Here is a 55377-nt window from a genome sequence, read left to right as displayed (position 1 = left end):
CAACCCGGTCGGCATCCTGATTCCGAAGGACCGGCAGAAGAAGGACACGGTGCCGTTCCACCCGTATTTCACGGTCAAGGACGGCTTCGCCATCATCCTGTTCCTGATCATGTTCGCCTGGTTCGTCTTCTTCATGCCGAACGCCCTGGGCCACGCCGACAACTACATTCCGGCCAACGCCCTGCAGACCCCGGCGCACATCGTGCCCGAGTGGTACATGCTGCCGTTCTACGCGATCCTGCGCGCCATCCCCGACAAGTTCGGCGGCGTGGTGGCGATGTTCGCGGCGATCGGGGTGCTGTTCGTCCTGCCGTGGCTGGATACGTCCAAGGTGCGCTCGATGCGCTACCGGCCGACCATGCGGACCTTCTTCATCATCTTCGTGCTGGTCGGCATGGGCCTCGGCTGGTGCGGCGCCCAGCTGCCGGACGCGCAGGTGGTGCCGGGCATGCCGAGCTTCACCCTCTTCGACGGCCAGCTGAACAGCTATCTGTGGCTGACCCGCCTGCTGACGGCCTACTATTTCCTGTTCTTCCTGGTGCTGATGCCGCTGGTCGGCCTGCGAGAGACTCCCCGGCCTATCCCGGCGACCATCTCGGAGCCGGTCCTGCCCACCGTCGACGACCCGCTCGGCGCGGGCTCTTCCGAGCAGAAGGGCTGAGACCGACCATGACCCTCGAGACTTCGATGCGTTCGATGAAAAAGACCCTGGTCCTGATCGCCGTCGCGGCCGGCCTGGCCGTTTCGGCCCAGCCCGCGCTGGCCGAGGGCGGGGCCAAGCACCCGCGCAGCGGCGGCTTCAGCTTCGAGGGCCCGTTCGGGACCTTCGACCAGGGCCAGCTGCAGCGCGGCTACAAGGTCTATCGCGAGGTCTGCGCCTCATGCCACGGCATGGACCTGATGTATTTCCGCACCCTGGCCGAGCCGGGCGGACCCTTCTACGACCCGCATCAGGAAAACCCGGCCGCCAACCGCTTCGTCAAGGTGCTAGCCGCCGAGGCCCAGGTGCCGGACATCGACAGCGAGACCGGCGAGGCGATCATGCGCGACGGCGTGCCGGCCGACCGCTTCCCCAACCCCTATCCGAACGCCACGGCCGCGGCCGCGGGCAACGGCGGGGCGATGCCGCCCGACCTCTCGGTCATGGCCAAGGCGCGTCATGACGGGGCCAACTACATCTACTCCCTGCTGGCCGGCTATCGCGCGCCGCCCGCCGGGCTGAAGGTCGGTCCGGGCCAGTACTACAACCCCTATATGGCCGGGGACCTGAGCTCCTACTGGGAGGGCGACGCGCACCATGTGCCGGTGGGCGGCTTCATCGCCATGCCGCCGCCGCTTCAGAACGGCCAGGTGACCTATGACGACGGCGCGGCCGAGACGGTCGACCAGTATTCCAAGGACGTCGCCGCCTTCATCGCCTGGGCCTCCGATCCGAAGCAGGTCCAGCGCAAGCAGTCGGGCCTGGGGGTGATGATCTTCCTGTTCCTGTTCGCCGGCGTGACCTATCTGAGCTACCGCCGCATCTGGAAGGGTGTCGCCCACTAGGGAGGCCCGCCTTTCGAACGCCGATCAACCCGCCGGGGCCTCAGCGCCGGCGGGTTTTTCGTGTGCGCTTGCGGCCTAACGAAAAGTGCTTTATGAAGTAAAGTCAGATTAGGAGGTTGTCATGACGCGCAGTCTTTCTCTGCTTTCCGCCGCCGCCGCGGCGATCCTGCTGGTCACGCCGGTGGCGGCCGCGGCCCAGATGCCGGTCCAGCCCGCCGGGACGCCGGCCCAGCGCGAAGCGATCGGCGCGCTCGACTTCATGGATGGCGAATGGCGCGGCACGGCCGTGATCATGGGACCGGGCGGCGCGACGACCCTGACGCAGACCGAGCGGGTCGGCCCGATGCTGGGCGGCTCTATCAAGGTGATTGAGGGGCGGGGCTACACCGCCGACGGCTCGACCGAATTCAACGCCATGGCGGTGCTGTCGTGGAACGCCGAGGCCGGCCGCTATGTGTTCCGGTCGTGGGCCAACGGCTTCACCGGCGAGTACCCGTTCGAGCGCACCGCCGACGGTTTCCGCTGGGAGGTGCCCGCCGGACCGAACGCGAAGATCGAATATGTCGCCACCGTGCGGGACGGGCGCTGGCGCGAGGTCGGGACCTATGTCGCCGAGGGCCGGTCCCGGCGGCCGTTCATCGAGATGAACCTGACCCGCCTCGGCGACAGCAACTGGCCGGCGGGCGGGGCGGTGTCGCCGCGCTGAGGCGGCGCATCGACAGCCCGGCGGGCGCGCACTAGGGTCGCGGCCTGTTCAAGGCTGAGGGTGTTTCGTCCATGCGTCTCCTGTCCACCGCCGCCGCGCTCGCCGCCGGCGCCCTGATCTCCGCCTGCGCCAGCACGGGCGCCGCGCCGCCGGCGCCCATCGGTTTCGACGCCGCGCGGCTGTCGGAGCATGCGCGGGTGCTGTCCGATGACAGCTTCGAGGGCCGGGGCATCGGCACGGCGGGCGAGACGAAGACGGTCGCCTATCTCACGGAGCAGTACGCCGCCGCCGGCTTCCAGCCGGGCGGCGAGAACGGCGGCTGGACCCAGGACGTGACCCTGAACCGGTTCAGCGTTTCGGATGCGCAGGCGGCTTTCAAGGTCGGCGGGGAGACCATGCGCCTGACCCCGGGGCAGGAGATCGTGATCTCGACCCGGCTGCCGGGTCGGCATGTGATGCTGACCGACACGCCGCTGGTCTTCGTCGGCTACGGCATCAAGGCGCCCGAGCGGAACTGGGACGACTTCAAGGACGTCGACGTGCGCGGCAAGATCATTGTCGTGCTGGTCAATGACGCCGACTTCGAACAGCCGGAGCTGAACACCTTCAACGGCCGGGCCATGACCTACTACGGCCGCTGGACCTACAAATACGAGGAGGCGGCGCGGCAGGGCGCGGCGGGCGTCATCATCGTCCACGAGACCGCGCCGGCGTCCTACGGCTGGCCCACGGTGGCCAACAGCTGGTCGGGGCCGCAGTTCGATATCGTGCGCCAGAACGCCGCCTCGGAACGGGTCAAGATGGAGAGCTGGATCCAGCGCGACGTCGCGGTCGATCTGTTCCGCAAGGCGGGGCTCGATTTCGAGGCGCTGAAGACGCAGGCGCGCAGCCGCGACTTCCGCCCCGTGACGCTGCCGGGCGCGAGCTTCAGCGGCATGTTCGACGTGGCCACCAGCCAGGTGACGACGCAGAACGTGCTGGCCCGCCTGCCGGGCACGACGCACCCGGACGAGACCATCCTCTACACCGCCCACTGGGATCACATCGGCGTGGGCGAGCCCGACGCCAACGGCGACGCCATCTTCAACGGCGCGGTCGACAACGCCACCGGCACCGCCGCCCTGCTGGAGCTGGCCCGGGTCTGGGCCGCCGGCCCGCGACCGGAGCGGTCGATCGTGATGATCAGCTTCACCGCCGAGGAAAGCGGCCTGCTGGGGTCTGAATTCTACGCCGCCAATCCGATCTACTCGCTCGAGAAGACGGTGGCGGGGTTCAACATGGACGCCATGAACGTCTATGGCCGCGTCGCCGATCTGGGCGTGGTCGGCTACGGCCAGTCGGAGCTGGACGAGCGGCTGGCCGCCGCCGCCGCCCGTCAGGGCCGCGCCATCGCGCCCGACGCCAACCCGGCCGCCGGCAGCTATTTCCGCAGCGATCACTTCCCGCTGGCCAAGCGCGGCGTGCCCATGGCCTACGCCGAGGGCAGCGGCGAATTCCGCGACCCGCCGGTCGGACCGCGCGAGGCCGCCCGCGACGAATACGGCGCCAAACGCTACCACCAGGCCGACGACGAATGGTCGGCCGACTGGGATCTGGGCGGCCAGATCGAGGACATGGAAGTGGCCCTGTGGATCGGTCGCGACTTGGCCAACAGCCGCGACTGGCCGGGCTGGAAGCCGGGCTCGGAGTTCGGGCCCGCCCGCGCCGCCAGCGCCGCCGCGCGGGACTGAGCCGCCGACGCAGCACATGACGAAAACTTAACGGGCGGTCCTTCGGGGCCGCCCTAGAGTGCGTCCAAAATAGGGATGGAGCCTTCCTGCATGTTTCGCGCACTCACCAGCGGCGTCGCCGCCGCCGCGCTGTTGTTCGCCGCCGGATCGGCCATGGCGCAGGACTTTTCGGCCGAGCGGATCAGCAACGACATCCGCACCATCAGCGCCGACGAATTCCAGGGCCGCTACCCCGGCACCGAGGGCGAGCGGATGACGCTGGCCTGGCTGCAGACGCAGTACGAGTCCATGGGGCTGCAGCCCGGCGGGCCGAACGGCCAGTGGCTGCAGGCGGTGCATCTGAAGCGGTTCACCCCGGTCGAAGGGGCCGCCAGCGCCAGCTGGACCGGGCCGGACGGCGTCAGCCATCCGCTGGCCGTCGGCAGCGACGTCACCCTGCGCGCCGTCAGCAACGACGGTCGCGCCTCGATCGCCGGCGCGCCGCTGGTCTTCGCCGGTTACGGCATCACGGCGCCCGAGCGGAACTGGGACGACTACGGCGACATCGACGTGCGCGGCAAGGTCGTGGTGGTGATGGGCGGCGAGCCGGACGGTGAGCTGTTCAACGGCGAATACAGCACCAATTACGAGTCCGGGGCCTACAAGGCCGACGAGGCCTTCCGCCGCGGCGCGGTCGGCATCGTCACCCTGGTGCCGCAGCCGGCGGATTCGCCGATGTGGCAGCGCGCGGCCCGGTTCTCGAACCGCACCCGGACCCTGACGCCGGGCGCCGCCGATCTTGAATTCTCGATGGCCATCAACCACGACGTCGCCGCGCAATGGGCCGCCGCCGCCGGCCTCGACGTCACCGCCCTTGGCCGGATCGGGTCCGGCGCCTTCAAGGCCGTGCCGCTGAACGGCGTCACCCTGTCGGTTGAGACGGCGGAGACCAGCGAAACCCTGGTCACCCACAATCTGCTGGCCCGCATTCCGGGGACCCAGCGGCCGCACGAGACCATCGTCTATTCGGCCCACTGGGATCACGTCGGCGGCGAGGCCCAGCACCCGGAAACCCCCGGCGACGACAAGATTTTCAACGGCGCCTGGGACAATGCTTCGGGCACCGCCGGCGTGGTCGAGATGGCCCGCCAGATCAGCCGCGCCCCGCGGCCCGAACGCTCGATCGTCTTCGCCCATATGGCGGCCGAGGAGATGGGGCTGCTGGGGGCCTATGGCTACGCCGCCGATCCGGTCTGGCCGCTGGAGACGACGGTCGCCGACATCAACATCGACATGCTGCCGCTGTCGGGTTCGACGAAGGACATCCCGATCTTCGGCAAGGGACAGAACGATCTGGAAGACCGGCTGCAGGCGCTGGCCGAGCCGCTGGGCCGCTATGTCTCGGACGACGGCATGCCGGAGCAGGGCTTCTACTACCGCTCCGACCACTTCCCCTTCGCCCGCGCGGGCGTGCCGGCCATCATGCCGTGGCACGGCTGGGACTGGGTCGAGGGCGGCCGGGAGGCGGGCGAGGCGGCGTGGAAGGCTAAATTCGGGGCCGACTATCACAAGCCGTCGGACGAATGGTCGGCGGACTGGGACCTGACCTCGGCGACCGAAAACCTGACCCTGCTGTACCACTTGGGTCTGGACCTCGCGAACAGCGAAGACTGGCCGGGCTGGAAGCCGACGTCGGAGTTCGCCCAGGTGCGCGCGCGCTCGGACGCCGCGCGCCAGTGACAGCCCGGATACGGCCCCTGACCGGCGACGGCTCGCCGCCGGTCGAGGGCGCATATCCGCAGGCGGTGGAAGTGGCGAGCCCGGACCGCTGGCTCTACCTGTCCGGCCAGATTCCGGTCGCGCCCGACGGCTCGCTGGCCGCCGACTTCACCGGCCAGTGCGACCAGGTCTGGGACAATATCGAGACCCAGTTGGCCGCCGCCGGGATGACCCTCGACAATCTGGTCAAGGTGACGACCTTTCTGTCGGACCGCCGCTACGCCCTCGAGAACCGCGAAGTCCGGGTGCGGCGGCTGGCCGGGCGGCAGCCCGCCCTGACCGTGATCGTCACCGGCATCTTCGACGAGGCCTGGCTGGTCGAGATCGAGGCGGTGGCGGCGGCGTAGCGCCTCGGTCCATCACCGTTTGCGCACGAACACCGTGCCGGCCGAATAGCCCGCGCCGAAGCTGCAGATCAGGCCTGTGTCGCCGGGGGCGAGGCCGTCCTGGTGCAGGTGGAAGGCGATGATCGAGCCGGCCGAGGAGGTGTTGGCGTAGTCGTCAAGGATGATGACGTTCTCGTCCGGCGATGGCTCGCGGCCCAGCACCTTGCGACCGATGAACTGGTTCATGTTGATGTTGGCCTGGTGCAGCCACAGCCGCTTCAGGGCGGCCGGGTCGAGGCCGAGATCGGCGGCGTGGTCGACGATCATGTCCGAGACCATCGGCACCACGTCCTTGAACACCTTGCGGCCCTGCTGGACGAACATCTTGTCGGTCAGGCCGTTGGCGGGAACGGATTCGACCTCGCCCGTCGGCAGGGCGGCCTTGTTCAGGAAGCCGAAATTATTGCGGATGTTGTTCGACATCACCGTCTTCAGCCGCGTGCCGAGCACGTCCCAGCCGCCGGGGCCGGCCTGGTCCGAGGCCTCGACGATGACGGCGGTGGCGACATCGCCGAAGATGAAGTGGCTGTCGCGGTCCCTGAAGTTCAGGTGGGCCGAGCAGATCTCCGGATTGACCATCAACACCGCCTTGACCGAACCCGAGGCGATGAAGTCGGCGGCGGTCTTGATGCCGAAGGTGGCCGAGGAGCAGGCCACGTTCATGTCGAAGGCGAAGCCGTCGATGCCCAGAGCCTGCTGCACCTCGATGGCCATGGCGGGGTAGGGGCGCTGCATGTTGGAGGCGGCGCAGAGAACGGCGCCGATCTCCGAAACCGGCTTGCCCCAGGCGGCGATGGCGTCCTGCGCGGCCTTCACGGCCATTTCGGCGAGAACCGACAACTCGTCGTTGGATCGCTCGGGGATGTTCGGGACCATGCGGGTCGGGTCGAGCACCCCGGCCTTGTCGATGACGAAGCGGGACTTGATGCCCGAGGCCTTCTCGATGAACTCCACGGAAGAGGGTGTCAGGGCCTCCAGGTCGCCGGCGGCGATGCCGGCGGCGTGCTGTTCGTTGAAGCGCTCGGCGAAGGCGTTGTAGGCGGCGACCAGTTCCTCGTTGGAGATGGAATGCTCCGGCGTGAACAGGCCGGTGGCGGCGATGACGGCGGTGGTCATGGAAGAGGGAGCCCTGTCGCTCGGGGCGCGGCCGCTCGCTGTTTGAGGGCCCGCTGGGTTCTGTTTCTGGACGGACTAGATAGGCGTGTCCTGTGGCGGGGTCGAGGCGGCGTCGTGCCGGGCCAGCAGACGGTGAGCGGCGTCGAGGTGCAGGCGCTCGACCATGCGGTAGCCGACGCGAATGGCGCCCTTGCCCTCGGCCCCGGCCGCGGCGAAGGCGGCGACGATCTCGCGGGCCCTCGCCACTTCTTCCGGCGAGGGGGAGAAGGCGGCGTTGGCGGCGGCGATCTGGTTCGGATGGATCAGGCTCTTGCCGTCGAAGCCGAAAGCGCGGCCCTGGCGGCATTCGGCCTCGAGCTGATCGGCGTCGTCGGTGGCGTTGACGACGCCGTCGATGGCCAACAGGCCGTGCCCGCGCGCGGCGGCGACAAGGGCGGCCAGCCAGGGCTTGAGCGGATCGCGGTCGGGGCCCGGCACCAGATTCATCTGCTCGCCGAAATCGTTGAGGCCCAGCATCAGCGCGGCCAGCGGGGCGCCCGCGCCGGCGATCCGGTCAAGGCGCAGGACGGCCAGGGGGGTCTCGATCATGATCCACATGGCGACGCCGTCGGACAGGCGGTCGGCGACGGCGCGCACGGCCTCGGGGCTTTCGATCTTGGGCGCGACCACGAAGGCGGGTTGCAGGCCGGACAGGGCCGTGAGGTCGTCGGCGCCCCATGCGGTGTCGAGACCGTTGACGCGCACCCCGACGCGGGGACGGAAGCCGCCGGCCGAAAGCGCCTCGACGGCGGCGGCGCGGGCTTCGGTCTTGGCGTCCGGCGCGACGGCGTCCTCCAGATCGAGGATCACGGCGTCGCAATCGAGGCCGCGCGCCTTCTCGATCGCCCGGGCATTGCTGGCGGGGAGGTAGAGGACCGAGCGGAACAGATCCATCAGACCCGGCCCGTGACCGGGATCAGGGCCCCGGTCATGGCGCGGCTCTCCGGCGAGGCGAGGAACAGGATGACGCGGGCGAGGTCGGCGGGCTGGACCCATGTCGCGGGGTCGGCGTCGGGCATGTCCATGCGGTTCTGTTCGGTGTCGAGGATGGACGGCAGGACGGCGTTGACCGTGACGGAGGTCGATTTCAGCTCTTCGGCGAGGCTCTCGGTCAGTCGGTGGACGCCGGACTTGGCGGCGGCGTAGGCGCCCATGCCCGCCGCGCTCTTCAGCGCTCCGGCGGCGCCGACGTTGACGATGCGACCCTCGTCCGAGCGTTTCAGCGCCGGCAGGGCGGCGCGGGCGGCGTTGAGGGCGGTCTTCACATTGAGGGCGTACATCCGGTCCCAGGCGGGCTCGGCGTCGTCGGTCGTCTGCCAGACGAAGCCGCCGGCGATGTTGAGCAGGGCGTCCAGCCGACCGAAGCGCTCGATCACGGCGCTCACCGCCCTGTCGGCCGCGGCGCCGTCGGTGAGGTCGACGGCGGCCAGCTCGAGCACGCCGTCCGGCACGGACCGGCCCCGGGCGTGATCGATGACGGCGACGCCCAGACCTTCGGCCACGGCCGCCTCGAGAACGGCGCGGCCGAGCACGCCGTGGCCGCCGGTGATGGCGATGACCCGATCCGACATGACATCCTCCCTGTGTGGCGGACGGCTTAGCAGATGATCAGGCCGCGAACACCCGGCCGAGCAGTCGCTCGAGCGCCCCGGCGTCGACGGCGTCGAAGGCGGCCTTTTCGGTCGCGTCGATGTCGAACACGGCGATCAGGTTTCCGGCGGCGTCGATGACCGGCACGACGATCTCGCTGGCCGAGCGGCTGTCGCAGGCAATGTGGCCGGGGAAGGCGTGGACGTCCTCGACGACTTGGGTCGTGCGGTCCCGCGCCGCCGCGCCGCAGACCCCTCGGCCGAAGGGAATGCGCAGGCAGCCGAGGGTCCCCTGATACGGGCCCACCACCAGTTCGGCGGCCTTGTCGGGATCGACGACGTAGAACCCGGTCCAGAAGAAGGCGGGAAAGGCGTCGGCCAGCATCGAGCACACCGTCGCCATGCGCGCCACGAGGTTCGGTTCGCCGTCGAGGACGGCGAGGATCTCCTGCTCCACCTCGGCGTAGCGGGCGGCCTTGTCGGCGGGGCGATCGTCGCGGGCGAGGTAGGACATCGAGGCGGCACTCCAAGGGCAACGGCAGCCATATAGGGGTCCCCGTCCGGACAGGCGAGGGGGGCGTTTTCGCCTGACAGGGGAATCGCAAGCGACTGATTATTGGAGATAAGTACGGAGGCGAACACAAAACGGCCGGGCTGCGGCAACGCTTTGTCGCAAACCAGCGTTAACCTTGACAGACAGTTAACTGGACCGGACTGTCCCGGTCGCGCAAAGCTTAACGGGTGGGCCGGGGGGACGCCCGCTCCAGTGGTGCGAGGGTTCATGGGCGAGGGCGAGGGGAACAAGACCGACCATGGCCGGTCCGGCCGGTCGCGCGGCCCCGTCGCCATCGCTGCGATCGCGGGGGCGCTGGCGCTGGCGGCGCTGGGCATGGCCTCGTGCGGCGACCGGGGCGAAGGCCTCAGATTCTGGCAGCGCACGGATACGGCGTCCAACGCCTGCCCGCGCCCGGCCTCGCTGACCGGTTCCGAATTCAACGCCCAGGAGACGGGGCTGCGCGCCCTGCGCCGGGCCGCCTTCCGCGGCGACTTCTTCGCCCAGCTGGAGCTGGGGTCACGCTACGCCGCCATCCGCGCCACCGACAAGAACATCGAGGACCCGATCGAGAGCGCCACCTGGTACGCCATGGCGCTGGCCAACGACGAGGGTTACGCCCCGATCAACCGCGTCGACCGCGGCGGCTTCGGCGGTTGGCGACCGCTGTCGAAATACGACGACTGCCGGGCCTTCGAGCGGCATATGGCTTACCAGCGGCTGGATCGTCAGCTGGGTCAGATGACCCGGGAAGAACAGGAGTCGGTGCGCGACCGCGTCGTCTATGTGCTGTCGACCCAGGACGCCGAAGGCTTCCGCACCCTGGCGCGGCTTCACGACGGGCTTTACGGCCCCTTCGGCGAGCCGGAGGACAACCGCGAGGCCCGCGAGGCCTGGGGACGCGGTGGCGGCGACGAACGCGATCGCCGGCGGCGCGGCTATCTGGCCGCGACCAGCCTGTTCCCCCGCAACGACGTGGACGCCTACCTCTACAACTATCTCGCGGTGCAGACCGGCGACGTCGGCGCCTATGTGCTGATGAAGGATTTCGAGAAGTCGGCCCCGCGGCGGGACCAGTACAGCCGTTTCGTCGAGGCCAAGGCCCGGCAGTGGACGCCGCCATTCGAATTCTACCCGAACGAGGCGCCGGCCTCGGGCGTGCCGTTCTCCGACGAGAGCCGTCCGCGCGGCGACGCCTATGAATACGCCCTGACCCGGATGGGGACGGAGCTGCCGTTCATCCATGTCGGCCGGGCCCTTCGCTACCTCGGCATCACCGAGACGGCGGCGACGCGACCGGAGGATCTGTCGAAGCGCCAGATCGAGACGCTGGAGGCCATGCTGGGCCATCCGATGGAAAGCCGGCTGTCGTATCTGGAGCGGGTGCGGGCGATCCAGCTGGCCGCCGTCAACGGCTCGTCCGAGGCGCAGCTGGTGCTGGCGGTGATGTACGCCGAGGGCATCGGCCTGCCCGCCGACTACGCCCGCGCCTTCAAATGGTTCGACGAAGCCGCGCGTCAGGGCAGCCCCGAGGCCAAGTTCGCGATGTCGAGCTATTTCGCGCTCGGCGTCTCGGGGGTGGCGGATCAGGACAAGGCCCAGGCCGTGGCCCTGAGGATCGATTCCGCCCTGTCCGGCTTCGGCCCCTCGGCCGCCCGCCTGCAGGCCGTGCTGGCCCAAGTCTCCCGTTCGCAGCAGCGCCGTTAAGGAGGGCGTGGAACCATGACGATCCGTCTCCCCTTCGGTGGTTTCTGCGGCACGGTCGCCGGCGCCGCCGCGATCGCCGCCACCGTCGCCGTCGCAGCGCTGGCCCAGGGCCCCCAGGCCCACGCCCAGGTCGCCGCCAAGGTCGAGAGCCAGACGCGGCCCAACTTCGGCCTGCTGCTCGACCCGCCGACGCGCAGCTACCGCAATCGCGGCTCCAGCCACCGCCGCTACGACTATCGCCGTCACCGGCCTGACTGGCGACCAGACTATCCGACGCATCGGCCGGGCGGCGAGGAGATCGTGCTGGTCGACTGCGGCGGCAATCCTGGCACCGGCGCGGTTGAGGACGCCGTTCGCCGGGTGCGGCCGGGCGGCACCCTGGTCATCCGGGCCCGCGGCGGCGCCTGCGTCGGCTGGCTGAACATCGACAAGCCGATGACCGTCATCGGCGAGAGCGGCTTCGATCCGCGCCGCTGGGCGAACAATCCCAATCCGACGCTGCAGGCGCCGGATGGGCTTCCCTGCATCACCGTGGCCCAGGGAGTCCGGGTCGAAATCCGCGACATGGTGTTCGCCTCGCCGCGCGCCGGAGACGCCGCCTGCATCGTCGGCTACGGCGCCGAGATCATCACGAACCGGGTCGGCTTCCGCCACGCCGGCGACGAGGCGGCCATCTACGCCGACGGCGGGCTGCTATATCTGCGCGACACCATTATCGACGCCCAGACCATCGCCCCGGCCGTCGTCGCCGACGGCGCCGTGCTGGACGCCTGGGAGGTGGTGGTGAGCGGGGCCCAGTCCGGCATGGAGCTGATCCCGGGCGCCGGCCAGACCTCACGCATCGTTTCGACCACGCTGAAGGGAACGAATGCGCCGAACGCCTTCGGTCCGCGTTCGATCGGCATGATCGTGCGCTCGGGCCGGGACTACGGCCGGGTCGAGATCGAGAACACCGCCATCGTCGGCTACGTCGAGGGCGTGGCCATCGAAGGCGCGTCGGTCGACATCAGCAACAGCCGCATCGGCCGCTCGGAAAAGGGCGTGGTGCTCTACAACGGCGAGCTGCGTCTGACCGACAGCCGGATCCGCGCCACGACGGTGGGCGTCGCCGCCGCCTCGGGCAGCGCGGTGATCGTCAACAACGTCTTCTCGAGCGTGCGCGAGGTGATCTACGCCGAGGATCGCGCCAATGTTCAGGCGCGCGGCAACCGGGTCTATTCGGAATACGTCTGCCGGCCCCAGTTCCGCGACCGCTACCGCGGCCGCTACGAGCCCTACTGGCGTCCGGGTCAGGGCTGGGAGTGCGCCCTGGGCTCCTATCCGCGCGACTGGTGGGATGAGGAGGATGGCCTGCTGGGCGTCGAATACTACGACGACGGCTATTCGCTCGACGGCTACGACCGGTATCAGCGCGGCCAGGGCTGGTACGACCGCGACGGCCGCTACGTCTACGACGAGCGCTATCGCGGCGAGGACCGGTGGAGCCGGGGCGGAGGTTTCTGGGGCCGGTAGGCGCGGAGGGACTCGAACCCCCAACCAGACCGTTATGAGCGGTCGGCTCTAACCATTGAGCTACGCGCCCTCCGTGGCGTGCCCGTGGCCTAGCAGGCGGCGCGGCGGCTTGCCAAGCATCATGCGCAGTCGCCTGACAAAGCCTGATTTCCGACCGATGAATGGAACCTGCCGATGGCCCCGGGGCGTTCATTCAGGCACGAACGGCCAAGGTGTCGCCCATGGTCCGCGATCCTCTTCAGACGGACCGCCCCGCATCAGGAGACTGCTCGATGAACAGACCCGTTCCCAGGACCCGCGTCGCCGCCGCGCCGGCCGTGTCCAACCGTATCCTGCTGGTGAGCGGAAGCCTGGTCGCCGCGGCCGCCATGGCCTTCGCGGTCCCGGCCGCCTTCGCGCAGAGCCAGCCCGGCGACGGTGCGCCCCTGACCATCCAGGCGGTGACCGAGCGTCCGTCGCTGAACCTGTCGGCCTATGGCGAGGTCAAGACCGCGCCGGACATGGCCACGATCAGTTTCGGCGTGGTGACGGAAGCCCCGACCGCCGCCGAGGCGATGAGTCAGAACGCCGCGCGGATGAACCAGGTCATGGCCGCGCTGCGCCGGGCGGGGGTCTCCGAACGCGACGTGCAGACCTCGGGCCTGAACCTGTCCGCCCAATACGACTACGTCCAGAACGAACCGCCCCGGCTGCGCGGCTATCAGGCCAGCAATCAGGTGACGGTGATCATCAACGACCTGACCCGGGTGGGCTCGACGGCCGACGCCGTGGTCGCGGCCGGGGTCAACCAGATCAACGGCATCTCGTTCGGCCTCAAGGACCCCACCGCAGCGGAAAATCAGGCCCGCCAGATCGCCGTGCGCAATCTGCAGGCCAAGGCGGCGCTGTATTCGCAGGCCTTGGGGGTCCCGCTGGGCGGCATCCGTTCGCTGACCGAGGGCGGCGGCTACAGCCCGCGTCCGCCGCAGCCGATGTACGCGCGCGCCGAGATGGCCATGGACGGGGGCTCGACCCCGGTGGCCGCCGGCGAGTTGACGGTGCGGATCGACATCACCGGCGTGTATGATCTGAACCGCTAGGTCAGCTCTTCCCGCTCCACTGGCCCTTCCTGCCCTGCGGGAGAGGCCGCTTGCCGTCAGCAGACTACTCCGCCCGAACCAGCACCAAGCCGATGCCGAGGTTGAGGATGTAGCCGACGCCGAGGATGGCCAGGGCGGTGGCGGCGCCGTCGTCGTGGACCAGCAGGGCGAGGCTCCACAGCAGGGCGAGCAAGCGGGCCGGCAGGAAGGTGAGCTGGTCGATCGACTGGCCGAGCAGTTTCAGGCCCGCGGGCGTGGCCATCAACAGGGCCACGGCCCCCGCCACGGCGTAGCCCCCGTACAGGAGCCATTTGATCCAGGACATGCTGCGGGCCATCGGCGCCTCCCTGTGGTCAAGGAAGGCCCGGGCGGAGCGGGCGTCAAGCCGCGCGCTTGATCTCGTTGCGGTCGTCGAGCAGCACCACGGTCGGCGACCACTGGCGGGCTTCTTCCTGCGGCAGCTGGCCGTAGGTCACGACGATGACCTTGTCGTTCTTCTGCACCAGGCGGGCGGCCGCGCCGTTGACGCCGACGACGCGCGAACCGCGCGGGGCCTCGATGGCGTAGGTGGTGAAGCGCTGGCCGTTGGTGATGTTCAGCACATCGACCTGCTCGTGCGGAAAGATGCCCGCGGCGTCGAGCAGGTCGGCGTCGATGGCGATCGAGCCCTCGTAGTCGAGATCGGCTTGGGTCACCGTCGCGCGGTGCAGCTTGGCCTTCATCAGGGTGACCAGCATGGGGAGTGCGGTCCGGGATGACGCGGGGCGATCGGCCCCCGCTCGCAGACCGCTCATATAGGGGGTCCGCCCGCCGTCATCAATCACCCCTGTTGCGGCGCAGCATCGGATATTGCGGCGCCGCTCGCTTGTTACGGGCAGTTCATTTGACCGAAAGGCCAGCCGCCCTATGGTAAAATGTGGCCATCGCCCGGCCCACGCCCTGGACGACTCCCCTCGCCATGAAGCAGTTTTTCCTGACCGTGCTCGGTGTGTTCACCGGCCTGTTCCTCTTTCTCGTGGTGGTGCCGTTCATCCTGATCGCGATTGCGGTCGGTTCGGCGACGTCGAAGGAACCGACGCCGGCGAATACGGTGCTGGAGCTGGATCTGCGCGAGGGCATCACCGACCAGGCCCCGACCAATCCGTTCGCCCTGTTCGGCGGCGGGGGGCTGTCGACCCTGCAGATCGTCGACACCCTGGCCCAGGCCGAGGACGACGGGCGGGTGAAGGTGCTGCTGGTCCGTCTGCCCGAGGCTGGGATCACGCCCGCCGCCGCCGATGAAATCCGTCAGGCCATCCGTCGTTTCCGCGCCTCGGGCAAGCGGGTCATCGCCCACGCCCAGGGCTTCCAGCCCGTCGGCGCGGCCGTCTCCAGCTATATGATCGGGGCGTCGTCCTCGGAGCTGTGGATGCAGAACACATCCAGCTTCCAGCTGGCCGGGCTCTCGGCCGAGTCGGTGTTCCTCGGCCGGGCCTTCGAAAAATACGGCGTCAACGCCCAATTCGAGCAGCGCTACGAGTACAAGAACGCCGTCAACGAATTCACCGAGAGCGACTACACCCCGGCGCATCGTGAGGCGATGGGGGCGTGGATGACCTCGATCTACACCTCGGCCCTGGCCAATGCGGCGCAGGACCGCAAGGTGACGCCGCAGGCGCTGCGCGCCAACATCGAGGCGGGCCCGCACAGCTCGGCCGAGGCGCTGCGGCGTCGTCTGATCGACAAGGTCGGCCAGGTCGAGGAGGCCGAGGCCGAGGCCAAGCGCCGGGCCGGCAAGGGCGCCGAGATCATCGAGTTCGGCGACTACGCCGCGTCGAAGGGCGCCCGCAACGGCGCCGGCAAGAACGCCATCGCCATCGTCGGCGGCGAGGGCGCCATCATGACCGGCACGGGCGGCGGCGCCGATCCGTTCGGCGGCGGCTCGTCGATCATGTCCGACGATCTGGCCGAGGCCATCTACGACGCTATCGAGGACGACGCGGTGAAGGCCATCGTGTTCCGGGTGTCGTCGCCCGGCGGTTCGCCCGACGCATCCGAGCAGATCCTGGCGGCGGTGCGGGCGGCCAGGGCGGCGGGCAAGCCGGTGGTCATTTCGATGGGCGACTATGCGGCGTCTGGCGGCTACTGGATCAGTTCGGAAGCCGACTGGATTGTGGCCCAGCCCTCGACCCTGACCGGATCGATCGGCGTGTATGGCGGCAAGTTGGTGCTGGCCGACGCCCTCGGCCGCTTCGGCATCGACATGCGCAATCTGACCGTCGGCGGCGAATACGCCGACGCCTTCTCGCCGTCCGAGCCGTTCGACACCGCCGACCGCGCCGCCTTCGCGGCCTCCATCGACCGGACCTATGAGGAGTTCATCGCCCGCGTGTCCCGCGGCCGCAAGTTGCCGCCCGCCCGGGTGCGCGAGATCGCCCGCGGCCGCGTCTGGACCGGCGCCCAGGCGCGCTCCATCGGTCTGGTGGACCAGCTCGGGGGCATCGAGGAGGCCATCGCCAAGGCCCGCCAGCTGGCCGAGATCCCGAACGACGAATCGGTGCGTTTCAAACGCTATCCGGAATCGAAGTCGCCGTTCGCGGCCCTGTCAGAGATGTTCGGCGTCTCGGGCGAGGCGGCGCGGGTTCTGGTCGGCATCGGCGCGATCATGAACGATCCGGAAGCGGAGGCGGCGGTGCGCCGGCTGCAGACCGAGCGGGCGCGGGCCTCCGGCGCCTCCGTCCTGGCCGATCAGCCCTACTGAACAGCGACAATCGGACACTCGCCTGTGAAGCGGCGGGACATTGACCGTTTACTGTGATGGACCGACAGTCGGAGTTCGGCGTTGTTCGCAACGTCCCAGAGGTAAAGCCATGACCCAGCCCGACCGCCTGATCTTCGGCTCCGGCCCTTCCGCCCGCCGCCCCGCCAACGGCTTCGTCGCCTCGGTGATGTGGCTCGGCGGCGTGATCGCCACCCTGGCCGCCATGACCATCGGCGCCGTGCTGGCCGTATTCACCGCCGCCGCCGTGGCCGTGATCGCCCTGTTCGCCGGCGCCCTGGTGTTCTTCGCCAGCCTGGCCGTCCGGGCCCGCCGCCGGATGACCGCCCGCAACCGCCGCGGCGACGACGTCATCGAGGCGCGCAAGGTCGACGGGGCCTGGGTCGCCTACGGGTGGGAGCGCCCGGGCCGCTAGGATGCTGGTCGTCCGGGACGCGCCGTCGCCCAATTTCGATCATCGGCGGGGTCCGCCCGACATGCTGGTATTGCACTATACCGGCATGCAGACGGCCGAGGCGGCCGTCGCGCGCCTGTGTGACCCGGACGCCAGGGTCTCCGCCCACTATGTCGTCGACGAGGACGGGTCGATCCTGCGGCTGGTCGCCGAGGAACGTCGCGCCTGGCACGCGGGCAAGGGCGTTTGGCAGGGCGAAACCGACTGCAACACCGCCTCGATCGGCGTCGAGCTCGTCAATCCGGGCCACGAATTCGGCTACCGCGACTTTCCGGAGGCCCAGATCGGGGCCGTCATCAGCCTGGTCAGCGACATCCGCAGCCGCTGGACCATCCCCGACGCCCGCATCATCGGCCATTCCGATCTGGCCCCCGACCGCAAGCAGGACCCCGGCGAGCGATTTCCGTGGAAACGGCTGGCCTCGGTCGGCCACGGCCTGTGGTTCGAGCCCGCCCGGGAGCGGATCGCCGCCCTCGGCGCGCCGCTGGCCGTCGGCGACGAGGGGTTGGGCGTCATCGTGCTGCGCGCCGGCCTGCACCGGCTCGGCTACGGCCTCCAGCCCGGCGGCGACTATGACGAGGCGACCCGCCTGACCGTCGAGGCTTTCCAGCGCCACTGGCGGCCGGGGCAGGTGGACGGCGTCGCGGACGGCGAGACGCGGGCGACCCTGATGGGGGTGCTGCAGCTGGCCGCGGCGGAGAGCCCGACCGGGGTGCTGCAGTGACCGGCAAGCAGCCGACCCGCTCCGAACGAACCGCGAGGCGGGATGCGGATCTCGCCGCGCTCCAGACGCACTGGAATGAGGTGGCGCTGCCCCGGCTCAAGGCGGCGGTGCGGGCCGAAGTCGAACGACGCGGCCTCACCTCTTTCATGAACCGGACCCGCTGGCAGGCCTTGCGGGACGCCGTCGTCGCCGAACTGCCCTTCCGGCCGGCCTTTCAGATCCAGAATGTGCTGGGGCCGCGAGAGACGCCGTGGCGGGTGGATGGGGTGGACTGGCAGGGGACCTGGATCGACGAGGATCTCGAACCTCTGTTCGGAATCGAATGGATACGGGTCGTGCCGCGCTATCGAACCCGGCCCGGCGCCCTGGTCGAGGGGCCGGTCGAGGACTGCACCGATGCGTTTCGCGATCTTCTGGGGGGACTGAACATCCCGTTTCGCGAGGACGAGGCGCAGACCTTCTGGATTTACGGTTATGCCCCTGCCGACCCGGCGACATTGACCTCGCCGCCGGAAGGGGCCACCTAGCCCCCGTCAGACGGCCGGGCGGTCGCGACGGGGCTTGCCCCGTCGAGGAAAGTCCGGGCTCCACGGTGAAATGGCGGCGGATAACTTCCGCCCGGGGCGACCCGAGGGATAGCGCCACAGAAAGCAAACCTCCGGCCTTGCGAGGCCGGTAAGGGTGAAAGGGTGGGGTAAGAGCCCACCGCGTCGCTGGCAACAGGGACGGCATGGCAAGCCCCGCCTGGAGCAAGACCGAATAGGGACGTCGCGCGGGCTTGCCCGCAGGGTTCACCGCCCGAGGCGTCCGGGTAGGTCGCGAGAACCGGTCAGCAATGGCCGGTCCAGAGGAATGATCGTCGCCCGCTTCGGCGGGAACAGAACCCGGCTTACAGGCCGTCTGACCTTTTCTTCCTGGGTGGCCTCACGCCGCGCTGCGGGCACCGGGCTGTCCAAGGCGCTGCGCGCTGCCGGGCGCGATGCCGTTAACCTCTTCGGCCTGATTGCGGCGCAGATTGATCCACAGCCCTGTGTATACTTCGATGTTCTGTTTTCGTTCGCGCCGTGTGGGCGATTTTCTGCCTTCTTGAGGTTAACCGCCGTCAACTAATCCCATTGAGACCCATTTCATCCCATGCTATCCCATAGGCTTAGTCGGGGTTCGGTGGGTGCGGGGATGCGCCCGAGACGCAGAGGGGCGGATCGAAGGGTCCGAGTTGGGGCTGGGCGTGTTTCTCTCGACCTATGAGAAACAACTGGACGGCAAGCGCCGTCTGCTGATCCCTCAGGAATTCCGCACGGCCGACAACGGCGCCGAGCACGGCGTGTTCTGCTTCTTCTCGATCGAGAACGACTGCCTCGAGGCCGGTGGCGACAAGCTGATGGCCGAATACGTCTCGATGATCGAGGAGTTGCCGTTCGGCGACGACGTCCGCACCGCCCTGGAAGAGACCTTTTACGCCGGCCAGCGGCCGCTGGCCTATGACGGCGGCGGGCGCATCACCCTGCCGGAGCATCTGTGCCAGGACGCCGGGCTCGGCGAGGACGTGGTCATCGTCGGTCTCGGCTCGCGCTTCCAGATCTGGGATCGCGCCCGCTGGAATGCGCGTCGCGACGAACGCCGGGCCCTCGCCCGTCAGGCGGTGCGCGAGCGCGGCGAGGCCGGGCGCAAGGCGCTGCTGGCCGGTCGCCGCCCTGGCGGAGAGGGCGCATGAGCCCGCACGCCCCTGTCCTGCTGGCCGAGGTTCTGGAGGCGCTGGCCCCCGGGCCGGGCGACGTGATCATTGACGCCACCTTCGGCGCCGGCGGCTATACCCGCGCCATCCTTGCCATGGGCGCGACCGTCATCGCCCTCGACCGCGATCCGACGGTCCAGCCGCACGCCGACGACGTGGCCAACGACTTTCCGGGCCGGTTCCAGCTGATCCGCACCCCCTTCTCGGGTCTGGCCGGGGCCTTCGCCGAGAGCGGGGAGGCGAAGCTGGATGGCGTGGTGTTCGACATCGGCGTGTCGTCGATGCAGCTGGATCAGGCCGAGCGCGGCTTTTCCTTCATGCGTGACGGGCCGCTGGACATGCGCATGTCCGACGAGGGTGAGACCGCCGCGGACATCGTCAACGAATGGGACCACGGGCCGCTCGCCCATATCTTCAAGCTCTATGGCGACGAGCGGCAGTCGGGACGGGTCGCCACGGCCATTCTGCGCCGCCGGACCGAGAAGCCGTTCACCCGCACGCTGGATCTGGCCGAGGTCGTGGAGAAGGCGCTGGGGGGGCGGCGGGGCGCGCCCATCCATCCCGCCACGCGCGTGTTTCAGGCCCTGCGCATCGCCGTCAACGACGAGCTGGGCGAGCTGCGCGCCGGGCTGGAGGCGGCCGAGGCGACGCTTTCGCCCGGCGGGCGGCTGGCTGTCGTCACCTTCCATTCGCTGGAGGACCGCATCGTCAAGGCGTTCCTGACCGAGCGTACCGGCAACGCCCCCGGAGGATCGCGTCACGCGCCGCTCGCCGTGGAGACCCGCAAGCCCAGCTTCGCGCTGCGCTTCAAGGGTGCTCGCGAAGCCGAGGAGGCGGAGCGCACAGCCAACCCCCGGGCTCGCTCGGCCAAGCTGCGCGCCGCCGTCCGCACCGAGGCCCCGGCCTGGGGGAGGGTCGCGGCATGAGGGCGGCTGCCACCCTGAAGCGGGTGTTCGACTGGAAGGTCCGCGGCGTCCGCTGGATCGAGATCATCGGCCTGCTGCTGGTCGCGGCGATGATCTTCTCGGTCTATCTGGCCAAGGCCGCGGCGGCGAGCGAGAGCGCCCGCATCGCCAGCCTCGAACGCCAGATCACCCAGAACGGCCAGCGCGTCCGCTTGCTGCGCGCCGAGGCGGCCCGGCTGGAACAGCCGGCCCGGCTGGAGGCCCTGTCGAGGAGCGCCGGTCTCGGCCCCGTCGACGTCCACCGGCAGGCGACCGAAGCGAGCCTGCCGGAGCTGGCGCCGGTCCCCGCTCCCCAGCCGGTGGTGATCGTCGCTCCGACGGTTCCGGCCGCGTCCGCCGACGCCGACGTCAACGTCGCGGAGGTCGCGCAATGAGCGTGCACGACGATCCGCGCGCCTGGAACCGTCCCGCACCCGGCCGCCCGCGCGGCGGCGTCTCCATGCCCTCATGGCGCTGGCTGACCGAGATCATGTGGCGGATCGAACATTCGTTCGGTCGCGCCCGCGCCGACGCCCGACCCGAGGAGGATACCCGGGTCCGCATCTTCGTCATCCTGTGCCTGTTTTCGGCGGTGTTCGTCTGCCTGGCGCTGGGAGCCGTGAACGCGGCCCTGTTGGCTCCAAAGGGCGGAATCTGGTCGGGCGGTCAGCCGAACGCCGTGGACCGGGCCGACGTGGTCGACCGCAACGGCGCATTGCTGGCCACCAACATCGTCCACTACGGCTTCTATATCGACCCGGCCCAGGTGTGGGACCGCGGGGCCGCCGCCGCGCAGATCAAGCGGGCGCTGCCCCGGGTTTCGATGAGCCGGCTGAACAAGGTCCTGTCTGGCGACCGGCGGCTGATCGTCATGCCCGGCCTGACCCCCGGGGAGAAGGCGGCCGTGCACGGCCTCGCGCTCGGCGGGGTGACGTTCGAGCCGGAAGACCGACGGGTCTATCCGTTGGGCGTCTCGGCCACCCATGTGCTGGGCGTCACGGACACGGGCGGGCAGGGCCTGACCGGGGCCGAGCTGGCCTTCAATCGCGAAATCCGAGACGCCGGCGCGCGCGGCGAAAACTTCCCGCTGTCGATCGACCTGAGGGTTCAGGGCGTGCTGGAGAACGAACTGGCCCGCGCCGTCGAGGAGAGCCAGGCCAAGGGCGCTGTCGGCATCATCGCCGACGTCCAGACCGGTGAAATCCTCGGCATGGCCAGCTGGCCGACCGGCGACCGGCTCAACCGCGCCACCTCGGCCCATTACGAGATGGGTTCGGTGTTCAAGACCTTCACCGTCGCCGCCGGCCTCGACACCGGACGGGCGGACATGAACACCCGGTTCGACGCCTCCGAAGCCTTCATGATCGGCAAGCGGCGCATCACCGACTTCCACGCCACCAACCAGGTGCTGACGCTGGAGGAGGTTTACCTCCACTCGTCCAACATCGGCACCTCTCGCCTCGCCGTCGAGATGGGACCGAACACGATGCGGGATTATTTCACCCGCTTCGGCCTGCTGGACGCCGCCCCGATCGAGCTGCACGAATCCGCCCGGCCCCGGCGCCCGACCAAGTGGGACGACTCCACCCTGGCCTCGCTGTCGTTCGGCTACGGCATCATGATCACCCCGCTGCAGATGTCGGCGGCGATGGGCGCGCTGACCAACGGCGGACGGTTCGTGCCTCTGACCCTGCGCAAGGGCGGCCGGCCGAACGCCGAAGTCCGGCAGGTGGTCAGCCCCGAGACATCGCTGACCCTGCTCGACCTGCTGCGCCGTAATGTGGTGCGCGGGTCCGGCGGCCGCGCCGATGCGCCGGGCCTGCGGGTCGGCGGCAAGACCGGCTCGGCCAACAAGCTGGTCAACGGCCGCTATGATCCGACCCACGCCGTCGGCACCTTCGCGGCGGTCTTCCCCGCCGACGGGCCGCTGAACGCGCGTCGCTATTCGATCCTGATCCTGATCGACGAGCCGGGCAGCTATCCGCGCACCGGCGGCTTCGTGGCCGCGCCCGCCGTGGGCCGGATCGCCGACCGCATCGCGCCCTTCCTCGGCGTCGAGCGCCGCGCCGACCCGTACCGCACGGCCCTCGGCGAGAAGATCCCCGCCTTCGAGGATGTCGGGGGGGACGGACGATGACCGCCGCCGCCTCGATCAAGCTGTCCGACCTGCTGCGCCGGGACGTGCCGGCCGATCCGATGATCACCGGGGTCACCGCCGACAGCCGCAAGGTCGCGCCCGGCGCCCTGTTCGTGGCCCTGCCCGGCAGCGCCGCCGACGGCCGCGCCTTCATTCCGCAGGCCCTGTCGCAAGGGGCGGCGGCGGTGCTGGCCCCGGTCGACACCGACGCGGCCATGGCCCCGGTGCTGGTCACCTCCGGCGATGTGCGGCGCAGCTACGCGATCGCCGCGCGCAGCTTCTACGGGACCCAGCCGGCCACCTGCGTCGCCATAACCGGCACCAACGGCAAGACCTCGGTGGCCGCCTTCTGCCGCCAGATCTGGGCCTCGCTCGGACTGTCGGCCGCGAGCATGGGGACCCTCGGGGTTTTGCAACAGACGGGTAACGTTAATCAGGTCTTGACCGGGCCCGGCCTGACCAGTCCGGACGCCGCCGACGCCGCGCGGATGCTGTCGGAACTGGCCGCCGGGGGCGTAACCCATCTGGCCCTGGAGGCTTCGTCGCACGGCATCGATCAACGCCGGCTGGACGGGGTGTCGCTGAAGGCGGCGGCCTTCACCAACCTGACCCAGGACCATCTCGACTACCACGGCGACATGGAGGCCTATCGGGCCGCCAAGCTGCGCCTGTTCGACACCCTGCTGCCGCGCGGGCGGACGGCGGTGCTGAACGCCGACAGCGACGCCTATTCCAGCTTCGCCGCCGCCTCGATCATGTCGGGGCTGGGCGTCATGGGCGTGGGCGAGCGGGGGCGGGACCTGACCCTGGTCGCCAGGCAGGCCGTGCCCGAGGGGCAGCGGCTGACGCTGGACGTGCGCGGGACGCTGCACGAGGTGCTGCTGCCGCTGGCCGGGGCCTTCCAGGCCTCGAACGCCCTGGTCGCCGCCGGCCTGTGCATCGCCGCCGGAGAGACGCCCGAGCGGGTACTGGCCGGGCTCGAACACATCACCGGCGCTCAGGGACGGCTGCAGCGCATCCCGGGAGCCGGGCGGGGCGAGGTCTATGTCGACTACGCCCATACCCCGGACGGACTGGAAACGGTGCTGAAGGCGCTGCGTCCGCACGCGACCGGCCGGTTGATCGTGGTCTTCGGCGCCGGCGGCGACCGCGACCGGGCCAAGCGGCCGCTGATGGGCGGGATCGCGGCGCGGCTGGCCGACGTGGCCATCGTCACCGACGACAATCCCCGCACGGAAGACCCGGCCGCCATCCGCAAGGCGGTGCGCGAGGGCTGCCCGGACGCGCAGGAGATCGGCGACCGCCGCGCCGCCATTCGCCATGCCATCGAACAGATGCGCGACGGAGATGTGGTGGTGATCGCCGGAAAAGGGCATGAGCAGGGACAGATCGTCGGCGAGGTCACCCATCCGTTCGACGACGCCACCGAAGCCGCCGAAGCCCTGGGCCTCCATGCCTGACCAGCCCACTGATTTCCCGCCGCTGTGGACCTCCGCCGAGATCGAGGCCGCGACCGGCGGCAAGCTCTCGGGGCCGTCATTCGAGGCGGTCGGCGTCACCTACAACAGCCGCGAAATCGCGCCAGGCGACCTGTTTCTGGCGCTGAGAGGCGCCCGCGACGGACACGACTTCGCCGCCGCCGCCTTCTCCGCCGGGGCTGCGGGCGCGATCACCGAACACCCGGTCGAGGGTGGATCAGCGGTGGTGGTGTCGGACACCCTGCGCGCGCTGGAAGCCCTCGGCGCCGCCTCCCGCGAGCGCAGCCCGCACGTCCGCCGGGGCGCGGTCACCGGATCGGTCGGCAAGACCAGCGTCACCCAGGCGATCAAGGCCGGGCTCGATCTGGCGGGACCCGCCCACGCCTCGATCAGGAGCTACAACAACCATATCGGCGTGCCGCTGACGCTGGCGCGGATGCCGCGGACGACAACCCGCGCCGTGTTCGAGATCGGCATGAACGCCCCGGGGGAGATCGCGCCGCTGTCGAAGCTGGTCCGGCCGCACGCCGCCTGCGTCACCACCGTCGGGCCGGTGCATATCGAAGCCTTCGCCGACGGCGAGGCGGGGGTGGCGGCGGAAAAGGCGTCGATCTTCGAAGGGCTCGCGCCGGACGGGGTCGCCGTGCTGAACGGCGACGTCGGCTACGCCGCCGTGCTGGACGCCGCCGCCCGGACGGCGGGCGCGCGGCGGGTCACCTTCGGGGCGGAAGCCGGGCATGACGCCCGCCTGCTCGACTTCCAGCCCGGGCCGGAGGGGGCGCGAGTCCGGGCCGAACTGTTCGGCAAGCCGATCGACTTCGCCCTGCGCCAGTCCGGCTTCCACTGGGGCCTCAACAGCCTGTGCGTGCTGCTGATGCTCGAGGCGCTGGAGGTGCCGGTGGAGACCGGCCTCGCGGCGCTGGCCGACTTCGAGCCGCTGGCGGGCCGGGGCCAGACCAGGGTCGTAGCGGCGGCGGGCGGGACCTTCACCCTGATCGACGAGAGCTACAACGCCAATCCGCTGTCGATGGCCGCCGGCTTCCGCAGCCTCGGGGCCAGGCCGGTCGCGCCGGGGGCGCGCCGCATCGTGGTGCTGACCGACATGCTGGAGCTCGGCGACCAGTCCCGCGCCCTGCACGAGGGGCTCGCCACGCCGATCAACCTCGCCGATCTCGATCTGGTTCACACGGCGGGGCCGGAGATGAAGCGGCTGCACGACGTCCTGCCGCCGGACCGGCGCGGACTGTGGCGCGAGACCGCCGCCGAACTGGCCGAAGAGGCCGCCGAACTGGTTGCGCCGGGCGACGTCGTCATGGTCAAGGGATCGAACGGGTCGAAGGCGTCGCTGGTCGCCAAGGCCCTCGCCGCGCTCGGAGGAGCCGCCTGATGTTCTATCTGCTCTATCTTCACTACGCCGACATCGCGCAGGACTATCCGCTGCTCAATCTGGTCCAGTACCAGACGGTGCGAGTCGCTCTGGCCATGGCTACGGCGATGATCGTGGCGGTGACCATGGGCAGTCGCTTCATCGCCTGGATGCGGGTCAAACAGGGCAAGGGTCAGCCGATCCGCGCCGATGGCCCGGTGTCGCACCTGTCCAAGGTCGGCACCCCGACCATGGGCGGTCTGATGATCCTCGCCGGCATCGCCGTGGCGGTGCTGCTGTGGGGCGACCTGACCAATCCCTACATCTGGATTGTCAGCTTCGTGACCGCCGCCTTCGGCGTGCTCGGCTTCATCGACGACTACGCCAAGGTGTCGAAACAGACCTCGGCCGGGCTGACCTCCAAACAGAAGCTGGTGGCCCAGATCATCGTCTCCCTGATCGCCGGCGTGCTGACCGTGCTGTGGATGACGGCCTCGCCAACCACGCCCAACCTCGAGACCTCGATCGCCTTCCCGTTCTTCAAGGCTGTTTTGCTCAACGTCGGCTGGTTCTACGTCGCCTTCGCCGCCTTCACCCTCGTGGGCTTCTCCAATGCGGTGAATCTGACCGACGGCCTCGACGGCCTGGCCATCGTGCCGGTGATGATGGCGGCGGCGGCCTTCGGCCTCATCAGCTATCTGGTCGGCAACTTCATCTTCTCCAACTACCTGGGCGTCCACCACGTGCCGGGGTCGGGCGAGCTGGCGGTCTTCTGCGCCGCCATCATCGGCGGGGGCGTCGGCTTCCTCTGGTACAACGCCCCGCCGGCCAAGATCTTCATGGGCGACACCGGCTCGCTGGCCCTGGGCGGCGCCCTCGGCGCCATCGCCGTGGCCACCAAGCACGAACTGGTGCTGGGCATCGTCGGCGGCCTGTTCGTCATCGAGGCCGCTTCGGTGATGATCCAGGTCGCCTACTTCAAGGCCACGAAGAAGCGCATCTTCCTGATGGCCCCGATCCACCACCACTTCGAGAAGATGGGCTGGCCGGAGTCGACGGTGGTGATCCGTTTCTGGATCGTCTCGGCCATGCTGGCGCTGGCCGGCCTCGCCACCCTGAAGCTGCGATAGCGCCATGATCCGGGTCCCCGGCTTCGAAGGACGGAGGGTCGCGGTCTTCGGCCTCGGCAGGTCGGGACTGACGGCGGCGCGCGCCCTGAAGGCGGGAGGGGCCCTGCCGGTGCTGTGGGACGACAGCGTGTCCAGCCGCATGCAGGCGGAAGCCGAGGGGGTCGCGGTCGAGGACCTGACCGCCGCCGACTGGTCGGGGTTCGCGGCGCTGGTGCTGTCGCCCGGCGCGCCGCTGACCCATCCGGAGCCGCACTGGACGGTGGGCAAGGCCCGCGAGGCGGGGATCGAGATCATCGGCGACATCGAACTGTTCGCCCGGGCCGTCGCCGCCCTTCCGCAGGCAGGGCGTCCCAGGGTCGTCGCCATCACCGGCACCAACGGCAAGTCGACCACCACCGCCCTGCTCGGCTGGGTGCTGAAACAGGCCGGGATGACCGTCCACGTCGGCGGCAACATCGGCATCGGCGTGCTGGCCCTGCCAGCGCCGACGCGGGAGGCGGTCTATGTGATCGAGGTGTCGAGCTATCAGCTGGACCTGACCACGACGTTTTCACCGGACGTGGCCATCCTGACCAATATCTCGCCGGATCATCTGGAACGGCATGGCGGCATGGAGGGGTATGTCGCTGCGAAGGCCCGTATATTTACGCACGCTGGCCTGGCCCTCGTCGGGATTGATGAGCGCTGGGGCCGTCAGGTCGCCGCCGCCGTGAGCCGGGCGCGAACCGTATCCACTTCCCAGGGGCCCGCCGATATCAGGGCGGCCGACGGCCATCTCACGACAGGGGAGGGCCACGAGGTCGATCTCACCCCCGCCCGCTGTCTGCCCGGGAGGCATAACGCCCAGAACGCGGCCTTCGCCTACGCGGCCGCGCGAGCGCTGGGAGTGCCGCATGACAAGGCCGTCGGCGGCCTGCTCTCCTTCCCCGGCCTCGCTCACCGCATGGAGCATGTCGGCACACTCGGCCGTGTGCGCTTCATCAACGATTCCAAGGCCACCAACGCCGACGCGGCGCGGCAGGCGCTCTCCTCGTACGACCGCAGCTGGTGGATCGCCGGCGGACGGGCCAAGGGGGGCGGGATCGATGATCTGGAGGACCTGTTCCCCCGCGTGGCCGAGGCGTTTCTGATCGGCGAGGCGGCGGGGCCATTCGCCGCGCGGCTGGGCGATACCCCGCATCGGATCAGCGGCGACATGGCCTCGGCCGTGCGGGCCGCCGCCGAGGCGGCCGCCGCCACCGGCCGCGACGAGGTGGTGCTGCTGTCGCCAGCCGCCGCCAGCTTCGATCAGTATCCCGACTTCGAGGCGCGGGGGGAGGCTTTCCGCGCCGCCGTCCTCGCTCTTGGCGCAACTCCGGCGGGCGCGTCATGACCGAGAGCTACAGCCCCGCCTTTTCGCGCAACGACCAGAGCCCGATCGCCAAATGGTTCTGGACGGTCGACCGCGGCATGCTGGCGGCGGCCCTGACCCTGATCGCGCTGGGCGTGGCGTTGAGTTTCGCCTCCAGCCCCGCGGCCATCAACGCCGACCAGTCGATCGGCGACCCGTTCCACTACTCGTGGCGGATGCTGGTCTGGGCATCCGGCGGGGTAGGCGTCATGCTGATCACCTCACTGTTGTCGCCGCGGGGCGTGCGCCGCATCGCCGTGCTGGCGCTGGCGGGAGCCATCGTCACCATGATGGCCCTGCCGATCATCGGCGACGAGGTGAAGGGGGCGGCGCGCTGGATCAACCTCGGTCCGTTCAGCCTGCAGCCGTCCGAGTTCGCCAAGCCAAGCCTGATCGTCTTCGCGGCCTGGATGTTCGCCGAGGCGCAGAAGGGGCAGGGGGTGCCCGGCGTCTCCATCGCCTTCGCCTTCTGGGCCCTGACCGTCGGCCTGCTGCTGATCCAGCCGGACATCGGCCAGACCCTGCTGGTCACCACCACCTTCATGGCGGTTTTCTTCATGGCCGGGGTGCCGCTGAAATGGGTTGCGGCGCTGGCCGCGGCGGGGATGGCGGGTCTGGTGTCGCTGTATTTCGCCTTCGGCCACATGCGCGACCGCCTTAGCCGCTTCCTGTCGCCCGAGAGCACCGACACCCATCAGATCGACCGCGCCTCCGAGGCCATCCGCGCCGGCGGCCTGGTCGGGCGCGGGGTGGGCGAGGGGGTGATGAAGCGGCACGTCCCCGACCTGCACACCGACTTCATCTATTCGGTCGGGGCCGAGGAATTCGGCCTCGTGTTGTCGCTGGCCATGATCGGTCTCTACGCCTTCATCGTCGTGCGCGGCATGAAGCGGGCGATGAAGCTGAACGACGCCTATGAACAGACCGCCGCGGCCGGGCTGTTCATGCTGATCGGCCTGCAGGCCTGCATCAATATCGCGGTCAACCTGAACCTGATCCCGACCAAGGGGATGACCCTGCCCTTCATCAGTTATGGCGGCTCGTCAATGCTGGCCATGGGGCTGACCATGGGCCTGGCCCTGGCCCTGACCCGCCGCCGTCCCGGCGCATACGAACCCGGTGCCAGCCTGCCGCAGCGGCGGCGGATATTGCCGTAGGAGCCGTGATGTCGAGAGTCTGCTTCGTCGCCGCCGGGGGCACCGGCGGGCATATGTTTCCCGCCGAGGCGCTGGCGCGCGAACTGTCGGCGCGGGGCTGGCGCGTCGTGCTGGCCACCGACCATCGCGGCGAACAGTACGCCCACAGCTTCCCGGCCGAGGAGCGGATCGCGCTGGACGCCGCCACCGGGCGCGGACCGATCGGCCTGGTCAGGGCCGGACTGACCATCGTGCGCGGCGTGTTCCAGGCCCGGGCGGCGCTGAAACGGCGGGACGCGGCGGTGGTGGTCGGCTTCGGCGGCTATCCCTCCGCGCCGGCCCTGTTGGCCGCGCTCAGTCAGGGGCGGCCGACGCTGTTGCATGAGCAGAACGCGGTGCTGGGCCGAACCAACCGATGGCTGGCGCCCTATGTCGGCGCCGTCGCCTCATCCTTTCCCGATCTTCAGAAAGTCCCGCAGGGCGTCGGCGCACGGGTGACCCTGATCGGCAACCCGGTCCGTGCGGACATCCGCGCGCTGCACGACCGCGCGTTCACCGCTCCGGCGCCGGGCCAGCCGATCCATGTGCTGATCACTGGCGGCAGCCAGGGCGCCCGCATCCTTTCTGAAACCGCGCCCCGGGCGCTGGCGGCCCTGCCGGACGCAATCCGCAGCCGCCTGAAGGTGCAGCAACAGTCGCGGCCCGAAACGCTGGAGGCGGCGCGCCAGATCTATCTCGACGCCGCCATCGACGCCGAGGTCGCCTCCTTCTTCCGCGACATGGCCCAGCAACTGTCGGCGGCGCATCTGGTCATAGGCCGGGCCGGGGCCTCGACCTGTTCCGAACTGGCGGTGGCCGGCGTGCCGTCGGTGCTGATCCCGCTGAAGATCGCCATGGACGACCATCAGCGCTTCAACGCCGCCGCCCTCGCCGACGCCGGCGGGGCCGCGGTGATGCTCGAGGACGAGGTCACCGTCGAGCGGCTGACGACCCTGCTGACCGCCGTCCTCGGCGATCCCGCGCGGCTGGAGGCGATGAGCCGGGGGGCGCGCGCGGCGGCGCTGCCGGACGCGACCCGTTCGCTGGCCGACATGGTCGAGGCAGCGGCCCGGCCGGCCTGAGCCTATCGGCGTGCTTGCTGGGGCGGCGCGGCGAACAGGGCGTGGGCGGCGGTCCGGGCGGCGGCGGCGTTCGCCACCGGCGTGGTGCGCGCCTGGGCCGGCGGCGCGCAGGCCGCCGCCAGGGTGATCGCGCCCGGCGATCCGGCGGCGGGTGCCGAGCGCTCGGCGGGCCCAGCGTCGGTCTTCATGTGCGCGGCGCCGGTGTAGAGGGCGGTGCGGACGGTCCGCGCCGTCCCCGCCGCGCAGTCGATCTCCCACTCCATCGCCAGGGTGTCCGCCCCGTTCGGAATGGCGTCCTTGAGGAACAGCCAGGTCCAGGTGCGCTTCAGCGGTCCGTCGTCGGTCGGCAAGGTCATGTAGCCGGCCGCCGCCGGGGAAGCGAACACCTGCCGCATCGGGCCGTCCAGACCCCCGGACGCGTCCTGGGTCAGACCGGGCGTCGCGGCAAACAGGCACGCGGCCGAGAGCGCAACCTTAAGTGCTGTATTCATGGAACAAATCCCCTCCAGATCCCATCCGTACTATCCGGGCAAATCGGGGTTATGCAAACCTTGGCCGCAGATTCGATTATGGATAAGTCGGTTCGCCGCTTCGGAAAGGACTCATGCCCCCGTTCGTCACCGATCTGACCCGCGAGGTCTTTCGCCTCTGGCGGGAGTTCTGGTGGCTGCCCGAGTGGGCGGTGATCGCCATCATCGTGGTCGGTTTCGTGTTCGCAGGCTGGGCCGCCAACCAGGTCGTGTTCGCCCTGCTGAAGTTCGCCGCGCGCAAGCGGGACATCTTTTGGCAAGGCGTCGTCGGGCGAGCGCGGCTGAAGGTGCGAATAGCGGTGATGATCGTCGCCCTGGCCCTGGCGGTGACGGTGTCGCCGCTCGACCCCGCGCCGTCGGAGTTCATCCGCCAGGCGCTGGTCTTTCTGTTCATCCTCACCATCGGCTGGATGGCGATCGGCGCTTCCGACATGTGGGCCGTGGTCTATCTGCGCCGCTTCAACATGGCGACGGAAGACAATCTGATCGCCCGCAAACACGTCACCCAGGCTCGAATCCTGCAGCGCGTCGCCTCCCTGCTGATCGGCGCCGTCACCCTCGGTCTGGCGCTGCTGACCATCGCAGAGGTCCGGCAGTGGGGCATGAGCCTGCTGGCCTCGGCCGGCGTGGTCGGCATCATCGCCGGCTTCGCCCTGCAGCCGCTGCTGACCAATCTGATCGCCGGCGTGCAGATCGCCACCGACCAGCCGGTCCGGCTGGACGACGCCGTCGTCGTCGAGGGCGAATTCGGCACGGTCGAGGAGATCACCTCGACCTACGTCGTGGTCAAGCTGTGGGACTGGCGGCGGATGATCCTGCCGCTGACCTATTTCATCCAGAAGCCCTTCCAGAATTGGACCCGCGAGACGTCGCGGCTGATCGGGGCGGCCTTCCTCTATGTCGACTACGAGGCGCCGATCGAGCGGCTGAGGGCCGAATTGGAACGTATCTGCCGCGAGAGCCCGCACTGGGACGGCGACGTGGTCAGCCTGCAGGTCACCGACATCACCGACCGGGTGGCCGAGGTACGCTGCCTCGCCAGCGCCGGCAGCGGCGCGGCGGCCTTCGACCTGCGCTGCGAAATACGCGAACGGATGCTGGCCTTCATGCGGGACGAATGCCCCGAAGCCCTGCCGCGGGACCGGATCGACCTGAACCGGTTCAGTTCGCCAGACGGAGGGCCGCCCGCCCGACCCTGACGGCGTCGGCCAGGTTGTCGGCGTCCGCCTCTCCGGCCATGGCCGGGTCGCAGGCGACGGCCAGCAACTCGGCTGCATCGCCGCCCGGGGCGGCGGGATAGGCGGGAGCCGTATCCAGCGTGGCTGGCCCTTCCGCGCCGCCGGCCCGCACCGAGGCGAAATCCAGTCGATCGGCCGTGCCTGCCCGGCAGTCGAAGGACCACCATGACCAACCGCCCCAGTAGGTCTCGCCCCCCACCTCGAAATCCTTCTCGGTCACCTGAAGCGAGCGCATCCGGGCCGTGTTCCCGTCGCGACCGATGGCCGACACGTCAGCGAACACCGCGAACCGGCCGACGCCAGTCAGCACCAGACGCGGGCCATCCCGCGGCGGCTTCGGCTCCGCGAAGGCGGGGGTCGACAGCATAAGTCCGATCAGGGCCGCATTCATCGCCGTTCTCATGCGCCAGTCGTAACCGCCCGTTGACCCGCTGGCGAGTAGGCTCGGCCGATGACGCGCTTCATGACGCTCGACTTCGCGGACGGAGACAGGGTCGCGCTGCTGGCCGGGGTGGTCGCCATGGCGCGCGGGCCGTACGGCTATGTCGTCACGCCCAACGTCGACCATGTCATCAAGCTGATGGACGGCCGGGTCGAGGCCGAGGTCTACGACGGCGCGGCGCTGAAGGTCTGCGACAGCCGCATCCTCGCGCATCTGGCGCGGCTGAAGGGCAAGCGGCTTTCAGTCTATCCCGGCTCCGACCTGACCGCCGACCTGCTGGTTTCTCCAGTGGCGGAGGAGCTGACGATCGGGGTGTTCGGTCCCGACCGGGCGGCCTTCGACGATCTCGCCGCCCGCTATCCGAACCGCCGCCTGAGTTTCATAGAGGCGCCGATGCTGACGCCGGGAACGCCGGGCTGGATCGCCGCCGTCGACGCCGCCGCCCGCGCCGACTGGGACGTGCTGCTGGCCTGCGTCTCCTTCCCCAAACAGGAACGGTTCGCCCATGCACTGGCCGCTGCGGGTCGGAAGCAGGGGGTGGCCCTCTGCGTCGGCGCCTCGGTTGATTTTCTGACCGGCCGTCAGCAGCGGGCGCCGCGCATCTTCCAGCAGCTGTCGCTGGAATGGCTGCACCGCCTGTTGAGCCAGCCCCGCCGCATGTTCCGCCGCTACGTGATCGAGGGTCCGGCTATCCTCGGCTGGTTCATGCGGACGGAAGTGCTCGGTCGCCCATCCCGTCAGGTTCCGTGACTGGACACGGGCCGGCCCCTGACCGATCCTGACCCGGGATTGGAAGGGGACCAGCCATGAAATTCAACCTCACAGCGGCGTTCGCAGCCGTTTGCCTCGCCCTGGCGTCGGCTCCCGCCGCCGCGCAGGAGATCGACTGGGGCAGCGAGACCAACCGCACGTGGTGGAACGGCGTCACTGAGGCCGAACTTCGTGAACTCGTCGCCGAGGCGGGCGGAGTCTGGACCGATCTGCCGGACGAGGAAGACCTTCGCGAGAGCCGCATCGATTGGCCGGATCTCAGGGACGTCCGGGTCCGGGAGGGCAGCTGTCCGGCCCCGGAACGCCCGATGGCGGCGCGAAACTGCGCCGCCATGCTTGTCTACGTTCGGGTCGATTATCCGAACGACATCGAAAGCTGGTGGCTCTCGGACGACGGCTGGCTGGCTTTTGGCACGGTCGACGCCGAACCGGCCCTCTACCGCCTCGAGCATCACGGCTACGGGACCACGCGCGGTCATGTGCTGGCCAACCTGATGATGTTCCGGGTGGCGGCAAGGACCGAGATAGCGCGGCTGAAGGACGGCGGGGCCTAGATCCGCCTCACGCCACCAACGTCTCGGCCTGCTGCAGATCCACGCTGACCAATTGCGACACGCCCCGCTCGGGCATGGTCACGCCGTAGAGCCGGTCCATCCGGCTCATGGTCACCGGGTTGTGGGTGATGACGATGAAGCGGGTGTCCGTCCGCTTGCGCATCTCGTCCAGCATCCGGCAGAAGCGATCGACATTGGCGTCGTCCAGCGGGGCGTCGACCTCATCGAGGACGCAGACCGGGGCCGGATTGGCGAGGAAGACGGCGAAGATCAGCGCCGCCGCCGTCAGGGCCTGCTCGCCGCCCGACATCAGACTCATCACCGACAGCCGCTTGCCCGGCGGACAGGCGTAGATCTCAAGTCCGGCCTCCAGCGGATCGTCGCTCTCGACCAGCTTCAACTCGGCCTGACCGCCGCCGAACAGGGCCTCGAACAGGGCCTTGAAGTTGTCGTTGATGATGTCGAACGCCGCCACCAGCCGCTCGCGGCCCTCGGCGTTCAGCTCGTCGATGCCGTCGCGCAGCCTGGCGATGGCGTTGGTGAGGTCCGAGCGTTCGACCTTCATGGTCTGTAGCCGGTCGCCGTATTCGTTGGCCTCGTCCTCGGCCAGCAGATTGACCGCGCCCAGGGCCTCGCGCTCGCGCTCCAGGCCGTACAGCAGGCTCTCGGCCCCGGCGGCGTCGGGCGGCCGGGCGATAGCGTCGTCCTGCAGCTTCTGGCCCAGTTCTTCCGGCGACATCTGCGCCGTCTCGCGGACATTGGCCTCGGTCTCGGCCAGCTTCTCGGCGGCGGCTTCGGACCGGGCCGCCAGTCCGGCCCGCGCCTCCCGGGCCGACGAGGCTGTCGCCTCCGCCGCGCGGGCTGTCCGGTCGGCCTCGGCCGCCTGGCCCTCCGCAAGGGCCAGGGCGTCGGCCGCCGACTTGCGCCGGGTTTCGGCGGTGGTCAGGGAGTCGAGCAGGGCGGAGCGCTGGGCCGCCAGCCGTTCGGGGGCGTCGGCCGCCGCCTTGAGCCGGGCCGCGGTCTTCTCCGCATCCTTCTCCAGCGCCCCGATCCGTGTCCGGGCGTCCTTCGCCCGCCCGGCCCAGCCGTTGCGTTCCCGGGTCAGGCCCTCCAGCCGCGCCTCGCGGCCCGCGACCTCGCGCGCCTCGGCGTCGCGTTCGACCCGCGCCGTCGCCGCCGCGCCGCGGGCCGTATCCGCCGCCGCTCGCGCCGTCGTCAGTTCGGCGCGGAGGGCCTCCAGCGTCTCGGGCGGAGCCTCGCCCCCTTGCGCCTCGGCCAAGGTTTCATGGGCCGCCTCGACCTCCGTGGTCAGTCGCGCCAGGGTTTCGTCCAGCGCCTGGGCCCGCGCCTCCTTGCGCGCCTGCTCGCGGGCCAGCGCCTCGACCCGGTCGCGCGCCGCCGTCACGGCCCTGTCGAGCGGGAAGGGCGCGGCCCGGGCGCGCTTCACCGCCTCTTCGGCCGCCCGGAAGGCCTCGGTCGCCGCCCTGAGCGCGGCTTGCGCCCCTTCCAGCGCCGGCTTGCCGGCATCGATGTCGGCTTCCAGCTCCGCCAGCCGGGTGCGTTGCGCCAGCCGCACGGCCGCCGGGCGCGGCGCCTCGGCCCGCTGGACGAAGCCGTCCCAGCGCCACAAATCGCCCTCGCGCGTGACGAGCCGAGCCCCGACGGGAAGCCCCCTGGCCAGATCGCCGATCTCGCTCCGGGCGGCCACGCCGCACAGCGCCAGCCGGGCCGCAAGCTGGTCCGGCGCGGACACATGGCCGGCCAGCGGCTCGACGCCCTCGGGCCACGACGGGGCAGGGGCCCGCGCCCCGGCCCAGTAGGCCGCCGCCCGTTCATCCAGCGCCGCGTCGAGATCGTCGCCCAGCGCCGCCGCCAGCGCCGCCTCGTAGCCCTTGTCCGCCTGCACGCGGTCGAGAGCGGGCGGATGCTCGCGCTTGCCTTGCACCAGCAGCTGGGCGAGCCCGCGCGCCTCGGTCTGCAACCGGCCGAGCCGGTCCTCCGCCGCGCGCGCCGCCTGCCGTGCGTCCTGTTCGAGCCGGGCCTTGTCGCCGCGATCGGCCTCGGCGGCCTCGACCGCCGCCCGCGCCTCCGCCAGATCGCCCTGGGCCGCGTTCAGCGCGGCCTTTGCGGTCTCGATCTCCGGCGTTTCCAGAGGGCCCAGCGCCTCGCGCTCGGACGTCGCCGCCGCCAGCTGCGCCTCGGCCCGCGCCACCCGCGCCTCGGCGTCGCGCTTGCGGGCGTTCTCCGCCGAGACCCGCGCCTCGACCGCCGCCACGGCCCCGGCCACGCGCTCGACCTCGGCGTCGGCGGCCTTGCGCGCGTCCTCCGCCGCCGCGAGCGCCGCCTCCAGTTCCGGTCCGCGCGCGGGAGCGGCGGCCATCTCGGCCTGCAAGGTCTCGACCGCGGTCGCGAGCCGCGTCAGTTCGACCTCGGCGTCCCCGGCCATGGCGGTTTCCCGCTCAATGTCGCCCGCGATGCGGGCGGCTTCGGCGGTCAGCCGCTCGACCTCCGAGCGCGCCGCCTGCTCGGCCATGTCCAGCCGGTCGCGTTCCAGCGAGGCCCGGTGCAGCAGCGCGCCGGCCACCGCATCCTCCTCCCGGGCCGGCTTCAGCGCCTCCTGGGCGTTCAGCGACGCCGTCTGGGCCCGGCCCGACGCCGTGGTCGCCTCCAGCACGGCCCCGTCGGCCTCGGCCAGCTCCCGGGCGGCCGCCTCCGCCGCCGCCCGGGCGTCGTTCCAGCGCACGAACAGCAGGGCCGCCTGCAGGGCGCGGATTTCGGCCGAGATCTTCTTGTATTTCTCCGCCTGCCGCGCCTCACGCTTCAGCCGGGTCAGGGTGGTCTCCAGCTCGCGGCCGATGTCGTCCAACCGTTCCAGATTGGTCTCCGCCGCCTTCAGCCGCAGCTCGGCCTCATGCCGCCGGGTATGCAGACCCGCCACGCCGCCCGCCTCTTCCAGAATGCGGCGGCGGTTCTGCGGCTTGGCGGCGATCAGTTCGCTGATCTGTCCCTGCCGGACCAGCGCCGGGCTGTTGGCGCCGGTCGAGGCGTCGGCGAACAGCAGCTGGACGTCGCGGGCCCGGACCTCCTTGCCGTTGATCCGGTAGGTCGAGCCCTGGCCGCGGTCGATGCGGCGCGACACCTCGATCATGGCGCTGTCGGTGAAGGGTTGGGGCGCCTTGCGCTGGGCGTTGTCGATGGTCAGCGACACCTCGGCGTGGCTGCGCGGCGGGCGGTTGGCGGCGCCGGCGAAGATCACGTCCTCCATGCCCTGACCGCGCATGGCCTTGGCCGAGTTGGCGCCCATGACCCAGCGCAGGCTTTCCAGCACGTTCGACTTGCCGCAGCCGTTGGGGCCGACCACCCCGGTCAGGCCCGGCTCGATATGCACCTCGGCGGGATCGACGAAGGACTTGAAACCGACGAGCCGGAGGCGCTGGAACTGCATCCTGCTAGCGGGTCACCGGCCGTCGAGCAGCGGCTGGATGAGGGGTTCGAAGGCGTCCACCCCGCGCGACATCATGATCGCGGCATCAGGCACCCGCTCGCCGTTGATCAGGAAGCTGGGCGTGCTGTTGACGCCGTCGGCGTTGGACTGTTCCGCCCGGTTCTCGATCTCGACGAAGGAGGCTTCGTCCGAGAAGCAGGCGTTCATCTGGTCCCGTGTCAGGCCACCCGCGGCGCCCCCGGCGGCGAGCCAGTTGATCACCGTCTGCTGCGCCGGCGGACCGTCGTGACTGTGCAGTCGCCCCTGGCCGCGGAACAGGGTGTCGAGCACCACGTGGAACTTCTCGGCCGGAGCGCAGCGCGCCATGACGGCGCCGGCGATGGCGGCCTCTTGCGGCGGCGTCGGCAGATCGCGGAACACCACCCGAACCTTGCCGGCATCGACCCACCGCGCCTTGATGGCCGGGAAGTCGTTGGTATGCCAGTCGGCGCAGTGGCTGCAGGTCGTCGACAGATAGACCGTCAGCGTCACCGGGGCCGAAGCCGCGCCGAGCGTGCGGTCGTCCGACCGGACGGGCTCAACGGTCTGGGCGAGCGCCGTCGCCGGCGCGGCGATCGCGATCAGAAGCGTCAGCAGGAATCGCGAAAGCCGCTTCACCGGACGATCAGCCCTTGGCCAGCTCGGCGTCGATCGCCTTGGAGAGGTCTTCCATGGTCGGCCCCGACTGGGAGCCCGGCGAGATCACCTTGGTTCCGTTGACGAGGAAGGTCGGGGTGCTGCTGTGTCCGGCGGACAGGGCGGCCTGGGCGCGATCCTCGGCGGCGGCCATGGCGGCCTCGTCGGTGACGCACTGCTGGACCTGCTCATTGCTGAGACCCGCGCCGTTGCCGACCCGGAACAGGGTCGCGCGGGGATCGCTGACCAGTTGCTGCCGGCTGGCGAGCAGTTCATGGACGACGTCGAAATATTTGTCCTCACCGGCGCAGCGCGCGACGAGGAAGCCGGCCACCGCGATCTCGCTGGGCGGGGTGGGGACTTCGCGGAACACGTAGCGCACCTTGTTGGTGTCGACATAGGCGGTCTTGAACGCCTCCCAGTTCTCCTTCTGCCAGGCCTCGCAGACGTGGCAGGTGACCGAGGCGTATTCGATCACCGTGACCTTGGCTCCCTCGGGCGCGCCCATGGCCATGTCGCCTTCCGCCGGCGCGCTGGCGCCGCTGTTGCAGCCGGCCAGGGCGACCATGGCGGTCAGGGCGGCGGCGGTGATGGCCGCCCGGCGGCTCATCGCGGCGAAACGGGTGGTGGCGCTCATCGGCGAATCCTCATCGGCACGGGGAGGGGGAGCATCGCGCGATTCCCCGGAGTCGCGCGTGGCGGTGCTGGCGGACCAGTCTATCGCTGAACAACCGATCTAGCCAAAGAAGTTCGACGGCGCCAGCCGCGCCGCGCCGTCGCACCCACCCTTCTGTCAAGGCGCTTCTGTGACCGCCACGCCTCGCGCCCGAAGGATTTCCTGAACGCTGTCGTCGCCGGCCAGATGCATGGCCCCGACAGCGATGAAGACCGTGCCCGATCCCTCCATCAGCGTCTCGACCTGGTCGGCCCGGTTGGTGTCCTGCCGCACCAGCAGCGCTTCGCAGGCGACCGGCGTGGCGTGCAGCGAGCGGATGCCCCGGGGCGCGCGAGGCCGGCTCGTGAGGCAGAGGCGGCGCGCCGGCGCGTGCCGGGTTTGCGGGAGGTGTGGGTTAGCGGTCGGTTGTCGCAGCGTCGGCCCTGCGGCAGGCGGCGAAGGCCCACACGGCGTATCCGACCGTCACCACCATGGCGCCGGCGACGACCGCCATGCCCGCCAGATCGGCGATCTCCAGCGGGGCGAAGGCCCAAAGCGCGGCATAGGCGATCCCCGCCAGGGCGAGGGACCAGCCACCAATCCGGACCGCCGCCTGGGCCGCGGCCTCCGCCCGGGCGGAGGCGCGGGCCGGGCCCAGTCGTTTGGGCATCAGATTGGCGTAGCCGGCCAGCACCAGGCCGATCAGAACCTGCACCCCCCGTTTCGCGGTGTCGGCCCCGATCATGCCCTGGCCTTCCGCGTAGCGAAGGGCGAAGGCGGAGCCGAGCATCAGGGCGGCGAGGGCGATGGCCCATCCAAGGCGTTTGGTCATGGTTGTGTCCCCTTTCCGGGCGTGTCTGTTTTATCGGCGGAAGCGGCGGCGCCGAAGCCGAAGGCCTGGCTGAAGCCGAGGAGCGCGTCCTCGAGCACCGACAGCTTCAGCCGGTAGGTGATGGTCGTGCCCTGTTTGCTGGCGTCGACCAGGTCGGCCTCCCGCAGGACGGCGAAATGAGCCGACATGGTCGGCTTCGAGACCTCGAAATGCTCGCTCAGCTCGCCGGCCGTCATCGCGCGCTGGCGCAGCAGCTCCAGCACCTTGCGGCGGGTGGGGTCGGCCAGAGCCTTGAAGACCTTGTTCATGCCTCGTTATTTAGCTAACCATCGAAACAAGGTCAAGCGACGATGTGACGGCGATGCGGAACCGCCCTCGCCGGACCTATTCGCCGGCGCGCTCGCGGCCCTTGGTGGGATCGCTCATCACGGCGCGGCCCAGTCGTTCCAGCGGGTCCTTGAGCGGATCGGGGGCATCGGCGACGGAGGCCTTCAACTCGGCCTCCTGATGCGCGGGCAGGGGGCGCGGCGCGGTCCCGGTTCTCACCGGCGGGGCCAGACCGACCGGCGGCTTCACCGGTCCCTGGGCGATGCGCAGCTTGTCGACGCTGCCGGCCCCGAGGAACAGATTGACGCGCTGCAGGATCTCCTCCGACTGGTGCTGGACCAGCAGGGCGGCCGGACCCGCGACGCGCAACTCCAGCGTCCCGCCCGCGCCGCCGCGACCCTTGCTCAGCTTCTGCGGCCGCGTCACCCGGGCCAGCCGCTCGCCGACGATCTCGGTCCAGCGCGGCTCCAGCGCCGAAGCCCCGCGCCCGAATCTGGCGTCCAGTTCCTTGATCAGCCCCTGCAGCGCCCGTCCGGCCTTGGCCGCCGGGCGGGACGCGGGGCGGGTGCGTCGACGCGACAGGATTTCGCGGGCTTCGGCGTCGGTGGGCAGCGGGCGGCGCATTTCCGGTTTATAGCGCGTGGAATGCCCGCCGTCCCCGCACAAGTCGCCGACCTCCGCGCCGCCCTGCTGGCCTGGTACGACGATCACAGGCGCACGCTCGCGTGGCGGTCCGACCCGGGCGCGGCCCCGGACCCCTACCGTGTCTGGCTGTCCGAGGTGATGCTGCAGCAGACCACCACCGCGCACGCCACGCCCTATTTCCGCGCCTTCACCACGCGCTGGCCGACCGTGTCCGACCTGGCGGCGGCGGAGGACGGCGAGGTCATGGCGGCTTGGGCGGGGCTCGGCTACTACGCCCGCGCCCGTAACCTTCTGGCCTGCGCCCGCGCCGTGGCCGACGGGCACGACGGCGTCTTCCCCGACACCGAGACCGGTCTGCTGGCCTTGCCGGGGGTCGGCGCCTATACCGCCGCCGCCGTCGCCGCCATCGCCTTCGAACGCCCCGCCAATGTCGTCGACGGCAATGTGGAGCGCGTCATGGCCCGGCTGTTCGCCGTGGAGGTCCCGCTGCCCGCCGCGAAACCCGAACTGTGGCGGCTGGCCGGTTCGCTCGTCGCCGGCGACCGCCCCGGCGATTGGGCCCAGGCCCTGATGGATCTCGGCGCTACCGTCTGCCGACCGGGGAGGCCCCTGTGCGAGCGCTGCCCGCTGACCGAATGGTGCGCGGGCTTTCAGTCCGGCCAACCGGACCGCTATCCGCTGAAGGCGGCGAAAGTCGAACGTCCCCGGCGCCGCGGCGTCGCCTGGGTCCTGCGCGACGACCAGGGCCGCGTCGCCCTTGTCCGCCGTCCCGCTAAGGGCCTGCTGGGCGGCATGCTGGGCCTCCCGACCAGCGAATGGTCGGCAAACCCCGACCACATGCCCCCCGCCACCGCCGAATGGCGCGATGCGGGGTCGGTCGACCACGTCTTCACCCACTTCGCGCTGACGCTTGATGTGCGGGCCGGCGAGGGCGGCGGCGAGTTCGTCTGGACGGTGGTGGATGATGCGCTGGCGTCCCTGCCCACTGTATTCCGCAAGGCGCTCGAGCGAGGCCTGGCCTAGCCCAGCGTCCGCACCGAGACCGGTCCGTCCCTGCGTCGCGGCATGACCACTGTATCGGCGCCGATCTGCTGGAAGGTCAGGTCGACCTCGCCCTCGCCGACGCGCAGCCGGTTCAGGTTCAGGCGGTCGATACCCGAGGGCAGCAAGGGCCGGTCGATCTCGACCACCCGCTCGATGGCGTCGATCCGGACCCCGAGCGCGGCCTGCAGCATCAGGAACACCGAGCCCGCCGCCCAGGCCTGCGGCAGGCAGGCCACCGGATAGGCGATCGGCGGTTCGCCCGGATTGCGCTCGAAGCCGCAGAACAATTCGGGCAAGCGCATCTCGAAATGCGTGGCGGCGGCGTAGATCTCGCCCAGCAGCAAGGCCACCGCCCGGCGTTCGCCGTACTGCGCCATCCCCGCCGCCGCCATGGCGGTGTCGTGCGGCCAGACCGAACCGTTGTGGTAGCTCATTGGATTGAACCGCGCCTGACCGGTCGCGAGCGTCCGCAGCCCCCAGCCGGAGCGGAACTCGGCCCCCAGCATCCGCTTCGTCACCGCGCGCGCCCGCTCCCGTGACGGCAGGCCGGTGAACAGCAGATGGCCCGCGTTCGACCCGATCGAGCGGCATTGTTTCCCGTCGCCGTCGAGGGCGATGGCGTAGAACTGCTCGTCCTCCATCCAGAACCGCTCCTCGACCAAGGCCCGCGTGTCGCCGGCCCGCGCGGCCCATTCGGCCTGCCGCTCATCGCCGATCAGACGCGCCATGTCGGCCATCGCCTCCCAGGCGGCGAAGGCGTAGCCCTGCACCTCCAGCAACGCCACCGGCCCCTTCGGGAACCGGCCGTCGCGGTGGAATATGGAATCTTCCGAATCCTTCCAGCCCTGATTGGACAGACCGGTTTCGGCCGCACGCTGATAGCTGATCAGGCCGTCGCCGTTGATGTCGCCATGGTCCTTCATCCAGCCGACGGCGGCGAGAAGATTGGGCCACAAGGCGCGGATCGTCGTCAGGTCGCCCGTGCGCTTCAGATAGGCCCCGGCCAGGGCCACGAACAGACAGGTGGTGTCGACCCCGCCGTAGTAGAGGCCGAACGGCACCTCCCCGAGCGCCGACATCTCGCCGGCGCGGGTCTCATGCATGATTTTCCCGGGCGCGGAGTCCTGGAAAGCCGAGAACTCCGTCGCCTGCCGCGCGGCCAGATAGGTCAGCACGCCCTTGGCCAGGCTCGGGTCCAGCCACAGCATCTGCCAGGCGGTGATGATCCCGTCGCGCCCGAACGGGGTCGAGAACCACGGCACACCGGCATAGGGATAGGGCCCGGTCGGCAGGTCGGTTGTCAGCAGGGCCACATCGGCCCGCGACTGATCCAGCCAGTCGTTGAATCGCGGATTGCGCGGCCCCCGGATTGAGGCCCCCCGCCGGCGCCGGGTCCGCATGGCCACCCGCGCCTGCACAGCGTACAGCCGGAACCGGGCCTCGTCCGGCGCCTCGCAGGGACCGACCCCGCATTCGATATAGAGGTCGCAGGTCCGACCCTTGGGCAGGCTGAACATGAACTCGGCCCGCGAGGCGGTCAGCCGGGCCGGGGGCTCCGAGAAGGCGAGGCAGCTGCTTCGGCTCTTCCCGTCCACGCCGTGATACTCGAACGTCACCCGCCGCCCGTCCGCCGTCGGCGGCTCCTGCGTCCCCCGTTTCCCGCGGGGCGAGCCGCGCACCTCGAAGATGTCGGCGAAATCGGCCGCGAAGTCGAAGGCCACGGGCAGCAGGACGTCCTCCACGCCGTGGTTGACCATGCGGACGCGTTCGAACATTCGCCGGTCGCGCACAAATCGCCGCCGTTCGATGTGGATCACCCCGGCCGGGGCCGACCGCCCGCCCATCGGCGGCAGCGGTCGGTTGGTCGAGTGGGCGGTGAAGAAGACGTTGTCCTGGCTGATTCCGGAACTCAGCCGGGACGGCCGCGCCAGCCCGGCCGTCATCACGAAGCGCGACAGCAGCCGGGTGTCCCGGTCGAACAGGCCGTCGGCCCCGCCCTTCATGTCGCCCCAGATGTCGGCGACGACGAAGGTGTCCGCCTCCTTCAGCGCCATCATCTGTTCAAGACCATCGACGTCCTGCGACTCTCCGGCCGTGACCTGAACGTTATAGGCGTCGTCCATGCGGAACCCCGGATCGGTTGCGGTTGGCCCGACAGGGTCGCGGCGGAATGCGGACCCCTGATGACGGCAATGGTACGCTAATGGACAACTTGGCCGGAGGTTCAGGCCGCCGGGCTGGCGAAGTTTCGGTCCTCGTGCGGGCGAAGCGGGGTCACCACCTCATCGAGGGGCTCCTCCGCGAACGGGCGGCGCGCCAGCAGATCGCCGTAGACATCCAGATAGCGGCGGGCCATGGCTGTAGCCGAGAAGCGCAGCTCGAAGCGCGCCCGGATCGCCTCGCGGTCCAGCCGGTGCGCCCGGCCTGCGGCGGCGACGGCCTGTTCCACCGTGTCGACTAGATAGCCGGTGGCGCCGTCCTCGACGATCTCCGGGGTCGATCCGCACCGGAACGCCACGACAGGAGTCCCGCAGGCCATCGCCTCGATCATCACCAGGCCGAACGGCTCGGGCCAGTCGATGGGAAACAGCAGCGCCTCCGCGCCGCCGAGAAACGCCGACTTCTGGTGGTCGCCGATTTCGCCGATGAACTCGACCAGCGGATTGGCCTCGACCATCGGCCGGATCACCGTCTCCCAATAGACCTTGTCCTGGGCGTCGACCTTGGCCGCGATTTTCAGCGGCTTGTTCAGCTTGGTCGCGATCTCTATCGCCCGGTCGGGCCGCTTCTCGGGCGATATCCGCCCGAGGAAGGCGAGATAGCCCCCGGCCGCCGGCGAGAAGCGGTAGGTCTCGCCGGGCATGCCGTGGTGCACCGTCGCGGTCCAGTTGGCCAGCGGCAGCGGGCGGCGTTGATCGTCCGAGATCGACACCAGCGGGAAATCGCTCCACCGCGCGTAGACCTCCGGGAGGTCCTTCAGGTCCAGCCGCCCATGCAGGGTCGTCAGGGTCTTGTCCGCGTGGCGGGCGAAGAAGGGGAAGTGGATCATGTCGGTATGGAAGTGGATCACGTCGAACTCGTCGACGCGCGTCAGCACCTCCGACAGCATCGCCATGTGGGCGGCCAGATCGGACTTCAGCGGGTTTGGGTCGAGCCGGATCGCCTGGTCGCGAACCGGAACCAGTCGGGCGCGGGTTTCGGCGTCGGCCGAGGCGAACAGGGTGACCTCGTGCCCGAGGTCGACGAGGGCCTCGGTCAGGTGGGCGACGACCCGCTCGGTGCCGCCATACAGCTTGGGCGGAACCGCCTCGTAGAGGGGCGTGACCTGGGCGATTTTCATGACTGACGTTCTCCGGGCGGCCTCGGGAGGCGGCGCCAACCGCAAAACATCCCGGTCCCGGCTAAGTTCCAGAAACGCTGGTTTTCGTCTGAAAAGTTGGGTGCTTACAGGGTCACAACCAGATCGTCACTGCATCCCGGCGCGGACTTCGGCGCGCAGCGTATCGATCGAACGCAGGCCCTGGTCCGACTTGAAGCGCCAATAGGTCCAGCCGTTGCAGGCCGGGGCGTTTTCGAACAGCGCGCCCAGTTTATGGATGGACCCGCTGAGCGATCCCGAGACCAGCGAACCGTCGGCCCGGACGCGCGCCTCGCGCTCTCCCCTGGGACAGTACAGCCGATCCCCCGGCCGCAGCAGACCCGCCTCGACCAGCGCCCCGAACGGCACCTTGGGTTCGGCGCGCTTGGAGCCCATCACCGCCAGGTCCTCCGGCGCCGCCGGGATCACCGCCTTGATCCGCTTCTCGGCCACCTTGGCGTAGCCTTCGTCGCGCTCGATGCCGATGAATTGGCGGCCCAGCCGCTTCGCCGCCGCGCCCGTCGTCCCGGTGCCGAAGAACGGGTCCAGGACCACGTCGCCCGGTCTGGTCGCGGCCAGCAACACCCGGTGCAGCAGGGCCTCGGGCTTCTGGGTCGGATGCGCCTTCTTGCCGTCGGCGTCCTTGATCCGCTCCTCGCCGGTGCACAGGGCGAAGGTCCAGTCGGAGCGCATCTGGGTGTCTTCGTTGAAGGCCTTCAGGGCGTCGTAGTTGAAAGTGTAGCGCTTCTGCTCGCGGCTGCGCGCGGCCCAGATCAGCGTCTCATGGGCGTTGGTGAAGCGCGTGCCCTTGAAGTTCGGCATGGGGTTCGACTTGCGCCAGATGATGTCGTTCAGCACCCAGAACCCCAGATCCTGGATCGCCGAGCCGAGGCGGAACACGTTGTGATAGCTGCCGATCACCCAGATCGAACCTTCCGGCTTCAGCACCCGGCGGCATTCCGTCAGCCAGGCGCGGGTGAAGGCGTCATAGCTGGCGAAGCTGTCGAACTTGTCCCAGTCGTCGTCGACCGCGTCGACCAGGCTGTTGTCCGGCCGCAGCAGGTCGCCGCCCAGCTGCAGATTATAGGGCGGATCGGCGAAGACCATGTCGACGCTGGCGTCGGGCAGGCCCTTCAGCACTTCGATGCAGTCGCCCCTCAGAACGACATCGGTCTTCAACCCGGACATTTTTACTCGGCCCCGCACAGCTTGGAGATCGAGTGGTGAATCATCGCGGTTAAGGGCGGGTAACCGAGGCTTGTTTTGGCCCGGGTCAGACTGAACCCGAATGGGCCGAGCTCGACGCTTGAGAAACAGACGAGCCCGGGCGCATAAGGACAGCCATGCCGTTCGAACTCGTTCAGCTTCAACCCCTGGAACGCGGCTACCTCCGGGTCTTGCGCATACGCTCCGCCATCGGCTGGACGATCCTCTCGGCGATCGCGGCGGCGGCCGACGCGATCCTGCACGTCCGCACCGGCGTGTCGCCCGGCGTCGTCGCCGGACCCGTCGTGCTGCTGGGCGTCCTGGCGACCATTGTCCTGGTTCCGCGTCGCTGGCGTCGGTGGGGCTATGCCTTCACCGACAGCGAGTTGCACGTCGCCCGCGGCTGGCTCACGCGGGTGCACACCGTCGTCCCGGTCTCGCGCGTCCAGCATATCGACGTGAGCCAGGGGCCCATCGAGCGGGGCGCGGGGGTGGCGGTTCTCAGTCTCCACACCGCCGGCACCGAGAACAGCCTGGTGGTGCTGCCGGGCATCAGCCGGTTGCGGGCCGAGGCCATTCGCGACGCGATCCGCGGTCGCATCAGCGACGCGCCCTGGTGAACGCGCCCGACGTTTCGACCGCCGGTGAGGACCGGGCGCCGCGGCGGCTCGACCCGCGCACCATCCTCATCCGGTCGTTGCAGGGCTCGCCCTCCCTTGTCCTCGGGTTGCCGGTTTTCGTGGCGTGGTCGCGGGGCGAAGGTTTTCCCCTGGGACTCCTGCTCGCCGGGACGGGGCTGCTGCTCACCGTCACGCTGTTCGTCAGCTGGCTGCGATGGCGCGCCTTCACCTACCGGATTCTTCCCGGCCAGCTGGTCATCGCCCACGGTCTGATCAAGCGGACCCGGCGCTCGATTCCGGCCGAACGCATTCAGGACGTGTCGATCAAACAGGGCCTGCTGGCCCGGTTGTTCGGCCTGGCCGAGGTGCGCATCGAAACCGGCGGCGGGGAGGCCGACGAGGGCCAGCTGGATAGCGTCAGTCTGTCCGAGGCGCATCGGCTTCGCCAGGTGCTCAGGAGTATTCGAACACATGGCGGCGTCGCCCGGGCCGAAGGCGGAGAGGAGGAGGCTGCCGAAACGCTGCTCTTCCGCATGGAGCTTCCCCGACTGGTCTACTCGGGAGTCTTCCGTTTCTCGATGGTCTGGATCGCCGCCATTTTCGGCCTTCTTCAGTACGCCGACCAGGCGCTCGGTTATGGTTGGGACCGTTGGCTGGAGATGCTGGGGCTCGCAGAGCAGGCGTTGCAGTCGAGGCTCGACATCACGGTCGTGATGGGCCTCTCCGGCTTCGCCCTTGCGTTTGGATTGTTGGCCGGGATCGTCAGAACCGTGCTGCGCAATTTCGGCTTTGAGCTCACCCATGCCGAGGCGCGGTTTCGCTACAGGCGCGGCCTGTTTACGAGAACCGAGGTGGTTGTGGCGAAGCGGCAGATCCAGCTGGGACTGGTGGAGCGCGGCGCCGTCAGCGGCCGAATGGGCTGGCGCGCGTTCAAGGTGCAGACCCTGGGCGGTGGCGACCACGTTTCGGGCCGCCAGGAATTGGCCCCCTTCGCCCGGCCCGACGAGCTCGCACCCATCATCGCCCTTGCCGGACTGCCGCCGTCCGAGCCTTCGCGGCTGCGGTCGGTCTCTCCCTGGCATATCGTCAGCGGCGTGATCGGCTTCGTGGCGACTCCCGCCGTGACCCTGCTGGCGGCGACCGCCTTCTTCCCTCTGGCCGGCTTGCTTCTGGCGACCCTGCCTGTCTTCCTCGCGGTCGCGTTGCTGCGGCGTCGCTGTCACCGGTACGGACTTGCCTCGACCAGCGTTCAGGTAAGGCGCGGGGTGCTGACGCGGCGCGACTGGACCATCCCCTATGGCAATGTGCAGGCCGTCTCGGTGACTCGCGGACCGGTGCAGCGACTGCTCGGCGTCTGCACGGTGCGGATCGACACCGCCGGCGGGCGCGGGCTCAACCGTCCGCACGTTCACGATATCGATGAAGCGGACGCGGCGGCGTTCGTCGGCGACCTCATCCAGCGCGTGGAGAGCTTTCGACGCGGAACATCCCTGAGCGCGACATGACCCGCCAGCCATGGGTGAAGGTCTCCACAAGGCCCTGTCCAGCGAGGGGAATGAGGTCCGGCTTCATGGCCCCATGTGCCGGTCCTAACCTCGCGGGGCTATCTGCGGTTTGGCGGCCTGCCATCCAATACCCTGCCATCCCGGTCATTCCCGGTCAGAACCCTGCCATCCCGGATCGCAGTTCCAGCCTTTCGACCCCGATCCGACCGCGTTTGACGCAGGCGGATGCTTTCATGACGGGGACAAGGGGAACGGCCTGCCGGCGTCGTCGCCAGGGCCGATCCGCGGCTCCATCTTGCGATGAAGGCAATGGACGGGAGTGTCGGGATGACAGGGTTTCGCAATTTTTCAGCTGACAGGGCGCTCCGTCCGCGCCGCGGCGGAACCCTCGCGGAGGCTCACGTTTTGTTACACCCTCGGCCTCGCCTTGCCGCCGCACGCGCGGTAAGCCGTGGCCATGCACTGCGAGGGATGCGAGTCCCCGCGACCGATCACGGCTCAGGGGCTGTCATATGACTCAGTGGGTGTACGGCTTCGGCGGCGGTTCCGCCGACGGCGACGCATCGATGAAGAACCTTCTCGGCGGCAAGGGCGCGAACCTGGCCGAGATGTCCTCGCTGGGCCTGCCGGTGCCACCGGGGTTCACGATCACCACCGAGGCCTGCGTCCACTACTTCTCCAACGGCCAGAGCTATCCCGCCGAGCTAGAGGCCCAGGTCGCCGCCGGGCTCAAGACGGTCGAGGGCGTGGTCGGCAAGACCTTCGGCGATGCGAAGAACCCATTGCTGGTCTCGGTCCGCTCGGGCGCCCGCGCCTCGATGCCGGGGATGATGGACACCGTCCTCAACCTCGGCCTCAACGACGAAACCGTCGAAGGGCTGGCGGCGCTCAGCGGCGACCGGCGCTTCGCCTTCGACAGCTATCGCCGCTTCATCACCATGTACTCGAATGTCGTGCTCGGCCTGACCCATGACGACTTCGAGGGCGTGCTGGACGACCACAAGGACCGGCTCGGCGTCACCATCGACACCGACCTGTCGGCCGCCGACTGGGAGAAGGTCGTCGTCGACTACAAGGCCGTGGTCGAGGAGCGCCTCGGCCGGCCCTTCCCGCAGGATCCCAACGACCAGCTGTGGGGCGCGGTCGGCGCCGTCTTCGACAGCTGGATGAACGACCGCGCCAAATTCTATCGCCGCATGCACGACATCCCCGAAAGCTGGGGCACGGCCGTGAACATCCAGTCGATGGTGTTCGGCAACATGGGCGAGACCTCGGCCACCGGCGTCGCCTTCACCCGCAACCCGTCGACCGGCGAGGCGCGGCTGTACGGCGAGTTCCTGATCAACGCCCAGGGCGAGGACGTCGTGGCCGGCATCCGCACGCCCCAGTCCCTGACGAAGGCGGGCCGCGAGGAGATGAACGAGACGGCCCTCTCGATGGAAGAGGCCATGCCCGAGGTGTTCGCCGAGTTCGTGGACGTCGTGGGCAAGCTCGAGACCCACTATCGCGACATGCAGGACATCGAATTCACGGTCGAGCAGGGCCGGCTGTGGATGCTGCAGACCCGCAACGGCAAGCGCACCGCCAGGTCGGCGCTGAAGGTCGCAGTGGACCTGGCCGCCGAGGGCGTGATCTCCGAGGAGGAGGCGGTTTCGCGGGTGGACCCGTCGGCGCTGGATCAGCTGCTGCACCCCACGCTCGATCCGAAGGCCGAACGCAGGGTCGTCGCCGCCGGCCTGCCGGCCTCGCCGGGCGCCGCGACCGGAAAGGTGGTGTTCGACGCCGACGAGGCCGAACGCCTGTCGCAGCTCGGCGACGCGGTCATTCTGGTGCGCGAGGAGACCAGCCCCGAAGACATCCACGGTATGCACGCGGCGCGCGGCATCGTCACGGCGCGTGGCGGCATGACCAGCCACGCGGCCGTGGTCGCGCGCGGCATGGGGCGGCCCTGCGTCTCCGGCGCAGGCGAGATCCACATCGACGAGAAGGCCGGAACCTTCACCGCCCGCGGCCGGACCTTTACGGCCGGCGAGGTCATCACCATCGACGGCTCCAAGGGCGAGGTGCTGGACGGCGCCGTGGCCATGATCGAGCCCGAGCTGACCGGCGACTTCCAGACCCTGATGGGCTGGGCCGACAAGGTGCGACGCCTCAAGGTCCGGGCCAACGCCGAGACGCCGCTGGACGCGAAGACGGCGCGCGGCTTCGGAGCCGAGGGCATCGGCCTGTGCCGCACCGAGCATATGTTCTTCGACGACGCCCGTATCGCCGCGGTGCGCGAGATGATCCTCGCCGACGACGAAAAGGGCCGCCGGGCCGCGCTGGACAAGATCGCCCCGTTCCAGAAATCGGACTTCGTCGAATTGTTCGAGATCATGGCCGGCCTGCCGGTCACCGTCCGTCTGCTTGACCCGCCGCTGCACGAGTTCATTCCGCACAGCGAGGCCGAGATCGACGCCCTCGCCGAAACCCAGGGCCTCGACGCCGCCAAGCTGAAGCGCCGGGCCAAGGACCTGCACGAGACCAATCCGATGCTCGGTCACCGCGGCTGCCGTCTCGGCGTCGCCTATCCCGAGATTTATGAGATGCAGGTCCGCGCCATCCTCGAGGCGGCGCTGGAGGTCCAGGCGACATCGGGTCAGGCGCCCCTGCCCGAGATCATGCACCCGCTGGTCGCCCTCGGTCTGGAGATGAAATACCTGCGCGAGCTGACCGACCGGGTCGCCCGCGAGGTCTTCGCCCAGACCGGCCAGTCGATCGCCTATCTGGTCGGCACCATGATCGAACTGCCCCGCGCGGCCCTGCGCGCCGCCGATCTGGCCGAATACGCCGAGTTCTTCTCGTTCGGCACCAACGACCTGACCCAGACGACCTTCGGCATCAGCCGCGACGACTCCGGTCGTTTCCTGCAGGCCTATATGGACAAGGGCATCTTCGAGACCGACCCGTTCGTTCGCCTCGATCAGGACGGGGTCGGCGACCTGATCCGCATCGCCGCCGAACGCGGCGGCGCGGCCCGCCGGGACATCAAGATGGGCATATGCGGCGAACACGGGGGCGACCCGGCCTCGATCGACTTCTGCGAACGGGTCGGCCTCGACTACGTCAGCTGCTCGCCCTACCGCGTCCCCATTGCGCGGCTCGCCGCCGCCCAGGCCGCGTTGAACGCCCGGACCGGGACCGATCGCGAAAAGGATCGCTAAGCAACGAGCTGACAGAATGAGAACACGATAAGGTCCGGATTGGCGTATCGGTGTCTGTGCCATGTTGTGCACAGTCGGAACCAGTCTTCGGACGCCTCTGGAACGCTGCAATCGTCCACCCATTTGTGTCTCCGCTGGATGGGGCTGGTCACCGCAGACGTGACCACATCTAGAGGATACAGAAACAATGCGTAACGTTCTTCTCTCCGCCGCTGCTCTTTCTCTTCTTGCCGCGCCGGCGATGGCTCAAAGCTTCTCCGATCCGCAGTGGACCGGTTCGGTCGGCTATACCCACCTCGACAGCGGCGACAACAGCCTCGGGGGGGTGACCGGCCGGGTCGGCGCCAGGCTGTCGCCCTACATTGGCGTCGAGGGCGAGGCCTCGTTTGGCGTCAAGGACGAGGACATCACCATCGGCGGCGTCAGCGGAACCGTCGAACATGAATACGACGCCGCTCTCTATGCCGTCGGCACCGTGCCGGTCAGCGAGAATTTCGAACTGTTCGGCCGCGTTGGCTATGGCACGACCTCGATCAAGGCCGACGTGGCCGGCGTCTCCACCACCGAGGACGGCGAGAGCCTGAACTATGGCGCCGGCGTGAACTGGTTCTTCGACGGCCAGAACGGCGTCCGCGCCGACTGGACCCGCCGCGATTTCACCGACGATGCGGGCGGCGAGGTCGACACCTACGGCCTCAGCTATGTGCGCCGCTTCTAGGACCGGAACGACGAAGGCCCGCGGCGATCGCCGCGGGCCTTTCACCATCGGGCCGGAAAGGTCAGGCCACGCCCGGCTGCAACGCCCAGCGGAGCGAACCTTCGCCGAACGGGCGGAAGAACAGGTCGCGGTATCGCTCGAATACTTCGACCACCCTGTTGGCCAGGTCTTGGGCGACGGTCTCGCCGCGCTGCCGCTTCATCGCCGCGACGCACTGGACCACGTCCTTCTGATGCGCCGAACCACCCATGCGCCTGAGCACCGCGGCGACATCCTGCGCCAGCGGGTCCATCTGCGTTGCCCATGGATTGGTGTTCTGAGTCATCCGGGACACCCCCTTGTTCTCGACACAGAAGAACGGGTCGCAAATACTGGCGAGGGATGCAAGCGTGACCGCGAATTCGTGATCGAGGCGAGCAGCCGGGATCCGACCGCCTGCCCCGGCGTTTTCGTCCCATGACCCGCACCTGTCTCAGCCTGCTCGCCGTCCTCGCGGTCGCCGCCTGCGGCCCCGGTGAACCCAACCCCCCGACCGAACCGGCCGAGCCCGTCGATACGCCAGAGGCCGCCGTCGATCCCGCCCTCCAGCCGCCCGGGCCGGGTGGCGGACTTCCCGGAACCGGGCCGCGAAACTTCGTCGGCCGCTGGGCCGCCGATGTGTCCTGGTGTCCGAACAGGACCGGCCCGGAGCGGCCGATCGAGATCACCACCACCCGTTTCGAAGGCTATGAGAACAGCTGCGCGGTGGCCTCGATCAGTCAGGTCGCCGATGGCTACGAAGCCCTGCTGACCTGCACCGCCGAAGGGGCGGTCGCGAACGAGCGGGTGCGGATGAACGTCACCGGCCAGAGCCTGCGCCTGACCTGGCTGAACCGGGACAACGCCGCGGTCAACCTGACCAAATGCACGACGCTGGAGGACACCCCTGGGGGGTAGGCGTCAGCCGCTGAACAGGAAGTTCATCACGTCGCCGTCCTTGACCACGTAGCTCTTGCCTTCGGCGCGGAGCTTGCCGGCCTCCCGCGCCTTCGCCTCGCCTTTGAGAGCGACGAAGTCGTCGTAGGCGATGGTTTCGGCGCGGATGAAACCCTTCTCGAAATCGGTATGGATTACGCCCGCCGCCTGGGGAGCCGTGTCGCCGATATGGATGGTCCAGGCGCGGGCTTCCTTGGGCCCGACGGTGAAGTAGGACTGCAGGCCCAGGAGGGCGTAGGCCTCCCGGATCAGCCGGTTCAGACCGGGCTCGACGAGACCGAGGCTCTCGAGGAACTCGGCCTGTTCGTCGGGGTCTAGCACCGCGAGTTCCGAGTCGATCTTGGCCGAGATGACCACGGCCTTGGCGTTGTCCTCGGCCGCCCGCTTGGCGACCAGATCGGAGAGTTCATTGCCCTTGTCGGCCGAGTTCTCGTCGACGTTGGAGACGTAGAGGGCCGGCAGGGAGGTCAGCAGCTGCAGCATTTGCCAGGCCTTCTGATCTTCCTTGGATACCTCGACGACGCGGGCGGGCTTGCCGGCGCGCAGCGGGGTCAGGGCCATGTTGATCAGACGCAGGGTGGTCTGGGCTTCCTTATCGCCACCCTTGGCCTTCTTCTCGACATTGACCACCCGCTTCTCAAGACTCTCGAGGTCGGCCAGCATCAGCTCGGTCTCGATGATCTCCAGGTCGGAGATCGGATCGATGCGGTTTTCGACATGGGTGATGTCGTCATCGACGAAGCAGCGCGCGACGAAGGCGATGGCGTCGCAATCGCGAATGTTCGCGAGGAACTGGTTGCCGAGGCCCTCGCCTTTCGACGCGCCGCGCACCAGGCCGGCGATGTCCACGAAGGTGATGCGCGAGGGAATGATCTCCTTCGAGCCGGCGATGGCCGCCAGCACGTCGAGGCGCGGCTCTGGCACCGCCACATCTCCGGTATTCGGCTCGATGGTGCAGAACGGATAGTTGGCCGCCTGGGCCGCGGCCGTCTTGGTGAGGGCGTTGAACAGGGTGGACTTGCCGACGTTGGGCAGGCCGACGATCGCGACTTTCAGAGCCATGGGGGCGGGGTGTTCCTTGCTGAACGCGAGCCCATAGCGGGTCGCGGCCGGTTTGTCAGGCGGCGGTGCGTCAGTGCGCGGCGTCGCCGGCCTTGGTGAGGGCCGGCTGGCCAACCGGCGCCGTGATCTCGACGGGCGCGGCCGTAGCGAAGGTCAGGGTCAGGGGCACGGAGTCGCCCGCTTTCAGCGGTTCGGTGACGGCCAGCAGCATAATGTGGCTGCCGCCCGGCTTGAGTTCGACAGCCTGACCGGCGGGGAGCGCAAGGCCGTCCCGGAGCTCGTACATGATCATCATATTGTTCTCGATCCGGCTCTCGTGGATCTCGGCCCGCCCCGCCACCGGGCTGGAGACGCTTATCAGCCGATCATCGGCCGGAGCCGTCACCGTCACGTAGCAGCCCGTCATCTGGCGGCCGGTCGGCGTCGGCCGGCATACGGCGCCGGACGCCTGCACCGTCGCGGCGGCATCGCCTTGCTGCGCCGGCTGGCCGGGCGTGCAGGCCGCCAGGGCGAGGGCGGCCAAGACGAGGTAAAGGGCGCGGGACATTTGGAGAACCTTGTGAGGGTGGGGCGGTCTATCGGCTGGCGTCCGAGCGGGAAGGCGGCGGCCGGTCGCGGGTCAATCCTCGCCGCGGGCGGCCTGTCGGGGACTGTATTTCGGGGCCGGCGCCAGCCGCATGACTTCGGCCTGATAGCGGTCGTCGTCGCCGGTCAGGGCGAAAGGCAGCGCGTCGGCGCAGGCGTTCAGCAGGGCCTCGAGCCACGGCTGGTCGGCCTTGTGGAAATCGCTCAGCACATGGGCATGGACCAACTGCGGGTCGCCCGGATGGCCGACGCCCATCCGCGCGCGCCGGAAATCCGGCCCGAGCTGGCTGATCAGGGAGCGAACGCCGTTCTGACCGGCCGCGCCGCCGCCCTGCTTCATGCGAAAGCGGCCGGGGGCCAGATCGATCTCGTCGTGGAAGGCGATGATATCGGCAGGGGCCAGTTTGTAGAAGCGCGCCGCCTCGCCGACCGCCCGGCCGCTCTCGTTCATGAAGGTCTGGGGCTTCATCAGCAGCACCTTGACCGGCCCCTTGGTCGTCTCGACCTCGCCTTCCCGGATGACCGACTGGAACTTGGCGCGCTCGGGGCCGAACGACCAGCGCCGCGCGATCTCGTCAGCGGCCATGAAACCGATGTTGTGGCGGTTGCCTTGGTATTTCGGCCCCGGATTTCCGAGGCCGGCGAGGATGATCATGGCGGGTTCCAGATAAGGAAACGGCCCCGTCCGTTGCCGGATGGGGCCGTTCCAGTAGCAGTTTGTCGCGAGAGGATCAGCCCTCGGTCGTCTCTTCGGCGCCGGCCTCGGCGGCGTCGTCGGCCTGTTCCGTGGCCGGAACGTCGGCGGCAGCGGTTTCGGCTTCGGCGGCGGCTTCAGCGTCGGCGGCTTCGTCGGCGGCGGCCGAGATGGCGGCGGACGAGGTCTTGATCGAAGCG

54 protein-coding genes, 1 tRNA gene, 1 other RNA gene and 1 pseudogene (2 of these 57 cut by a window edge) are annotated in these 55377 nt (G+C 69.5%); 33 read left to right on the top strand and 24 right to left on the bottom strand.

Annotated elements, in window-relative coordinates; genetic code table 11:
- The 6 genes from HNQ67_RS10215 to HNQ67_RS10190 form a co-directional block, all read left to right on the top strand.
- Positions 1-661, top strand: the 3' portion of a protein-coding gene (locus HNQ67_RS10215) for a cytochrome b (RefSeq protein ID WP_183255049.1). It extends 662 nt beyond the left edge of the window; the window shows 661 of its 1323 coding nt (coding positions 663-1323); its start codon lies beyond the left edge, outside the window; it ends in the stop codon at positions 659-661.
- An 8-nt stretch (positions 662-669) separates the two neighbouring features.
- Positions 670-1545, top strand: a complete 876-nt coding sequence (locus tag HNQ67_RS10210) for a cytochrome c1 (RefSeq protein WP_246347549.1) — start codon at positions 670-672, stop codon at positions 1543-1545.
- Positions 1546-1666: 121 nt separating this feature from the next.
- Positions 1667-2251, top strand: coding sequence for a DUF1579 domain-containing protein (locus HNQ67_RS10205; protein WP_183255047.1), 585 nt, complete (start codon positions 1667-1669; stop codon positions 2249-2251).
- 71 nt (positions 2252-2322) lie between these two features.
- The gene (locus HNQ67_RS10200) at positions 2323-3981 is read left to right on the top strand and encodes a M28 family metallopeptidase (RefSeq protein WP_183255046.1); all 1659 of its coding nucleotides are present in this window, start codon (positions 2323-2325) and stop codon (positions 3979-3981) included.
- A 90-nt stretch (positions 3982-4071) separates the two neighbouring features.
- Entirely contained in the window at positions 4072-5700 is a 1629-nt protein-coding gene (locus HNQ67_RS10195; protein WP_183255044.1) for a M28 family peptidase, read from the top strand.
- Positions 5697-6086 (top strand): Rid family hydrolase, encoded by a 390-nt coding sequence (locus HNQ67_RS10190; protein ID WP_183255042.1) that lies wholly within the window; start codon positions 5697-5699, stop codon positions 6084-6086. Before HNQ67_RS10195 ends, HNQ67_RS10190 begins: the two co-directional genes overlap by 4 nt.
- Before the next feature lie 12 nt (positions 6087-6098).
- Here the strand turns inward: HNQ67_RS10190 and HNQ67_RS10185 are convergent, their stop codons facing one another.
- From HNQ67_RS10185 to HNQ67_RS10170, 4 genes are all read right to left on the bottom strand, one after another.
- The gene (locus HNQ67_RS10185) at positions 6099-7241 is read right to left on the bottom strand and encodes a beta-ketoacyl-ACP synthase III (RefSeq protein ID WP_183255040.1); all 1143 of its coding nucleotides are present in this window, start codon (positions 7239-7241) and stop codon (positions 6099-6101) included.
- 75 nt (positions 7242-7316) lie between these two features.
- Positions 7317-8174: an HpcH/HpaI aldolase/citrate lyase family protein gene (locus HNQ67_RS10180; RefSeq protein WP_183255038.1), complete on the bottom strand. Its 858-nt coding sequence runs from the start codon at positions 8172-8174 to the stop codon at positions 7317-7319.
- The gene (locus tag HNQ67_RS10175) at positions 8174-8851 is read right to left on the bottom strand and encodes an SDR family NAD(P)-dependent oxidoreductase (RefSeq protein ID WP_183255037.1); all 678 of its coding nucleotides are present in this window, start codon (positions 8849-8851) and stop codon (positions 8174-8176) included. The genes HNQ67_RS10180 and HNQ67_RS10175 overlap by 1 nt, the downstream gene beginning before the upstream one ends.
- A 37-nt stretch (positions 8852-8888) precedes the next feature.
- Complete coding sequence (locus HNQ67_RS10170; RefSeq protein WP_183255035.1) at positions 8889-9383, bottom strand: GAF domain-containing protein; 495 nt, start codon at positions 9381-9383, stop codon at positions 8889-8891.
- A 267-nt stretch (positions 9384-9650) separates the two neighbouring features.
- Here HNQ67_RS10170 and HNQ67_RS10165 point away from each other — a divergent pair, with 267 nt between their 5' ends.
- Together HNQ67_RS10165 and HNQ67_RS10160 are read left to right on the top strand one after the other, a co-directional pair.
- Positions 9651-11129: a tetratricopeptide repeat protein gene (locus tag HNQ67_RS10165; protein WP_183255033.1), complete on the top strand. Its 1479-nt coding sequence runs from the start codon at positions 9651-9653 to the stop codon at positions 11127-11129.
- A 15-nt stretch (positions 11130-11144) separates the two neighbouring features.
- Complete coding sequence (locus tag HNQ67_RS10160) at positions 11145-12641, top strand: right-handed parallel beta-helix repeat-containing protein (protein ID WP_183255031.1); 1497 nt, start codon at positions 11145-11147, stop codon at positions 12639-12641.
- Here the strand turns inward: HNQ67_RS10160 and HNQ67_RS10155 are convergent.
- Positions 12639-12711, bottom strand: a tRNA-Ile gene (locus HNQ67_RS10155). The two genes, HNQ67_RS10160 and HNQ67_RS10155, sit on opposite strands and share 3 nt — an antisense overlap.
- Before the next feature lie 202 nt (positions 12712-12913).
- Between HNQ67_RS10155 and HNQ67_RS10150 the strand changes: the two genes are divergently transcribed.
- Positions 12914-13720, top strand: a complete 807-nt coding sequence (locus HNQ67_RS10150) for an SIMPL domain-containing protein (protein ID WP_183255029.1) — start codon at positions 12914-12916, stop codon at positions 13718-13720.
- Between the two features lie 64 nt (positions 13721-13784).
- On the opposite strand, the gene HNQ67_RS10145 is transcribed toward HNQ67_RS10150, so the two are convergent.
- Together HNQ67_RS10145 and panD are read right to left on the bottom strand one after the other, a co-directional pair.
- The gene (locus HNQ67_RS10145; protein ID WP_183255027.1) at positions 13785-14057 is read right to left on the bottom strand and encodes a hypothetical protein; all 273 of its coding nucleotides are present in this window, start codon (positions 14055-14057) and stop codon (positions 13785-13787) included.
- 43 nt (positions 14058-14100) lie between these two features.
- Entirely contained in the window at positions 14101-14457 is a 357-nt protein-coding gene (panD, locus tag HNQ67_RS10140; protein ID WP_183255026.1) for an aspartate 1-decarboxylase, read from the bottom strand.
- Positions 14458-14678: 221 nt separating this feature from the next.
- Between panD and sppA the strand changes: the two genes are divergently transcribed.
- The 15 genes from sppA to murG all read left to right on the top strand — a co-directional run bounded on the left by sppA (position 14679) and on the right by murG (position 30093).
- Complete coding sequence (gene sppA / locus HNQ67_RS10135) at positions 14679-16460, top strand: signal peptide peptidase SppA (protein ID WP_183255024.1); 1782 nt, start codon at positions 14679-14681, stop codon at positions 16458-16460.
- 109 nt (positions 16461-16569) lie between these two features.
- Positions 16570-16893, top strand: coding sequence for a hypothetical protein (locus tag HNQ67_RS10130; protein WP_183255022.1), 324 nt, complete (start codon positions 16570-16572; stop codon positions 16891-16893).
- Between the two features lies 1 nt (position 16894).
- Positions 16895-17656 carry an N-acetylmuramoyl-L-alanine amidase gene (locus HNQ67_RS10125; protein WP_183255020.1) on the top strand — a complete coding sequence of 254 codons (762 nt, stop codon included), beginning with the start codon at positions 16895-16897 and terminating at the stop codon, positions 17654-17656.
- Positions 17653-18183 carry a DUF6678 family protein gene (locus tag HNQ67_RS10120; RefSeq protein ID WP_183255018.1) on the top strand — a complete coding sequence of 177 codons (531 nt, stop codon included), beginning with the start codon at positions 17653-17655 and terminating at the stop codon, positions 18181-18183. The genes HNQ67_RS10125 and HNQ67_RS10120 overlap by 4 nt, the downstream gene beginning before the upstream one ends.
- A 6-nt stretch (positions 18184-18189) precedes the next feature.
- An RNA gene (gene rnpB, locus HNQ67_RS10115) (RNase P RNA component class A) lies at positions 18190-18564 on the top strand.
- Between the two features lie 320 nt (positions 18565-18884).
- Positions 18885-19370 carry a division/cell wall cluster transcriptional repressor MraZ gene (locus HNQ67_RS10110; RefSeq protein ID WP_183255017.1) on the top strand — a complete coding sequence of 162 codons (486 nt, stop codon included), beginning with the start codon at positions 18885-18887 and terminating at the stop codon, positions 19368-19370.
- Entirely contained in the window at positions 19367-20317 is a 951-nt protein-coding gene (rsmH, locus tag HNQ67_RS10105) for a 16S rRNA (cytosine(1402)-N(4))-methyltransferase RsmH (RefSeq protein ID WP_183255016.1), read from the top strand. The genes HNQ67_RS10110 and rsmH overlap by 4 nt, the downstream gene beginning before the upstream one ends.
- Positions 20314-20730: a cell division protein FtsL gene (ftsL, locus tag HNQ67_RS10100; RefSeq protein ID WP_183255014.1), complete on the top strand. Its 417-nt coding sequence runs from the start codon at positions 20314-20316 to the stop codon at positions 20728-20730. The genes rsmH and ftsL overlap by 4 nt, the downstream gene beginning before the upstream one ends.
- Complete coding sequence (locus HNQ67_RS10095; protein WP_183255012.1) at positions 20727-22472, top strand: peptidoglycan D,D-transpeptidase FtsI family protein; 1746 nt, start codon at positions 20727-20729, stop codon at positions 22470-22472. The genes ftsL and HNQ67_RS10095 overlap by 4 nt, the downstream gene beginning before the upstream one ends.
- Positions 22469-23932 (top strand): UDP-N-acetylmuramoyl-L-alanyl-D-glutamate--2,6-diaminopimelate ligase, encoded by a 1464-nt coding sequence (locus HNQ67_RS10090; protein WP_183255010.1) that lies wholly within the window; start codon positions 22469-22471, stop codon positions 23930-23932. The genes HNQ67_RS10095 and HNQ67_RS10090 overlap by 4 nt, the downstream gene beginning before the upstream one ends.
- On the top strand, positions 23925-25337 hold the full coding sequence (locus HNQ67_RS10085; protein WP_183255009.1) for a UDP-N-acetylmuramoyl-tripeptide--D-alanyl-D-alanine ligase: 1413 nt from the start codon (positions 23925-23927) through the stop codon (positions 25335-25337). The genes HNQ67_RS10090 and HNQ67_RS10085 overlap by 8 nt, the downstream gene beginning before the upstream one ends.
- The gene (gene mraY, locus HNQ67_RS10080; RefSeq protein ID WP_183255007.1) at positions 25337-26446 is read left to right on the top strand and encodes a phospho-N-acetylmuramoyl-pentapeptide-transferase; all 1110 of its coding nucleotides are present in this window, start codon (positions 25337-25339) and stop codon (positions 26444-26446) included. Before HNQ67_RS10085 ends, mraY begins: the two co-directional genes overlap by 1 nt.
- Positions 26447-26450: 4 nt before the next feature.
- Positions 26451-27818, top strand: coding sequence for a UDP-N-acetylmuramoyl-L-alanine--D-glutamate ligase (gene murD, locus HNQ67_RS10075; protein ID WP_183255005.1), 1368 nt, complete (start codon positions 26451-26453; stop codon positions 27816-27818).
- Positions 27815-28993, top strand: a complete 1179-nt coding sequence (gene ftsW / locus HNQ67_RS10070) for a putative lipid II flippase FtsW (protein WP_183255003.1) — start codon at positions 27815-27817, stop codon at positions 28991-28993. The genes murD and ftsW overlap by 4 nt, the downstream gene beginning before the upstream one ends.
- Positions 28994-29001: 8 nt before the next feature.
- Entirely contained in the window at positions 29002-30093 is a 1092-nt protein-coding gene (gene murG, locus HNQ67_RS10065) for an undecaprenyldiphospho-muramoylpentapeptide beta-N-acetylglucosaminyltransferase (protein WP_183255001.1), read from the top strand.
- A gap of 2 nt (positions 30094-30095) precedes the next feature.
- Here murG and HNQ67_RS10060 read toward each other — a convergent pair whose 3' ends face one another.
- Positions 30096-30584: a hypothetical protein gene (locus HNQ67_RS10060; protein ID WP_183255000.1), complete on the bottom strand. Its 489-nt coding sequence runs from the start codon at positions 30582-30584 to the stop codon at positions 30096-30098.
- 113 nt (positions 30585-30697) lie between these two features.
- On the opposite strand from HNQ67_RS10060, the gene HNQ67_RS10055 reads away from it, so the two are divergent.
- Positions 30698-31822, top strand: coding sequence for a mechanosensitive ion channel family protein (locus tag HNQ67_RS10055; protein WP_183254998.1), 1125 nt, complete (start codon positions 30698-30700; stop codon positions 31820-31822).
- Here HNQ67_RS10055 and HNQ67_RS10050 read toward each other — a convergent pair.
- The gene (locus HNQ67_RS10050; RefSeq protein ID WP_246347548.1) at positions 31785-32264 is read right to left on the bottom strand and encodes a hypothetical protein; all 480 of its coding nucleotides are present in this window, start codon (positions 32262-32264) and stop codon (positions 31785-31787) included. The genes HNQ67_RS10055 and HNQ67_RS10050 overlap by 38 nt on opposite strands.
- Positions 32265-32312: 48 nt before the next feature.
- On the opposite strand from HNQ67_RS10050, the gene HNQ67_RS10045 reads away from it, so the two are divergent.
- Both HNQ67_RS10045 and HNQ67_RS10040 read left to right on the top strand, forming a co-directional pair.
- Entirely contained in the window at positions 32313-33053 is a 741-nt protein-coding gene (locus HNQ67_RS10045) for a WecB/TagA/CpsF family glycosyltransferase (RefSeq protein WP_183254996.1), read from the top strand.
- 56 nt (positions 33054-33109) lie between these two features.
- The gene (locus tag HNQ67_RS10040; RefSeq protein ID WP_183254994.1) at positions 33110-33628 is read left to right on the top strand and encodes a hypothetical protein; all 519 of its coding nucleotides are present in this window, start codon (positions 33110-33112) and stop codon (positions 33626-33628) included.
- 7 nt (positions 33629-33635) lie between these two features.
- Here HNQ67_RS10040 and HNQ67_RS10035 read toward each other — a convergent pair whose 3' ends face one another.
- The 7 genes from HNQ67_RS10035 to HNQ67_RS10005 all read right to left on the bottom strand — a co-directional run bounded on the left by HNQ67_RS10035 (position 33636) and on the right by HNQ67_RS10005 (position 40186).
- Complete coding sequence (locus tag HNQ67_RS10035; protein WP_183254992.1) at positions 33636-37073, bottom strand: AAA family ATPase; 3438 nt, start codon at positions 37071-37073, stop codon at positions 33636-33638.
- Positions 37074-37085: 12 nt separating this feature from the next.
- Positions 37086-37730 (bottom strand): thioredoxin domain-containing protein, encoded by a 645-nt coding sequence (locus tag HNQ67_RS10030; RefSeq protein ID WP_183254990.1) that lies wholly within the window; start codon positions 37728-37730, stop codon positions 37086-37088.
- Between the two features lie 7 nt (positions 37731-37737).
- Positions 37738-38385, bottom strand: coding sequence for a thioredoxin domain-containing protein (locus HNQ67_RS10025; RefSeq protein ID WP_183254989.1), 648 nt, complete (start codon positions 38383-38385; stop codon positions 37738-37740).
- Positions 38386-38541: 156 nt separating this feature from the next.
- Positions 38542-38733 carry a TraB/GumN family protein gene (locus HNQ67_RS13650; RefSeq protein ID WP_343054905.1) on the bottom strand — a complete coding sequence of 64 codons (192 nt, stop codon included), beginning with the start codon at positions 38731-38733 and terminating at the stop codon, positions 38542-38544.
- An 85-nt stretch (positions 38734-38818) separates the two neighbouring features.
- Entirely contained in the window at positions 38819-39235 is a 417-nt protein-coding gene (locus HNQ67_RS10015) for a hypothetical protein (protein ID WP_183254987.1), read from the bottom strand.
- Positions 39232-39543 carry an autorepressor SdpR family transcription factor gene (locus HNQ67_RS10010; protein WP_183254985.1) on the bottom strand — a complete coding sequence of 104 codons (312 nt, stop codon included), beginning with the start codon at positions 39541-39543 and terminating at the stop codon, positions 39232-39234. Before HNQ67_RS10010 ends, HNQ67_RS10015 begins: the two co-directional genes overlap by 4 nt.
- A gap of 76 nt (positions 39544-39619) precedes the next feature.
- Complete coding sequence (locus HNQ67_RS10005; protein ID WP_183254983.1) at positions 39620-40186, bottom strand: DUF721 domain-containing protein; 567 nt, start codon at positions 40184-40186, stop codon at positions 39620-39622.
- 21 nt (positions 40187-40207) lie between these two features.
- On the opposite strand from HNQ67_RS10005, the gene mutY reads away from it, so the two are divergent.
- Positions 40208-41230, top strand: a complete 1023-nt coding sequence (mutY, locus tag HNQ67_RS10000; RefSeq protein ID WP_183254981.1) for an A/G-specific adenine glycosylase — start codon at positions 40208-40210, stop codon at positions 41228-41230.
- On the opposite strand, the gene HNQ67_RS09995 is transcribed toward mutY, so the two are convergent.
- The 3 genes from HNQ67_RS09995 to HNQ67_RS09985 form a co-directional block, all read right to left on the bottom strand.
- A complete protein-coding gene (locus HNQ67_RS09995) occupies positions 41227-43374 on the bottom strand; it encodes an amylo-alpha-1,6-glucosidase (protein WP_183254979.1) in 2148 nt (715 codons plus the stop codon). The two genes, mutY and HNQ67_RS09995, sit on opposite strands and share 4 nt — an antisense overlap.
- A 101-nt stretch (positions 43375-43475) precedes the next feature.
- On the bottom strand, positions 43476-44591 hold the full coding sequence (locus HNQ67_RS09990; protein ID WP_183254977.1) for a glycosyltransferase family 4 protein: 1116 nt from the start codon (positions 44589-44591) through the stop codon (positions 43476-43478).
- Positions 44592-44717: 126 nt separating this feature from the next.
- Positions 44718-45797, bottom strand: coding sequence for a site-specific DNA-methyltransferase (locus HNQ67_RS09985; RefSeq protein WP_183254975.1), 1080 nt, complete (start codon positions 45795-45797; stop codon positions 44718-44720).
- A 209-nt stretch (positions 45798-46006) separates the two neighbouring features.
- Here HNQ67_RS09985 and HNQ67_RS09980 point away from each other — a divergent pair, with 209 nt between their 5' ends.
- The 4 genes from HNQ67_RS09980 to HNQ67_RS09965 all read left to right on the top strand — a co-directional run bounded on the left by HNQ67_RS09980 (position 46007) and on the right by HNQ67_RS09965 (position 51861).
- Positions 46007-46435, top strand: a complete 429-nt coding sequence (locus tag HNQ67_RS09980; RefSeq protein ID WP_221247844.1) for a PH domain-containing protein — start codon at positions 46007-46009, stop codon at positions 46433-46435.
- Positions 46432-47940 carry a PH domain-containing protein gene (locus HNQ67_RS09975; protein WP_183254972.1) on the top strand — a complete coding sequence of 503 codons (1509 nt, stop codon included), beginning with the start codon at positions 46432-46434 and terminating at the stop codon, positions 47938-47940. The genes HNQ67_RS09980 and HNQ67_RS09975 overlap by 4 nt, the downstream gene beginning before the upstream one ends.
- A 512-nt stretch (positions 47941-48452) precedes the next feature.
- Complete coding sequence (gene ppdK / locus HNQ67_RS09970) at positions 48453-51143, top strand: pyruvate, phosphate dikinase (RefSeq protein ID WP_183254970.1); 2691 nt, start codon at positions 48453-48455, stop codon at positions 51141-51143.
- 187 nt (positions 51144-51330) lie between these two features.
- A complete protein-coding gene (locus HNQ67_RS09965) occupies positions 51331-51861 on the top strand; it encodes a porin family protein (protein ID WP_183254968.1) in 531 nt (176 codons plus the stop codon).
- Positions 51862-51922: 61 nt separating this feature from the next.
- Here the strand turns inward: HNQ67_RS09965 and HNQ67_RS09960 are convergent, their stop codons facing one another.
- Positions 51923-52186 carry a hypothetical protein gene (locus HNQ67_RS09960; RefSeq protein ID WP_183255562.1) on the bottom strand — a complete coding sequence of 88 codons (264 nt, stop codon included), beginning with the start codon at positions 52184-52186 and terminating at the stop codon, positions 51923-51925.
- Between the two features lie 131 nt (positions 52187-52317).
- On the opposite strand from HNQ67_RS09960, the gene HNQ67_RS09955 reads away from it, so the two are divergent.
- Entirely contained in the window at positions 52318-52797 is a 480-nt protein-coding gene (locus HNQ67_RS09955; protein ID WP_183254966.1) for a hypothetical protein, read from the top strand.
- A gap of 3 nt (positions 52798-52800) precedes the next feature.
- Here the strand turns inward: HNQ67_RS09955 and ychF are convergent, their stop codons facing one another.
- The 4 genes and pseudogenes from ychF to HNQ67_RS09935 form a co-directional block, all read right to left on the bottom strand.
- Positions 52801-53898, bottom strand: coding sequence for a redox-regulated ATPase YchF (gene ychF, locus HNQ67_RS09950; protein ID WP_183254963.1), 1098 nt, complete (start codon positions 53896-53898; stop codon positions 52801-52803).
- A 70-nt stretch (positions 53899-53968) separates the two neighbouring features.
- A complete protein-coding gene (locus HNQ67_RS09945) occupies positions 53969-54445 on the bottom strand; it encodes a copper chaperone PCu(A)C (protein ID WP_183254961.1) in 477 nt (158 codons plus the stop codon).
- Positions 54446-54517: 72 nt separating this feature from the next.
- Positions 54518-55138, bottom strand: coding sequence for an aminoacyl-tRNA hydrolase (gene pth / locus HNQ67_RS09940; protein ID WP_183254958.1), 621 nt, complete (start codon positions 55136-55138; stop codon positions 54518-54520).
- Positions 55139-55304: 166 nt separating this feature from the next.
- Positions 55305-55377: pseudogene (locus HNQ67_RS09935) on the bottom strand (50S ribosomal protein L25/general stress protein Ctc); its annotated part runs 539 nt beyond the window's last position; the annotation flags it as partial.

This window comes from Brevundimonas basaltis (assembly GCF_014202075.1).
GTDB lineage: Bacteria > Pseudomonadota > Alphaproteobacteria > Caulobacterales > Caulobacteraceae > Brevundimonas > Brevundimonas basaltis.
Note: the sequence above shows the minus strand (reverse complement) of the source record. Positions and strands in the feature narration are given on the sequence as shown.

Coding starts and splice junctions, on each gene's coding strand:
- rsmH (WP_183255016.1), top strand. CDS start 19,367: ATGAGCCCGCACGCCCCTGTCCTGCTGGCCGAGGTTCTGGAGGCGCTG.
- HNQ67_RS09965 (WP_183254968.1), top strand. CDS start 51,331: ATGCGTAACGTTCTTCTCTCCGCCGCTGCTCTTTCTCTTCTTGCCGCG.
- HNQ67_RS10085 (WP_183255009.1), top strand. CDS start 23,925: ATGCCTGACCAGCCCACTGATTTCCCGCCGCTGTGGACCTCCGCCGAG.
- panD (WP_183255026.1), bottom strand. CDS start 14,457: ATGCTGGTCACCCTGATGAAGGCCAAGCTGCACCGCGCGACGGTGACC.
- HNQ67_RS10095 (WP_183255012.1), top strand. CDS start 20,727: ATGAGCGTGCACGACGATCCGCGCGCCTGGAACCGTCCCGCACCCGGC.
- HNQ67_RS10185 (WP_183255040.1), bottom strand. CDS start 7,241: ATGACCACCGCCGTCATCGCCGCCACCGGCCTGTTCACGCCGGAGCAT.
- ftsW (WP_183255003.1), top strand. CDS start 27,815: ATGACCGAGAGCTACAGCCCCGCCTTTTCGCGCAACGACCAGAGCCCG.
- HNQ67_RS10195 (WP_183255044.1), top strand. CDS start 4,072: ATGTTTCGCGCACTCACCAGCGGCGTCGCCGCCGCCGCGCTGTTGTTC.
- HNQ67_RS09995 (WP_183254979.1), bottom strand. CDS start 43,374: ATGGACGACGCCTATAACGTTCAGGTCACGGCCGGAGAGTCGCAGGAC.
- sppA (WP_183255024.1), top strand. CDS start 14,679: ATGAAGCAGTTTTTCCTGACCGTGCTCGGTGTGTTCACCGGCCTGTTC.
- HNQ67_RS10015 (WP_183254987.1), bottom strand. CDS start 39,235: ATGACCAAACGCCTTGGATGGGCCATCGCCCTCGCCGCCCTGATGCTC.
- HNQ67_RS10010 (WP_183254985.1), bottom strand. CDS start 39,543: ATGAACAAGGTCTTCAAGGCTCTGGCCGACCCCACCCGCCGCAAGGTG.
- HNQ67_RS10200 (WP_183255046.1), top strand. CDS start 2,323: ATGCGTCTCCTGTCCACCGCCGCCGCGCTCGCCGCCGGCGCCCTGATC.
- HNQ67_RS10045 (WP_183254996.1), top strand. CDS start 32,313: ATGACGCGCTTCATGACGCTCGACTTCGCGGACGGAGACAGGGTCGCG.
- murD (WP_183255005.1), top strand. CDS start 26,451: ATGATCCGGGTCCCCGGCTTCGAAGGACGGAGGGTCGCGGTCTTCGGC.
- mraY (WP_183255007.1), top strand. CDS start 25,337: ATGTTCTATCTGCTCTATCTTCACTACGCCGACATCGCGCAGGACTAT.
- HNQ67_RS09985 (WP_183254975.1), bottom strand. CDS start 45,797: ATGTCCGGGTTGAAGACCGATGTCGTTCTGAGGGGCGACTGCATCGAA.
- HNQ67_RS09945 (WP_183254961.1), bottom strand. CDS start 54,445: ATGTCCCGCGCCCTTTACCTCGTCTTGGCCGCCCTCGCCCTGGCGGCC.
- HNQ67_RS10035 (WP_183254992.1), bottom strand. CDS start 37,073: ATGCAGTTCCAGCGCCTCCGGCTCGTCGGTTTCAAGTCCTTCGTCGAT.
- HNQ67_RS10150 (WP_183255029.1), top strand. CDS start 12,914: ATGAACAGACCCGTTCCCAGGACCCGCGTCGCCGCCGCGCCGGCCGTG.
- HNQ67_RS10160 (WP_183255031.1), top strand. CDS start 11,145: ATGACGATCCGTCTCCCCTTCGGTGGTTTCTGCGGCACGGTCGCCGGC.
- HNQ67_RS10175 (WP_183255037.1), bottom strand. CDS start 8,851: ATGTCGGATCGGGTCATCGCCATCACCGGCGGCCACGGCGTGCTCGGC.
- HNQ67_RS10145 (WP_183255027.1), bottom strand. CDS start 14,057: ATGGCCCGCAGCATGTCCTGGATCAAATGGCTCCTGTACGGGGGCTAC.
- HNQ67_RS10210 (WP_246347549.1), top strand. CDS start 670: ATGACCCTCGAGACTTCGATGCGTTCGATGAAAAAGACCCTGGTCCTG.
- ppdK (WP_183254970.1), top strand. CDS start 48,453: ATGACTCAGTGGGTGTACGGCTTCGGCGGCGGTTCCGCCGACGGCGAC.
- HNQ67_RS09955 (WP_183254966.1), top strand. CDS start 52,318: ATGACCCGCACCTGTCTCAGCCTGCTCGCCGTCCTCGCGGTCGCCGCC.
- HNQ67_RS10040 (WP_183254994.1), top strand. CDS start 33,110: ATGAAATTCAACCTCACAGCGGCGTTCGCAGCCGTTTGCCTCGCCCTG.
- HNQ67_RS10125 (WP_183255020.1), top strand. CDS start 16,895: ATGCTGGTCGTCCGGGACGCGCCGTCGCCCAATTTCGATCATCGGCGG.
- HNQ67_RS10055 (WP_183254998.1), top strand. CDS start 30,698: ATGCCCCCGTTCGTCACCGATCTGACCCGCGAGGTCTTTCGCCTCTGG.
- HNQ67_RS10170 (WP_183255035.1), bottom strand. CDS start 9,383: ATGTCCTACCTCGCCCGCGACGATCGCCCCGCCGACAAGGCCGCCCGC.
- HNQ67_RS10060 (WP_183255000.1), bottom strand. CDS start 30,584: ATGAATACAGCACTTAAGGTTGCGCTCTCGGCCGCGTGCCTGTTTGCC.
- HNQ67_RS10180 (WP_183255038.1), bottom strand. CDS start 8,174: ATGGATCTGTTCCGCTCGGTCCTCTACCTCCCCGCCAGCAATGCCCGG.
- HNQ67_RS10090 (WP_183255010.1), top strand. CDS start 22,469: ATGACCGCCGCCGCCTCGATCAAGCTGTCCGACCTGCTGCGCCGGGAC.
- ychF (WP_183254963.1), bottom strand. CDS start 53,898: ATGGCTCTGAAAGTCGCGATCGTCGGCCTGCCCAACGTCGGCAAGTCC.
- HNQ67_RS09990 (WP_183254977.1), bottom strand. CDS start 44,591: ATGAAAATCGCCCAGGTCACGCCCCTCTACGAGGCGGTTCCGCCCAAG.
- HNQ67_RS10165 (WP_183255033.1), top strand. CDS start 9,651: ATGGGCGAGGGCGAGGGGAACAAGACCGACCATGGCCGGTCCGGCCGG.
- pth (WP_183254958.1), bottom strand. CDS start 55,138: ATGATCATCCTCGCCGGCCTCGGAAATCCGGGGCCGAAATACCAAGGC.
- HNQ67_RS10005 (WP_183254983.1), bottom strand. CDS start 40,186: ATGCGCCGCCCGCTGCCCACCGACGCCGAAGCCCGCGAAATCCTGTCG.
- HNQ67_RS09960 (WP_183255562.1), bottom strand. CDS start 52,186: ATGACTCAGAACACCAATCCATGGGCAACGCAGATGGACCCGCTGGCG.
- HNQ67_RS10205 (WP_183255047.1), top strand. CDS start 1,667: ATGACGCGCAGTCTTTCTCTGCTTTCCGCCGCCGCCGCGGCGATCCTG.
- HNQ67_RS10130 (WP_183255022.1), top strand. CDS start 16,570: ATGACCCAGCCCGACCGCCTGATCTTCGGCTCCGGCCCTTCCGCCCGC.
- ftsL (WP_183255014.1), top strand. CDS start 20,314: ATGAGGGCGGCTGCCACCCTGAAGCGGGTGTTCGACTGGAAGGTCCGC.
- murG (WP_183255001.1), top strand. CDS start 29,002: ATGTCGAGAGTCTGCTTCGTCGCCGCCGGGGGCACCGGCGGGCATATG.
- mutY (WP_183254981.1), top strand. CDS start 40,208: ATGCCCGCCGTCCCCGCACAAGTCGCCGACCTCCGCGCCGCCCTGCTG.
- HNQ67_RS10050 (WP_246347548.1), bottom strand. CDS start 32,264: ATGAGAACGGCGATGAATGCGGCCCTGATCGGACTTATGCTGTCGACC.
- HNQ67_RS10025 (WP_183254989.1), bottom strand. CDS start 38,385: ATGAGCGCCACCACCCGTTTCGCCGCGATGAGCCGCCGGGCGGCCATC.